We start from the raw sequence: 57,671 nt of genomic DNA, 5'->3' as shown, positions 1-57,671 counted from the left end.
TAATCAAGTTGCACAAGATTACATAGATTTTAATGATCCACAAAACTATTTGTGGTCAGAAGGCTTACAAGAATTTGTGGAAAAATACCACTTGAATCCTGATAAGTCGACGTTTAATTTCAGAAAGATCTTTGGGACTGACAATGAAAAAGATCGGCATTACAATACGCCCCGTGTATGGTATGGGCAACGTTATTTTAACCCAGAGATCCAACAAGATCCACGATCAAGTGACTTACCATTTATCTGCCGTTCTAAGCGCTTATTGAAAGTTGAGGATCTGACATACGTTTTGGCTTCACACTATAATGAAACTAAATACGATCCTTTGGGGCACGGAAGTCAAGCCGACAAGCTCAAATTTCGGCCGATCTCATTGAATCGGACCCAAAATTCGCATGTTTTACAGATCAGAAATGATGTTTTCACTAAGAATGCAGCGTTGATGTGGATCTGCTTTGGGGTGCCAACCTTTACCCCATATGTGCCATTCTATACGAATGCGACTGATACTGATCCAAGTTGGAGTCAAACGCCATTGGAGTATGATATCACCAGTGCTTATTGGATGTATCGAACGTTATCGATGCTGACTGAATCACATTATGCCCAATTCGTGCAAAAAAATCGTGATTATTTGATCAAAACACGTGAAGTTTTACACCGTTTGATCAGTGAGATCGACAATGGAGTAGCCGATCTGAATGGAGAAGAAGCAACGGCATATTTGACCAAAGAAAATTACCGGATCGTAGCTCAGATGCGAGAGTTGACGATGGAAGCGATCGCTGATTGCGTTACTGGTGGTTTAGAATTATCGAAACTTACTTTCGATATGGATAAGAATCTTTAAAGTCGTGATATAAAATTTTGTAATTTGTGGATTTTTTGTGTAGAATGTTCACTAAGATTTAATTGGGATGTGAAATAATGGAAATCAAGGTCAGTGATTTTATCACAGCAGTCACAGAAGAAAAATTTAATCGAGATACGATCTTAGCCACACTTGCACAAGTTGAAGATCTAGGAATTGCAGATAGTTTAGCTCCGATCATGGAAAAAATGATGGATGCGATCAAGCAAGATCAACTAAAACAAGCAGAGCTCTCGATCGAAGGTAGTGACGAACCGATCCAGATCCGGCTTGAGACTGGGATCATCAATTTACCATTTGAAAATATCAATCGGGTCGCTAATTTCTTTGATGAACTTGAAGACAGTGTACCAGTAAATGTCTATTTGGTAGTCGTATCACCTGATTTGAATGCTTCCGGGCTACATATCATGCAGATCTGTCCAGCCAGTGATTTTGTCCGTGGACAAGGGCAAGATGCAGTGCTAGTCGCTGTAGCTGAAAGCTTGAAAAAGATCCAAGAAAATGAAGCACAAAAAGAAAAAGTGACAGCTAAATAAATCAAAGTTCCAAACTTCGAGCGGAGTTTGGAACTTTTTGATATAAAAGTAATTTAATAATAAAGTATCAGTTAGGTTAGTTTTTTATAATTTTTTTTGGGTAAAAAAGTCAGTATTAGTAGTGGTTCTAGCGGATAGATAAATATTTATCAAAAAAATATTAAAAAATTTATTGACAAATTAAAGAAATAAAGATAATATCAAAGCAACAAAGATAACCAAATATTTAAAGACGTTGATGAGAAGAGTAGTCTGTTGGAGTAGATAGACAGAGACCCTCGGTTGCTGAAAAGGGGGATCGAAAGAGGAGATGAAGATGAGTTCGGAGTCTGATCGTTGGTGCAAGCTTGCGGTCCGTTTTAATGCGATATAATTTGAGACTACTGATTTAGAGTTAGTAGTTGATGAGTCTACTTTTGTGAAGAAGTGGAAAAATAAGGTGGTACCGCGAGTTTTCGTCCTTTTAGGGATGGAAGCTTTTTTTTTACCCTAATTTTAAAATTAACGATGAGAAAGTAGTGATCAAATGATTGAATTTAAGCAAGTTTCAAAGACTTTTGCGACCGCCAGTGGTCAAGTTGCTGCAGTCAAAAATGTTGATCTGACCATCAACGCGGGTGAAGTTTATGGGATCGTCGGTTTTTCTGGCGCTGGTAAAAGTACTTTAGTCCGCATGTTAAATGGCTTAGAGACACCGACTAGCGGTGAAGTGATCATCAATGGTAAGCGGATCGATAATTTAAAAGGCAAAGAGTTACGTGATCAAAGAAAGAAGATCGGTATTATTTTTCAACATTTTAACCTCTTGTGGTCACGGACTGTTTTAGAAAATATTGAATTTCCGCTAGAATTAGTAGGGGTCGCTAAAGAAGAACGGCGCAAGAAAGCTAAGCACTTAGCAGAATTAGTTGGTTTAGGTGAACGGATCAATGCCTATCCGTCCCAGCTTTCTGGGGGTCAAAAGCAGCGAGTCGGGATCGCCCGTGCTTTAGCGACTGATCCAGATATTTTGATCTCAGATGAAGCGACCAGCGCACTTGATCCCCAAACGACAGATGAAGTTTTAGATCTGTTAGATGAGATCAACGAAAAACTTAATTTGACGATCGTGATCATCACCCATGAAATGCATGTTATTCGCCGCTTAGCTGATAAAGTTGCAGTGATGGAAAATGGCCAAGTGATCGAAGAAGGTCCGGTATCAGAGGTCTTCACGCATCCAAAAGAAGAGTTGACTAAACGCTTTGTCAGTGCGGAAGTCGATACCAAACAAACAACTGATGTCAAACAAGTTGTTACCAACTTACTTGAGAAAAATCCACAAGGCAAGTTAGTTGAGCTCAAGTTCCATGGTCAACAAGTTGAACGTCCCGTGATCAATGAATTGAGTAAAAGTTTCCCTGAATTAGAGATCAGCATCTTAGAAGGCTCGATCCACCAATTAGCGGACAAGGGGACGATCGGATCATTGTTCGTTCAACTAGTGGGACCAGTTGAACAACTCAAAGAAGCATTGACTTTATTAGAAAAACTCCAAGTAGAAGCGAAGGTGATCGAACATGGATAGTCGAGGTTTAGCATCATATTTTGAATTTAAAAATGTGAACTGGCCCAATCTTTGGGCAGCCACTTGGGAAACAGTTTGGATGACCGTTGTTTCAGTGGCGATCGTAGCAGTTTTAGGATTACTATTAGGTTTGTTACTTTATGAAACATCAGATAGTAAGAGTTTTGCAGTTAGAGCTTTAAATTGGATCGTAGCATTGTTCGTCAATGTTTTCCGCTCGATCCCCTTTATCATCTTGATCGTCTTGTTACTACCAGTTACCCAAGTAATTGTTGGGGCGATCACAGGTGCTAAAGCTGCGATCCCATCGTTAGTCATTTCAGCAGCTCCATTTTATGCTCGGCTAGTTGAATTAGCCTTCCATGAAGTTGATGGGGGCGTGATCGAAGCGGCTGATGCGATGGGCGCAACCAAATGGCAGATCGTTTATAAAGTTTTGATCCCCGAAAGTTTACCAGCTTTAGTTTCTGGGATCACAGTTACAGCGATCTCATTGATCGGATATACGGCCATGGCTGGGGCGATCGGAGCTGGTGGTTTGGGACAGTTGGCCTATACTGATGGGTTCCAATCTTACAACAATGCGATCACTTTAGTTGCCACAGCAGTGATCGTGGTCATCGTCTTTGTATTCCAATATCTAGGCGACTTTTCAGTTCGCAAGATCGACAAGCGTTAGTTAGTAATTATAAAAAATAATCATTTATGGAGGAGATCACTATGAAAAAAAGTATCAAACGTTTATTAGGTGTTACAGTTGCAGCGACAGCCTTGCTTTTAGGAGCGGCTAATACAGCTAAAGCCGACACGACTTTGACTGTCGGGGCTTCAGCTGAACCACATGCTAAGATCTTAGAACATGTGAAGCCAGAATTGAAAAAACAAGGCGTTGATCTAAAAGTTAAAGTTTTTAATGACTATATCTTGCCAAACAAGGCTTTAGCTAATAAAGAATTGGATGCAAATTACTTCCAACACGTACCATTTTTAGATAACTGGAACAAGAAAAATAATGGCTCTTTGATCAATGTTGGTGGTGTTCACCTCGAACCGATTGGGGTCTATTCCAAGAAATATAAGAGTCTAAAGGACTTACCAAAGAACGCGACAGTTTATGTTTCAAGTAACGTTGCTGACTATGGGCGTGTATTAAAGATCTTTAAAGACGCTGGGTTGATCACCTTGAAGAAAGGAACCAACTTGACGAATGCAACTTTTGAAGATATCAAAACTAACAAGAAAAACATCAAATTCAAACACACATTTGAAGCTAAATTGATGCCTAAACTTTATGAATCAAACGAAGCTGATGCAACAGTCATCAATGCTAATTATGCAGTTCAAGCCGGGATCGATCCTACTAAAAAGGCGATCGCATTAGAAAAGAAGAATTCACCTTATGTAAATATCATTGCTGTTCGTAAGAGTGAAAAGAACAACAAAGCGATCAAGAAATTAGTCAAAGTCCTTCAATCCAAATCAACTCAAAAATGGATCGAAAAAGAATTTGATGGCGCTGTGATCCCCGCAATTAAATAATTGCTCTAAAGCACCTAGGCTTATGCGTCTAGGTGCTTTTTGCTCAAAAAAATGATATGATTGTCTATAGTAGAAACGAGACTGGACTTTGACGGTTACTGTGATAGAGCTATGAGTGCCAGAATCAATAAGATAACTATTTTTGAATGGAGATGGAGTTAATATGTCTAGTGGTCAGGCGATAACGAATCTGATCATCATCTTAATTGTTTTTTATTTTGCTGCTTTCTTTGTCGCGGCAGAGTTTGCGATCGTATCGGTACGTAAAAGTGCGATCGAAAGTGCGTTAGAAAACGAGGAAGGTAACCAACGAAAGCTAAAATTAGCCTTGAAGATGGTCACCAACATGAATGAGTATCTTTCAACGACTCAGGTAGGGATCTCGACGACAGGGATCATTTTAGGTTGGATCGGGGCTGATACTTTGACCAAGATCTTGACGGATGTTTTAGGCTTTATGCCGATCAACCATGCGACAACGGTGGCGATCAGTGCGGTCTTGGGGGTCGTGATCTTAACGTATCTTGAAGTGGTCGTAACGGAGATCGTACCTAAAAATATCAGTATCGATATGCCATTAAAAGTGATGATGTTTATTGTAACGCCATTGCATTACTTCCACGTGGCATTTTACCCATTTGTATGGTTGCTAAATGCCTCGGCATCTGGGATCGTGCGCTTAGTCGGTTTAAAACCAGCGGGTGAAGGCCAAGATGTCTTATCGCAAAGTGAGATCTTGAGTATTTCACGCAATGCAGTGACTGGTGGTGCGATCGATAAAGATGATTTTGTATATATGCAACGCGCTTTTGAGTTCAACGATAAGGTCGCTAAAGATATCATGGTCGACCGAACGAGTTTAGAGGTCGTTGATATCACAGATACAGTGCATGATGTGATCGAAAAGTATCTACACAAAAAGTATACGCGCTATCCGGTAGTGGCAAATAACGATAAAGATAAGATCTTGGGCTATGTTTATATCTATGATATGATCCGCCAAGCCCAAGTTGATGATACAGTTCGGGTAAGCAAATTGATGCGAACGATCATCACAGTCCCAGAGGTTACTCCGATTCAAAAATTACTTCAAAGTATGGTCCAAAAGCAAACGCCGATCGTGGTCGTGTTAGATGAATACGGTGGAACTAGTGGGATCGTAACTGATCGTGACATCTATGAAGAATTATTTGGCACTGTGCGTGATGAAGCTGATGATGTTATCCAAGAAGATATCGTGGATAATCATGATGGGACCTATCGTGTTTCAGGTAAAACGACCCTTTATGATTTCCAACGCTTCTTTGATTTTTATACCAACGATTTCCAAGAAGCTGAGAGTGTAACGATCGCAGGTTATCTTTTGGAAAATTATAAAGTTGAATTGGGGACAGTCATCACTTTGGGCGACTTCGATATCAAAGTTACTGATTTTAGCCGAAACTATATCGAATGGATGGAAGTCAGTCCACATCAAGACACTGAAGTAAAAACTGAGAGTTAAACAATTAGAAGAGATCAAGGGTGCAACTTGGTTTCTTCTTTTTTAAAACTTAAAAAGTTGTTCAAAATATAATTTAATGAGGTGATCCAATGATAAAAGTAGCAGCTGCTGTGATCGTTTCGGATGGTAAGATCTTAGCTGCCAAACGAAAAAATGAACGCCTTGGCGGAGGCTTTTGGGAATTTCCTGGTGGTAAACTCGAGCCAGGTGAAACACCTAAACAAGCTTGTCAAAGAGAGGTTGCCGAAGAGTTGGGCGATCAATGTGAAGTGCTGGAGCGAATCGAGGTCTCACGGCATTTTACGACGCCGTATGGTGAATTAGAGATCGATTTTTTTTGGACCAAACTAAAGACATATAATTTAAAATTAGTGGCAGCTAGTGAGTACCGGTGGTTGACACCCGAGCAACTAGCAAGTGTTACGTGGCTCAAGCCCTCTGAACCAGTTTTAGAGGTCATCAAACAAACAGATCTGAGGAAATTTGAATGAGTGAAGAATTTAAAAATGCGATCTTAGCTGGCTTATATGATAGCAAATATGCACCTAAGTTAGAGGGACCAGCGCCTAAATTATTGACTAATCAGCCAACCGAGACTTTATGGAGTCACTTACAACAAGAATTATTGACGTGTGATCATTTTGTCCTAGCACCAGCATTTTTGACCGTTGACATGCTAGTGCCATTAAAGGCCATTTTGGCACGCATAGCCAAAAAAGGTGTGACAGGAACGATCTTAACGGCTGATTATTTGAATTTCAATACGCCTGCCGTATTTACAGAGCTGTTAAAATTACCTAATGTTAAGACTAAGATCGTGACTAAAGAAGCCTTCCATATGAAAGGGTATTTCTTTTGGCATGGATCACAACAAACGGCTTACGTAGGAAGCGCTAATTTTACGCGAAATGCTTTGTTGAAAAACTGTGAATTGACGTTGCGGGTGACTAGCGAAGAACAAGCCAATCTTACCCAACAACTAGCGCTGATCTTGAAACATCTAGCTGAAGATGCACTTACTTTGACGACTGACTGGATCAAAGCTTATCAAGCACGCTACCGACCACCAGTGAGCACAGCTGCGCCTAAAAATAACAAACTGCTACCTAATCGAATGCAAAAAGAGGCATTACAGCAATTAGCTAACTTACGAGCCCAGGGAAATACTAAGGGGTTAGTGGTCTCAGCTACAGGGACAGGGAAAACTTATTTAGGGGCTTTTGATGTTAAAGCTTATGCTCCTAAGCGCTTTTTATACATCGTTCATCGTGAACAGATCTTAGAAAAGACTAAAGCTAGTTTTCAAAAAGTTATTGGTGGTCCGGCTAGTGATTTTGGGACGTACTCGGGTAAAAAGCATGAAACCAAGGCTAAATATTTATTTGCGACAGTCCAATCACTGGCTAAAGATGAGGCTTTGGAACAATTTTTGCCGACTGAGTTTGATTACATTTTGTTTGATGAAGCCCACCATTTAGGGGCGCCAATTTTTCAAAAAGTAATGGCTCATTTTTCACCGGCTTTTTGTTTAGGAATGACAGCAACGCCAGAACGAATGGACGATTTTAATGTGTATCGTAGCTTTGATTACAACCTAGCTTATGAGATCTCCTTAGACGAAGCTTTGACGACTGAATTATTATGTCCGTTTGATTATGTAGGTGTGATCGATTATGAGTTTGAAGGAGAAATGATCACGGAAAAAACACCGCTCAAACAGTTAACTGCTCCTGAGCGCGTTACCCATATTCTAAAGCAATTAGAATATTATGGTAGCACTAAAAGTCGAGGTGGCTTAGTTTTTTGTAGTCGCCAACAAGAAGCAAAGGCACTGGCGAAAGCTTTTACAGCTGCTGGGTATCCCAGTCAAGCTTTGACCAATGAAGATAGTGTTATCAAAAGAGAAGAAGCAGTTGCACGTTTAGAAAGCGGAGTCTTAAAATATTTGATCTCAGTCGATATCTTTAATGAAGGGATCGATATCCCGTGTGTTGATCAGATAATTTTGTTACGCGATACTCGTTCAAAGATCGTTTTTACTCAACAATTAGGCCGAGGATTAAGATTATTTCCCGGGAAAACGAGCACCTTGATCTTAGATTTTATCGGTAACTACCAAAATAACTATCTGATCCCCCAAGCTCTGACCAATGACCGTTCTTTGAATAAAGATCGTTTGGTCGCTGACTTAAAAGAGCAGGTCGTCTATGGCTTATCAACGATCAATTTTGATGAGATCGCCTATCAAAAGATCTTAGCTGTGATCGCCAGAACTAAACTTGATTCCCTCAAGCATCTAAAAGAAGCCTATCTTGAATTATCACAAAAATTAGGGCGCATACCGATGCGACGCGATTTTTATCGCAATAGTCAATTAGATCCGCGGATCTTTACCCAGGGAAATACCTTAGTCAGCTATGCTGATTTTTTAGATAAGCTAGGAGTAAGTCAAGAGCTATCCCGCTATGCTACGCAAGTTATTGCTTTTTTAGAAAAAGAATTGATGAATGGGATGCGTAAACATGAACTATTGCTGTTACAACAACTATTGTTGGCTGAAATAACGCAAGAAGACTATCGCAAGCTCTTAGCTAAAGCAGGGTGTTATGTGAATGATGAAGTCTTGGCTTCGGTAAATTCGATCTTGTCATTGCGCTTTTTTGAAGTCAAAGCAGGCAAGAAATTACGTTCCGAAACGTATGGGGCTAAACCTTTGATCACATTTGAGCAGGGAAAATATCGGCTAAATACCGCATTTAGTATGGCTTTATCCCAGCTAGCATTTAGACAACACGTTGAAGATATTATTGAAACGGGGCTGTTGTTGAGTAAAGAGTATCAACCTCAAAAACGCTTTACGCTATATCAAAAATATACGCGTAAAGACGTATGCCGCTTGTTAGATTGGCCTAAAGATATCAGTGCCCCGCTCTATGGATATCGTGTGGTCGATGATGTGTGTCCGATTTTTATCACTTACCAAAAGGAAAAAAAGAGTTATCAAAATACATTGACAGCTGACTGTGCGATCCGCTGGTATACGCGAAGTCCTCGATCATTAGCGTCAAAAGAAGTGACAGAACTTTTGGCAGGTGTTAAGACCGGGACACCGTATGTCAAATTGCCACTCTTTATCAAACCAAGTGATGCTTTTGGGGCTGAATTTTACTATGTTGGGGAAGCCAAGATCATCGCCGAAAGCGTGCATGAAGTTGAACTAGGTGCTAAAAATAAACCTAAAAAAGCAGTTGCAATGGATCTGCTCTTTGAACAGCCACTTTCATTTGAAATAATGGAAAAACTTCAGGGGTTTTCGGCAGATTCCGAAGATTAGAAAAAAATTTCGGTAAAATTAAAGATTTTTCCAAAAAATAAGGTGAGAAAAACTTGCAATTATAAAGATTTTTTTGTAAATTATAATACAATATAATAGTTTAAAACAAAGGAGAGTTTACGATGTCCAATTGGGATACTAAGTTTACAAAAAAAGGTTTAACGTTTGATGACGTGTTATTGATACCGGCGGAAAGTAATGTTTTGCCAAATGAGGTCGATTTGAGTGTTCAGCTCGCAAAAAATTTGAAATTAAATATCCCAATCATCAGTGCTGGTATGGATACAGTTACTGAATCTTCAATGGCGATCGCAATGGCACGCCAAGGTGGTTTAGGTGTTATCCATAAAAATATGACGATCGAGCAACAAGCCGATGAAGTCAACAAGGTAAAGCGTTCTGAAAGTGGCGTTATCATTGATCCATTCTTCTTGACTCCAAAGCACACTGTTGCTGAAGCTGAAAGATTGATGACTAAATATCGTATCAGCGGAGTGCCGATCGTTGAATCCATGGATAGTCGTAAATTCTGTGGGATCATCACAAATCGTGACATTCGTTTTGTGTCTGATCACAATATAGAGATCGGAGAAGTTATGACCAAGGATAACTTGATCACTGCACCAGAAGGCACATCTTTAGAAAAAGCTGAAGCGATCTTACAACAACACAAGATCGAAAAATTACCGATCGTCAATGAAGCTGGCGAATTAACAGGTTTGATCACGATCAAGGATATCGAAAAAGTGGTTGAATTCCCAGCTGCGGCTAAAGATGAACATGGGCGCTTGTTAGTTGCTGCTGCTGTGGGGGTAACAAGTGATACCTTTGAACGGGCAACTGCATTATTGAACGCAGGAGCTGATGCTTTAGTCATTGATACAGCTCATGGACATTCAGCCGGTGTTATCCGCAAGATAAAAGAGATCAGAGAGCATTTTCCAGATGCAACTTTGATCGCCGGAAACGTAGCCACAGCTGAAGCTACACGTGCTTTGTTTGATGTGGGCGTTGATGTGGTCAAAGTTGGTATCGGACCAGGTTCTATCTGTACGACTCGTATCGTGGCTGGGGTCGGTGTTCCACAATTAACAGCGATCTATGATGCTGCTAGTGTAGCTCGTGAATATGGTAAAGCGATCATCGCTGATGGTGGGATCAAGTATTCAGGTGAGATCGTCAAAGCGATCGCAGCTGGCGGGAATGCTGTTATGTTAGGTTCAATGTTAGCTGGTACTGATGAAGCACCAGGTGAAACGATCATCTACGAAGGACGTCGTTTCAAGACATATCGTGGTATGGGGAGTTTAGGTGCAATGGATTCAACCCACGGTTCATCTGATCGTTACTTCCAAAGTGGGGTCAATGAAGCTAACAAGTTAGTTCCAGAAGGTATCGAAGGTCGTGTTGCTTACAAAGGTAGCGTAGCAGACATCATCTACCAAATGGATGGTGGTCTACGCGCGGGTATGGGTTATGTAGGTGCAGCTAACTTGAAAGATCTAAATGACAATGCTCAATTTGTTCAGATCACAGGTGCTGGGTTACGTGAATCACATCCACATGATGTACAGATCACAAAAGAAGCGCCAAACTATTCAACTCGTTAATGCAAGAAATAAGCTAATGCGGAACTCACTAGGATGCGTATTTTGCATCGCAGTGAGTTCCGCATTTTTACGTGGCATTTAATTGTCGTAGCTATTATTTTAAAGCCTAAAAAAACGCCGTTATTGGCGTTTTTTAGTTATTTTTTTTGGACTAATTGTCCGTCTGTTAGCTCGTAGATCTTGTCAGCTTGTTCGATCAAGCGAAGATCATGCGTCACAGTAATGACAGCTTTATTTTGTTGCTTGGCTAAGACTTGTAAGATCGTCCCAACTTTTTTGACGCGCTGACTATCTAACGCTGCTGTTGGCTCATCGGCTAAAATGATCTCAGGATCAGTATATAAAGCACGTGCGATCGCGGCGCGTTGACTTTGACCACCGGAAAGTTCATTGGGATATTTATCTTTAAGTTCAGCGATCTCAAGGTGAGCTAATAGCCGTTCAAGATCAGCTGAACTTAGATTGCCTGTCTTTTTGACCCGATCGACCAGTTCAAATTGTTCTTTGAGCGTTAAGTAAGGGACGAGATTATGAGCTTGTAAAACAAACCCGATCTGCTCCAAGCGAAGTTGTTCTCTTTCTTTGTTGCTATAAGTGGCGATCTCTTTACCATTGATCAAAACAGAGCCACTGCTAGGACTTAAAATATTGCCGGCAATTGTTAAAAAGGTACTTTTGCCAGAACCAGAAGGCCCCAAGATCAAGACAAATTCACCTTTATCAGCTGAAAAATTGATATCTTTAAGGGCATGGACTTTAGCTGAACCACTACCAAAATATTTATTAACATTTTTAAATTCGATAACTGACATAAAATCAACCTCCGATCGCTTGGGCTGGATTGATCCGCAAGATCGCTCTGACTGGGATCAAGGAACCTAAAACTGATGTTAGCACGAGTCCAACAGAAACTAGACTCAAAAATTTCAGATCAAAAGTCATCGGAACATTTGCTGGGATCACCAAAGCAGTAGCTAAAGTCAGTAAAGCGCCAATGATCAAACCGGTGATGACTAAGATAAAAGATTGCCCGATCGTATTTTGGATCAAGACTTTGTTAGCGATCCCTTGGACACGTAAGACTGCATAGTTAGGTAGTTTTTGGATCGTGATGATATATAAGAAAACAGCGATCACGATCAAAGAGATGATCATCAAAAAAGCGATCATAAAAGTAAAAGTACTATTTTGGGCACTATAGCCAGGTAATTTATCGATCAAAGCTTTTTGTGTGGTCACTTGCAGTTTTGGATCAGTGACTTTAAAATCAGGATCTTTGGATAAAACACCACTAGCAGCAAAGTTAGGACCAACATTTTTTAGTTCAGCCCAAGCAGTGAGTGAACCATAAACAACGGGTAAGACATTTAATTTAGCATTTTTTATAAAGCCGGTGATCGTGTAAGGTGTTGTTTGAGAGTTGAAATATACTTTATCGCCGAGTTTATAGCCATCATTTTTGAAGCTATCATCGACGACGACTTCTTGTTTAGTTTGGGGAAGTTGCCCCGAGCTTAGTTTTAATTGTTGGTAGACGAATTGGGATCTTTCAAGCCCAACAAATGTAGCCGAGAGCTTTTGGCGCCCTTTTTCTTTGACAATGATCGGTGCTTGTCCGATCAAGGCTTCATTTTTAGTTAATTTAAGTTCGTTTATCTGATCTGTAGTGAGTAGTGATTGCCGCAAATTGACATCGGCATCACGATTCAAGGCGATCCGCTTAAAATCCCAACTTTCGATCGCATAAGTATTTTCGCGAGCCAGTCCAAGCGCAAGACTGGTCAGGATAAAGACGAGATAGCTGATCAAAACGACCATTGCAATGATCAATGAATAACGGACTTTTTCATGTTTGATCTCTTTTAAAGCTAGATACATGGTAAAACTTCCTTTCCTAATTGTCGCTTAGCTCAAGTTGGGTAATACTTTGTTCTAAGCGCGTAAGATAAAGCTCTTTATTTTTAGGATCATTTAGGGCTTCTTTTAAAGTCTGATGGCTCAAAGTTGCCAATACCCAACGCGTAGTAGAAAGGTTAGGGTCGGCAAAAGCTAAAGGTAATTCATTTACGGTCAAATGTAACTTGAGAAGATCGTAATAGGGACTTTTTAGTGAAGCGGTGATAAAATCGCGCGTTGCTTTGAGTATTTCTTGCGGTGAACTTGACTTAAGATCTGCATGGATATCAACTAGTGCTAAGTGATAAATATAGTCATAAGCTTCGTTTAAGTCAGTAAAATATTTGTAAAATGCTCCGCGCGCGATCTGAGCATCTTTGACGATCCGCGCGACTTGGGCGTCCTTTAAGGGATAGGTAGAAAATTCCGTCAAAAGGGCAGCAGTGATGCGCTCTTTTTTTAGGGGGGCAAGATTTTTAAATGTCTGTGAAACCATAGCGCTCGCTCCTTAAAAGTATAAAAGTAATTTACATTCTAAGCATAGCAATAAAGTGACACGGTGTCAACATTAGGTAAAAGAAAAAAGCTATGTTACAACATAACTTTTAAAAACTAGATCCCAAATGTCCCACCATGAACTTTAACAACGTTTGAAGCGATGATAAAAGCATCGGGATCAATATCATGGATCGCAGCTAGTAATGGACCGTAGCTTTGATTGTCGATAACTGCCATCAATAATTCTTTTTCATTTGCTGAATAGCCACCGCGAACATCGAAGATCGTCATCGCATGGTCTTCAGATTCGAGCATTTTTTTGATCTCAGGAAGTTTAGTTTGACTCATTACCTGGATCTGATATTTATGGTCAAGACCAGCCTCGGTATAGCGCATGACGATCGAAGTGATGACTAATGAAAATGAAGCCATGAAAAAGGCATTTAAACCGGAAACAAAGATATTAAAAAAAGTGACCAACATATCGAGCGCTAAAAGCGAAAAAGCAGGATCAATATGGAAGTACTTTTTAAAGATCAGCGGTGGAACAGTTGTCCCGCCACTAGAGGCGTTGATCCGATAAAGTGCAGCTACCCCGATCGCAAAGACTGCTCCGCCAACGATCACGGCTAATAGATCATCTTCAATTATCTTTTGACTAGGTGTGATATACATTAGCAGTGGTAAAAGAAAACTACCGTAGACGATATTTTTAACAGTCTTTTTATCTAGCAATAACCAAGCAGCGAGGATCATCAGTAAATTAATGAGCAAAACTGTCAACGAGCGGTTGATCCCAAAAGCGGCATCTAACAAGATCGCCAGTCCTGTTGCCCCACCAGCTGCAATATTGATCGGGGCATAAAAGAAGTTGACCGAAATAGCGATCAGTTCTAGCGCGATGACTAAAACGAGCCAATAGAACCAAGGTGTTTGGACTAATCTTTTTTTCACGAATATTTCCCCCGCATTTATTTAGATAATATAAGTTTAACGTATTCAAGAAAAAAGAGCTATATTTTTTAAAATATAAATTTTTGTTGCTTTATCTCGAGTAACAAGTCACCCGGTGAAAAGGTAAATGTCTCTCCATTGACTTGGACTATCTGGGGAGTAGTGGTGGTCAATTTAAGCTTTGTGGTTGTATAAAAGCTAAGTGAGCGTGCTCGAAGATGATAAGCTCCTGGTAAAAGCATCAATAAAAAAACGCTTAAAAAGTCCAATGAAGTGAACCCATAAAGTTGGACACTCTATTTAGACTATATTTCTTAAGGCAAGATGTCGGTATTCTACCGGTGTCTTGCCTTTTAGTTTGACCTTTATCCGTTCGTTATTGTAATAGCTGATCCAGCTGATCATTGCTTTGACCAACTCTTCTTGTGTTGTATATTCTTTATTGTGATATAGCTCTACTTTCATTGTGTGGAAAAAACTTTCCATGGGTGCATTATCTAAGCACGTTGCCCTACGAGACATGCTTTGAAAGATCCTATTTTCTTTTAGCTTCTTTCGCCATTGGACACTCTGATATTGGACACCTTGATCGCTATGGAGAGTCATACGATAGTTTAATTTAGGTCTAAGTTTTATCAATGCATCCAACGGTTTTACCACGAAGTCTGTTGTTGGATGCTTACTGATACTATAGCTTACTATTTCATCTGTACATAGATCTTTGATAGGTGAAAGATAGACACGTTCTTCTTGTGTCTTATTTCCATACCTAAATTCACTTACGTCGGTCACCATTTTTTGAAATGGTAAATGTGTATCAAAACGTCGATGTAATAAGTTCTTAGCTTTCTTACCTTGTGGTCCAAGGGCAGAATTATATTTTCGCCTTTGTTTATTATACATATGCGCTGATAGATCATTTTCTCGCATGATGCGACTAACACGCTTATGATTTACTTTTATGCCTTGAGATCGTAATTTCAGTGTTACTGTACGATAACCAAAACACGGGTGCTTTGATTTGACCTCCTTTATAAGCTTTAATAGCTCCTCATCTTTATTTTTTCGCCTGTTTATTCGTTGGGCTTGATAGTAAAATGTACTACGTTTAAGACTAGTGTAAGGTAGTATTTCATCCAATGTATATTTAAATTTTTGCCTTAGTTCTTGGATGATTTGATATTTTTCTTGCGATGTCCGCGCTTCTGAACCAAGGCATCGAGTTTTTTTAAGTATTCATTTTCAACCCGTAAAGCACGATTCTCAGCTCGTAAACGTTCTAATTCAGATAATTCTGATTTTTCTGCTTGTTTATTATTGTTGGTCGTCATGTGTTTAGCCCGTCCTCTTCTAGTAAATAAGGCATCAACACCTTTAGTATCCAATTTACGTTGCCAAGTCGCGATCGTCCCAGGATTACTTATATCAAACTGAAGTGCCGTTTCCGGATAGGAAGCCTTATGCCTTTTTCTCCAGTTTAAAACGTTGAGCTTAAAATTTCCATCGTAATCGTATTTAGGGTAGCGAACTTTTAACCCATCAATACCATATTTTTGATATCGTTTGACCCACATAAGGATATTTGAGTGATTCTTCACTTTATAAACTTTAGCTACTGTGTTACTTCCATATCCTCTTAGATACATATTTACAGCCCGCAACTTATCCTCAAAAGAAAATTTAGTCATAGTAAAACCCCCTAAGTTAGATTCCTTTGTCCAACTTAGGGGGTTCACTTCACCAATAAGTTCTTTTTTTCGATCACTACAAGGGTAAGTTTTCCGTCGTCTAGTCGTGCTTTGGGGAAAAGGGCAACGCCCCCGCCAAAATATGGTTGATCAGTGATCGTACATAAAAATGCGTGTGAAAAATTTTTAGGTGGAAAATTTGGCAAAGTCACTGTCAATGTAAATGGCTTTTGTTGGCTGAGTGCTTTGAAAAAGCAAGTAGCATAGGCGAATTTACCTAAGTGCAATTTGTTTAGCTGATTTTTTAACTGTGAATTATTCGTTATTTCAACGATCTGGGCATCAAAGCCAAGCCCTAAGTTATTTGAGAAGACCCCAGCACGATCTGAAGTTTTAAAGTACCCTAGATCAAGGGTGCGTGGGGCTTTTTGGGCCAAGAGCTGAGCTAAGGCTTTGTTGGGATCAGTAGAGATCTGGGCAGCTTTAGCAAAATCATTACCGGAACCACAAGGGATGTATCCTAAAATGACATCTAATTTAGTGGGAAAAGCTATGGCATTTAAGGCATGATAAAGCGTACCATCCCCACCTAAGATCACAAAGATCGTTTTAGGCGTGAGTTTTGCTTGCTGGCGTAGGTGTTGTTTTAAATCTGTACTCGATGTAGTCAAATAGTAGCTATACTTTAAATTTAATTGGCATAATTTCTTTTGTATTTTAGTCCAACTTTTTTGAGCGCGCCCATTGCCTGCGCTGGGGTTGATGATAAAATGATACATAAAAAGCCTCCAAATTAAGGTTCTTAATAAGTATACCTTAATTTGGAGGGGCAAGGCTTATTTTTTATCTTTCAATAAATCACGAATTTCAGATAAAAGTTCGATCTCTGGTTCAGGACCAGCATCTTCGACTTCTTCTTCAACTTTCTTAGGCATAACTTTATTGACAGCTTTGACGATCAAGAAGACCACAAAAGCAATGATCAAGAAGTTGATCACGGCGTTTAAGAAGACCCCAAATTTAAAGGTCGTTCCGCCGATCGCAAGCTGAAGATCAGAAAGATCGATCTTACCGAGGAATAACCCGATAAACGGATTGATCAAGTTAGTAACAAGTGAGTTAACGATCGCAGTAAATGCGCTACCGATGATGACCCCAACAGCTAAGTCTAAAACATTACCGCGGCCAATAAATTCCTTAAATTCTTTTAACATTAATTTCACCTCCAGTAAAAATTGGTTGCAATCAAGATAATCTTAAGTTTAGCTAATATATCTAAATAAAACAAGCTAAAAGCTTTGAAAAAATTAAGTTTTTTTGAAAAATTCAAATTTTGTTCGGGGTTTGGTTATTTATAGATACAAAATTATAACAAAGAGGTTTTAAACTTTAATATGAGTTTAATTTGGAGGATAGGACTTGAATTTTAAATATACATTAGGGTAGAATTAAAAATATAATTTGATCAGCAGAAAGTCAAACGTAGATGCCACCAAAAACTACGATCTTTAAGAAAGGAAAAGCTATTAAAGTCTTTCGAAATACAGTAATTGTATTTTTCTACGTTTATTTAATAGTAGGGATAAGAGATGGGATATGTCGATGAAGTTTTAGCGCGTGTAGCAAAGCAAAACCCAGAACAAGCCGAGTTCAAGCAAGCGGTTGAAGAGGTTTTAGGATCACTTCGTCCAGTGATCGAGCGTGATGAAGAAAAGTATCGTAAGCAAGCTATTTTGGAACGTTTGACGACTCCTGACCGGCAAATACTCTTTCGGGTCGCTTGGGTCGATGATGCAGGTCAAACACAAGTCAATAATGCATATCGAGTTCAATTCAATAATGCGATCGGGCCATATAAGGGTGGTTTACGGTTGCATCCTTCAGTTGATTTAAGTATCATCAAGTTTTTGGGCTTTGAACAGATCTTTAAAAATGCTTTGACTGGCTTACCAATTGGTGGAGGGAAAGGTGGTTGTGATTTTGATCCTAAAGGAAAATCAGACCGCGAGATCATGGCATTTTGTCAAAGCTTTATGACTGAACTGGCTAAGTATATCGGAGCCGATATGGATGTGCCAGCCGGTGATATCGGAACTGGGGCGCGTGAGATCGGTTATCTTTTCGGACAATATAAACGTTTAAAGGGTGTCTATGAAGGTGTCTTGACTGGCAAAGGACTCGAATACGGTGGCTCTTTAGTCCGAACAGAAGCGACCGGTTACGGGTTATTGTATTTGGTCGATGAGTTGTTAAAAGATCATGCTCAAAGTTTGCGTGGCAAAACTGTAACTGTTTCAGGAGCTGGTAATGTGGCGATCTATGCGATCAAGAAAGCCCAAGAACTTGGCGCTAAAGTTGTAACTTGTTCAGATTCGACCGGTTGGGTCTATGATCCAGCGGGGATCGATGTAGCTTTATTACAAGAAGTAAAAGAAGTTAAACGTGCGCGTTTGACGGAATACGTGGCCAAGCGTGCTTCGTCTAAATATTATGAGGGACACGGTGTTTGGAGCGTTAAAACTGACATAGCATTGCCATGTGCGACACAAAATGAATTACATTTAGCTGACGCAAAACAGTTGGTCGAAAATGGTGTTCTAGCTGTGGCAGAAGGAGCCAACATGCCAACGACCTTAGAAGCAACAAAATATTTACAAGAGCATGGTGTTTTATTTGTTCCTGGTAAAGCGGCTAATGCTGGTGGAGTCGCTGTTTCAGCGCTAGAAATGAGTCAAAACTCAGAACGCTTGAGTTGGACTTTTGAACAGACAGATGAAAAATTAAAAGAGATCATGCAAAAGATCTATCAAAATATCAAACAAGCAGCTAAAGAATATGGCTTTGAAGATGATTTTGTTTTAGGAGCTAATATTGCAGGCTTCAAAAAAGTTGCTGCAGCGATGGAAGCACAAGGTATCTATTAGTATGAAACAATAGTTCAAATACGTCTTTGAGCTATAAATGCAGTCATCTAGTGAAAACGAAGGGCTCAACACGATGTAAAATATGCATTGTGTTGAGCCCTTCGTCATTCATACGATTTTTTATACTTGTTTATTTACTCTTGTGTAGTTGCTTTTGCTGCTTCTATATCGGCTTGAGTGATCGAGATCGTAGCTAGATTGCTACCATCAGGATTGTCATATTTTACCAAGACTTTAACATCAGGGGCAATGGCTTTAGCCTCATTTACTAAAGGCTCAACTTCTGGGATCAAAACTTGTTTTAGAGCTTCATTATCAAGATTGATATCTTGTGGTTGAGCAAAAGTATAGGTGTAAATGACGGTACTATCTTCACCTTCATCGATCGCAATGTCTTTGAAAGTGTTATTCTCACCATTGAGCTGAGCTTTCAGGGCTGGGATCTGACTTTGAGCAGTTTTGATCATTAAAGCAAAATTTGCTGAGTTACCTTTAGTTGATTTAGCACGTGAAAGTGAGTTTTTACTGGTAGAACTTGTTTTACTACTTGAACTTTTAGCGCTACTAGAGGAACTGCTTGCAGTATCCTTTGTCTTATCGTTAGAACAGGCTGTTAGACCAAAAAGGAAAAATACACTTAAAAATGCAATAAAAAATTTGTTTTTCATTAAAAAACCTACTTTCTTCTAAGATATATTTTTATTATATAGAGGGATAATAGCTAGTACAAATCTAAAAAAATCGATATACACCCTTCAGGGGGAGAGAGTTACAAATATAACTATATTATTTTAAATGTTATTTCAGAGATAATATCTAGTGGTATAGTAAAAGTGTTTTTGTAAGTTTCTACCTATAATATGTAAGTTATACTAGATAGATATTTTGAGTAACTGGAACTTTCTTAAATTAATTGTTAAACTTAAACTAAAGAAAGATAAGGTAGGGGAAGCGAGATGACTGAGTTACACATTAGAAATCGTAAATTATTATATTGTTTAAGTAGTTTAGGTATCGTTTTGGCAGCGGTACTGATCTATGTTATTTTTAAAAATAATGAAACGCAGTATTTACAATTTTTAGATCCTAAACATGATAAGAGCGTTTTGATGCATACCTTTCGTGATCGAGGGCCTAAAGATGCCCTATTGTTGATCTTGTTGACGGCGATCACTTCGGCTGTGCCAGCACTTTCCAGTTCAGTTATCTGTATTTTTAATGGTGTTTGCTTTGGGCCAGTTATCGGATTATTGATGAATATTACAGGTAACTCACTAGGAAATGCACTAGTAGCTGGCTTTTTTACTAAGTTTGACGAAGAACATGATTTTAGTAAAGAAACTAAGCGCCCTAATCGGATCTTAGAACACTTGGCACATTTTAAGAACAAAATGGTTGCGTTGATCTTGGGTTATATGATTCCGATCATCCCCTCGTTTTTAGTCAATTATATGGGTGTTCGCCTGAAGATGGATTTTAAAAAGCAGTTCTTATGTATCGTGATCGGTGTTCTCCCGACCTCGTTTTTATATGCCTTTGGTGGGGATGCTATTTTTAAGGGAAATGATTTAAGGTTGATCATTAGTACTTTGTGCATTATTTTACTGGTAGTGGGTGGTGTTACTTTCTATCGTAAAAAGCACGATGCTAAAAAAACTAATTAATATATAGTAGTAAAATCAGGTAGCAGGTCAGACCACTACCTGATTTTTTATATTTTACGCTAAATGACGCATTTTTGTCATAAATATTTGGTAACGAATGGAATTTAATTGATAAAATATCTCTAAAATACGAACTTATGTTTGATAAGGGTGTTACACTATTTCATGAATGTAACAAGGATGGCTAAAAAAGCGGAATTTTCGAAAAAATAATCGTTTTTTAGCCATTGAAAAAATTTTTTTCGAATTTTTCCAAAAAAATTTAGTCAAAATTGGTAAAAAAGAGGCGTTTTTTGTCATAAAACTTATAAAAGGTAAGAACAGCGAGATTGCGGGCTTTAGTTTAGATAGATGGGATTTTAGTATAAAAGAATTGTTACTAAATATTACGAAATGTAACAAACATTACACAACTTCCATTTTAGGTAAAGATTTTGGTACTTTAATGTCACAATCAATCCGTATACTATTCATTGTTAGCTCGCAAGGAGCTAAAAAGCTTTGAGCTTTTGGATGTTATTAGAAAAATAGATATTTGAATTTGAAAACATATAAGTAGAAGAATTTTACAGGAGTGAATATATTTTATGAATTTAAATAAAGTTTTATTATCAGCTGCAACAGTCGTAGGTTTTACCGCTGCTACAGTAGCTACTGCAAATGCAGATACAGTGACAGTTAATGCAGGTGATACACTTTCACACATTGCATTACGTAATAATACAACAGTTGAAGCTCTTCAACAATTAAACAACTTAGAAAACATCAACTTGATCTTCCCAGGTCAAAAGATCGAAGTTGGCGGTCAAACACAAACAGTTGAACAAACACCAGTTGTAGTTGCTCAACCAGCACAAACAGCACAAGCTGATCAAACTCAACAAGTGGCGCAAGCCCAAGCAAAAGCAGCAGTTGAAGCTCAACAAGCAGCCCAAGCAGCCGCAGTTCAACAAGCAGCTCAAGGTCAAAGTTACACAGTTACTCAACAACCAACGACAAGTACAGCAGGTAACGGTGACGAAACAGCTGCTCGTGAATGGATCGCAGGTAAAGAATCTGGTGGTTCTTACACGGTAACAAACGGTCAATACATCGGTAAATACCAATTATCTGCTTCATACTTGAACGGTGACTATTCAGCAGAAAACCAAGAACGTGTTGCTAACAACTACGTATCTTCACGTTACGGTTCTTGGACAAACGCTAAGCAACACTGGTTACAAAACGGTTGGTACTAAGATAAGATAATTATAAATTTTGAAAGACTAGGGTCGTCCTAGTCTTTTTGTGTTATTTTTAAAGTTTCACTAAATGAGCTTAATTTTCATGAAAATCAATATGGAAAGTATTATAATTTTAAATGATGAAATATTTAGTAACTTGAGGTGAGAATATGCGGCTTTCAACAACGCTAATTATTATGTTGGTATGTTTGTTTGGGCTGTTGATGATCATTAGTGCGGTCAATATGCACGAAAAAGAGTCGATCATAATGAAAGTTATCTTATTTGTTATTGGTGTTTTGGCACTGCTGGTCGGTGGATATCTTTTGATTCGCGGAGTTTTATTAGGGTAAGATAAAACAAATTATTTGGTCTATAAAGTACAATGTGGTAGTGTTAGTGTGAAAGGCGAATTATTAATTTGGAGGGATCTGTATGGAAAAAGAATTTGATTTGACACAATTAGCACAATATGACGGGCAAGATGGACGTCCGGCTTATGTTGCGATCGATGGCATTGTCTATGATGTTACTGCAGTGCCTGCTTGGAAAGGTGGCAAGCACCACGGGAATACAGCTGGTAACGACCTCAGTGCTGTGATCACACATGCTCCCCATGAAAAAGCAGTCCTAACTAAATTACCTAAAGTCGGTACGCTAAAATAATACTAAAAAAGGAAGGTTTTAGGCCTTCCTTTTTTAGTATTGAAATTAAGCCCAATCACCATTTCTAAAGATCGGGGCTTTTGTACCATCAGCGCGGATACCGTCAATATTCATATCGGCTGAGCCCATCATGAAATCAACGTGGATCTGACTGAGATTTAATCCAGCAGCCGCTAAAGCTTCATCATCCATCGTAGTTCCGTCTTGGATACTGAAAGGATAGGCACTTCCTAACGCTAAGTGGTTGCTGGCATTTTCATCAAATAAGGTGTTGAAAAAGACGATCCCTGAACGTGAGATCGGTGAGGGATCAGGGACAAGCGCTACTTCGCCAAGAGAGCTAGCGCCAGCATCAGTTGCGATCAAGTGCTCTAAGATATCTTGGCCTGATCTAGCTTCGATCTTAGTTACATGACCAGCCTTAAAAGTGAACTTGATGTCTTCTAAGATATTGCCCGCGTAGCTAAGTGGTTTAGTCGAAGTGACATACCCGTCGATGTGATCTTTATCAGCCGCAGTGAAAACTTCTTCAGTTGGCATATTAGCCATAAATTCGATCCCATCACTACTAAAGCTGCCAGCACCTTCCCAAATATGATTTTTAGGTAATCCAATAGTTAAGTCGGTCTTGGAAGAAGTGTAGTGAAGAGCTACGAATTGTTCATCATTGAGCCATTTAGCCTTATTACGCAAGGTTTGATCGTGTTCTTGCCAAGCTTTGATCGGGTCTTTTTGATCGATCCGACAAGTCTTAAAGATCTTCTCCCAAAGTCGGTCGACAGCTTCGGTATCACTTAGGTCAGGGAAAACTTTTTTAGCCCAAGCTACGTCTGAAGCAGCAACGACAGTCCAGGTAAGGTCGTTGTTTTGGGTCGCTTTACGTACATTTAAAAGGGCTTTTCCCATCGCAGCCTGATTTTTAGCGATCCGTTTGGTATCGATCCCACTAAAAGCATCGGGATCTTCGGAGATCACTGAGATCCGTGCGGCATGCTTAGAAACGATATAATCTGCTTCAGCATTTACATATGCGGGAATATTTTCGAGGCGTTCTTCTGAAGCGTGGGCTAAAAATTGGCGACTAGTGAAGGTATCATTCCATTTAACGATAACTTCATTTGCTCCGGCGGCATAAGCCTCTTTGATGATCAAATGAGCTAATTTTTGTTGAGTTACTGATATATATAGGACAACAGTTTGTCCAGGCTGAATGTTGACGCCTGTTTTTATGATCAAGTGAGCATATTGGGCGAGTTTATGTTCGAAATTTGCAATGGTCATAAAAATTCCTCCTTATTTTTATCTATAATACCATAAGTAGCTTGGATTAAGGTATAATTAAATTTTTGTTTGAGTTTAACTATTGTTATAATTGAGATGAAATACAAACTTTTTAGGAAGTGATATGCGTGAAAAAACTTAAAGTGATGCTGGTTTTTGGAACTCGTCCAGAAGCGATCAAGATGGCACCACTGATTTTAGAATTAAAAAAACGTGCGGCTGAGTTTGAGACTGTTGTCACTGTGACAGCCCAACACCGCGAAATGTTAGATCAAGTGCTTGCGGTCTTTGAGATCACCCCTGACTATGACCTTGATGTGATGCAACCAAATCAGACGATCACAACGATCACGACTAATGTGATGAATCGTTTAGAAGAAGTGATCCAAGCAGAAAAACCAGATATTATCTTGGTCCATGGTGATACAACAACGACCTTTGCTGCTAGTTTGGCGGCTTTTTACAATAAAACTGCGATCGGTCATGTTGAAGCTGGTCTACGGACTTGGAATAAGTACTCACCTTATCCCGAAGAGATGAATCGGCAGTTGACCGATGTTTTGAGTGATCTGTATTTTGCACCGACTTTGCAAAGTAAAGAAAATTTATTACAAGAAAATCATCCCGTAGATCAAGTTTATGTGACGGGAAATACGGCGATCGACGCCTTAAAGCAAACGGTTGCTCAAGATTATCAACATGATATCTTGGAAAAAGTTGATTTTTCTAAAAAAGTTATTCTAGTAACAATGCATCGTCGGGAAAATCAAGGTAAACCGATGGAACAAGTCTTTAAGGCGATGAAAGATGTTGTGAATAAACATCCTGATACCGAGATCATTTATCCTGTCCACCTCAGTCCGACTGTACAAAAATTAGCCCATGCTGCGTTTGATGGTATCGAGCGGGTCCATTTGATCGCACCGTTAGATGTTGTTGACTTTCACAATTTGGCGGCACGGTGTCATTTTATCATGAGTGATTCGGGTGGAGTCCAAGAAGAAGCCCCATCATTAGGTAAGCCAGTTTTAGTCTTGCGCGATACGACCGAACGTCCAGAAGGGATCGCAGCTGGAACGCTCAAATTAGTCGGGACTGAATACGAAAATGTCAAGCAAGAAATGACAGTATTGCTAGAAGATGAAACACAGTACCAACAAATGGCGCAAGCTAAAAACCCATATGGTGACGGGCAAGCTAGTCGCCGGATCTTAGATGCGATTGCCTATCACTTTGGGCAGTTGGCTGACCGCCCACAGGATTTTAGTTGATAAAAAGGCTATGCTAAGTGAATAATAAAGGACCTATCGTGCTCATTATCACGATAGGTCCTTTATTATTTATCCGGTCAGTGTATTCGTTTATTTTTTAGAAATGTAAAAAGCCCTAAGCTAGCATATAATAAAAGCCCTAGTACTGATAGTAAAGCTCCAAGTTTAAGACCAGGTAAGTGGTAAGTAAAGGTCACCTGATGTTTTCCTTTACTTAAGGTCGTACCGATAAAAGCTTGGTTAGTCTTGATGACGGTACGTTTTTTACCATCGACTGTAACTTCCCAACCTTTAGAGTAAGGGATCGAAGACGTCAAGATCCCTTTTTGGGAGGTAGTGATATTACCGCTAACACCATTTTTAGTTAATTTGACATCTTGTAAAGCTTGTCTTTGGAGTTGTTGGACTTGCTTATCATAGCTAGTTCCCAGCTTTTCAACGTAGATCTTTAATTTGAAACTATATGTCCCAAGTTTTGAGGGCGTCAAAGTCAAACTTGAAGGTAATTCTTTGAAATAGCCACTGTTCAAAGTACCTTGAGTAACAGTTTTATAAAATGACAAAGCGTTTTGTTTAGGCTGGAAGAGTTTTTCTTGCCCAAGGTCGGAAGTTACACTAAGTGAAAAACTGTTGTCTGGTGAACCTTGTAGGATATGGTAACGGAAATATTTATAGGAACTTAGAAGTTCATTTTTCGCTAAGATCCCCTGGGTCAGATCATTTGTTTGCTTGCGTTTTTCCAAAGCTAGTTGCTCACTAAAAGTGAAAGGTGTGTATTTGATCTGAGAAAAGGAAAAATGTAATTCACCGGCACCGTACTTTTCGGGTTCTTCTAACACGATCTGATAGGTCTCATCGCTATCTTGTTTTACAAGGTCTTTGGGTGAGACTACTGTTCCGCGACTTGAGATCAAACGATAAGGGATCTCAACGACTTCAGAAGTGACGGTTGCTGTAGGATAATTTTTAGCTAGTTTATCATCAACAACGACACCTAAAGCTAAGGCCCGTTCACGTTGTGTAGGATTTAATTGCTCAGCGCGCGAAGCAGCTATTGCTTTAGATTGCAAATATAGCAAGGGAAAAGCATTTTTTGTTTGGTAAAGCAAAGTTTGTTGATCTTTTTTACTATTTCCATTTGGATCAGTGATCTTTTGGGTCGTCTTGGAAAGCTCATAACCATAAGGCACTTTATTGGCGTTAGGGTAGTTGAGCAAAGCAAAAAGATAGCGTACGCCTAAGAAATTGTTCAATACCGTGCGGTCAGAAACTTGCCCCAAAGGAATATTAGCTTCATACTGTGAGTTTTGCATCACATTTGAAAAATCGCCTAAGGATTTAGTTTGAAGTGAGTAGTAGGAATTGATCGAATAGAGTTTAGAATCTAAAACATTGTAAAGATGGTAATCTGAACCCAATTCATAATTCTTGCTCAAAGTCGAGATCCGATAAAAATCACTTTGGGGATCGGGCAACGCTTTATCTAAACCAAAGAAACGCTCATTTTTTAAGGTCTTATATGCACCAGCAGGTAACATTTCTGTCGCATAGCCACCGTTGTAAGGCGCTTCAAAGTAGACTGCATTAAAGCAGACGTTAGCGATCAAGGCCCATAGTAATAGGTGCGCTGGTAATTTTGAACGGATATTTTGCATATTTGAAGCGATCAAAATACTCCAAAAGATAAATAAAAAGACGATCGGGATAAAGAGTTTTTCATCATTTTGGAATAGATAAGTCACGCTAATATATGCTACATAAAGTAGTAGGCCATACGTAAAACTTTTCAAGGTTTTTTGGGTGAGTTTGTGGCTATTTTTTATCAAGCAACAAACTGCTAGGGCCATCGGTAAGCACGTTAGTAGAGTCCAGCGATTCGAAGGTGCAAGCATCCCATTAAAAACAGCGCCGAAAAATGGAAAGAGCAACATGATAAAACTTAGCAAAAAGCTTCCAAATAATAGGGGATATTTTTTGCGTTCACTTACTATATAAACGAGCGCAAAAAAAGCTAAGCTCGCAAAACCAAGTGCGCTCCAAAAGTAAAAATCACGGTTAGCTCCATTGATCAGCTGACTTGGTAGCGCTAAGTAGTAATATGGCGGATAAAGAGTCAGTCCATTAGCAAATGCGCCCCCTGAACGAGTCGAATTTTTAACAGCTAAGATCTCAGGGATAAGCATGATGCTGGCACATAGCAAACTAGTCAGCGTCGCTATCCCTAAATTGAAGATGACTTGGAAAATATCTTTAGGATAATAGAGCTGACGATAGTGTGTTAAAAAGCGTAATCCTAAGTAGATCATAGCGCCGATCCCTAAGACGTAGGCAAAGTAAAAGCTACTGATCAGCATCCAAGTAAAAACTAGGATCAAAGGTAAGTAAGAACGTTTTTGTAAAACAGCCTCTAAAGCCACGATTATCAACGGAAAGAGGATGAACGGGGTCGTAAAGAAGGGCTGAGCGACATTTGAATAGAGCAAAAAGGCATTAAAGAGATAGACCAATGCTCCAGCAACGATCGCCAAACGTCCAAAGTCAAAATGCTTAGCTAGATAACAAAAGGCTAATCCTGCACAGTATAACCGCAAGATAATCGTCAATTGAAAAGCTAAAGCCAGCTGACTTTTAGGGAAAAGTAAAGCGATATAGGTAAAAATATCTCCAATGTTATAGTAGGAATATACCTGAAAAGCATCACTTCCCAAACCAAAGTTCCATGCCCACTGGGTCATTCCCTGACTGGGGGCCTTGAAAAAGTTTAAGACGAGCTGGCGATACTGTTCCAATAAGGGCAGATGCTGATTAGCACCATCTAAATGCCAGATCAAGGCGTGTCCAGTTATCAAATAAGTTCCATAGACAAAAAATGAAACCAGTAAGAAGGCTAAAGTATAGGTCAGATATAGATGTTTTAACTGTTTTTTCTCAAAAGAAAAATTCAAAGCAGTCACCTCAGATCAGTTTTTTGTCATGGATCTAACTTTAAGCATTGACAGCCTTTACTAAAGCTTTGGCAAAATCATCCAAGTGTTTGATATCTTCATCACTATCAGGTGCTAAATTGATCTTAACGTTTTGTGCGCCCTGTTTAGCTCCAGCATTTGCTAAAGCTTGTCCAAATTTATCGACTGCTAAGCCGAAATATTCGCCGTAGAAAGTATCGCCAGAGCCAGCCACACCGTAAACTTTGCCAGTTAGATCGACATCAGCTAGTTCTTCATAAAAATCGATCCCTTCATCAGGAAGTGACCCTTCATCGTAAGTATATGGGCAAACTACACAGAGATCGACTTCTTCAAAATCAGCCGGATCAGCTTGTGAGATCTCTTCGACTTCTACGTCCATTCCATTTTCTTCAAGTGTTTGTGCGATAATATCTGCAATATCTTCATTGTTGCCAGTGATCGTGGCAAAGACAACTTTAGCTGTAGCCATAAAATTATCCTTCTTTCATATTTAATGTTTAGTTACAAGGACTATTATACCAAAATTGATGACAAATATTTTCCCAGAAATGATAAGATATTTAAAAACTCAAATGATAAAGGTATAATGGAAGGGTCAAAGAATTTTATGAAGGGAATTTAGATATATATGATCACATTAAAATCACCACGCGAGATCGAAGCAATGGCAAAATCTGGTGCGATCCTTGCTGGGATGCATGTAGGTTTGCGCGACATCATCAAACCAGGGATCTCGAGTTGGGATATTGAAGAATTTGCTAGAAAGTATTTTAAAGAGCATGATGCAGTTGCTGCTCAGATCGGCTTTGAAGGCTATGAATATGCAACTTGTGTCAGTGTTAATGATGAGATCTGTCATGGTTTCCCACGAAAGAATCTGATCTTAAAAGAAGGCGATCTCGTCAAAGTCGATACAGTAGTAGACTATCATGGAGCTTTTAGTGATTCTTGCTGGAGCTATGTAGTGGGCAAAGCAAACCCAGAAGTTGAACGCTTGATGGAAGTGACAAAAAAAGCGATGTATCTTGGGATCGACCAAGCAAAAGTCGGTAATCGGATCGGCGACATCGGGGCTGCGATCCAAAAATACGTCGAAGAGGAAAATGGTTATGGCGATGTTCGTGAATTTATCGGCCACGGGATCGGGCCAACAATGCATGAAAGCCCTAATGTACCACATTATGGTGAAGCTGGTAAGGGCGTTAGATTGCGTGAAGGGATGACGATCACAATCGAACCAATGGTCAATGTTGGTGACTGGCGTGCTGATATGAGCGATCCAGATGGATGGGTCGCCCGTACTGCGGATGGGAGTTTGTCTTGTCAATATGAGCATACGATCGTGATCACTAAAGACGGTCCTAAGATCTTGACCTCGCAAGACCCAGATATTGATGCAAAATATTTATACCGTCCATAGTGAGAGGTCAAATGATACAGTAGAAAGAATGAGCCGCAATTTTTCGCACTGTGGTTATAGTCGTGCTACAAATTGCAACTCCTAGGAAATAACAACAAGCAAACTTCGAGGCAAAAGACGCCTCAAAATTTGCTAGCAGTTATTTCTACGGAGTAAAACGCAATTTTTCGCACTGTGGTTATAGTCGTGCTACAAATTGCAACTCCTAGGAAATAACAACAAGCAAACTTCGCGGCAAAAGACGCCTCAAAATTTGCTAGCAGTTATTTCTACGGAGTAAAACGCAATTTTTCGCACTGTGGTTATAGTCGTGCTACAAATTGCAACTCCTAGGAAATAACAACAAGCAAACTTCGAGGCAAAAGACGCCTCAAAATTTGCTAGCAGTTATTTCTACGGAGTAAGGCGCAATTTTTCGCACTGTGGTTATAGCTTGTAAATCTGGGTAACACTGGTATAATTAGATTTGGAATGCTCAAGCGTTACCACTGTGGTTATAGTGGGGCGTAGAAAATTTTAAAGAGGTATTATTAGATGAAAGTAAGAAAAGCAGTTATTCCTGCCGCTGGTTTAGGGACACGATTTTTGCCTGCAACTAAGGCTTTGGCTAAAGAAATGCTGCCAATTATCGATAAACCAACGATTCAATATATCATTGAAGAAGCTAAAAAATCTGGGATCGAGGATATCTTGGTCGTAACAGGTAAAGGTAAACGTCCGATCGAAGACCACTTCGATTCAGTTCCTGAATTGGAACAAAACTTAAAAGAAAAGGGTAAGACGGATCTGTTACGTCTGGTCGAACAAACGACTGATATCAACTTGTACTTTATCCGCCAATCCCACCCACGTGGTTTGGGTGATGCAGTTTTAATGGCCAAAGACTTTGTGGGCAATGAACCATTTGTGGTCATGCTTGGTGATGACATCATGGAAGACAAAGTACCATTGACAAAGCAATTGATGAATCGCTACGAGGAAACACATGCTTCAACGTTAGCTGTAATGAAAGTGCCACATGAAGAAGTTAATAAGTATGGTGTCATCGATCCAACTTCTGAAACTAAACCTGGCTTATATGATGTTAAACAATTCGTTGAAAAACCAGATGTTGATAAAGCCCCATCTGATTTGGCGATCATTGGGCGTTATCTATTGACGCCAGAGGTCTTTACGATGCTTGAAACACAAGAACCAGGCGCTGGTAATGAGATCCAATTGACCGATGCGATCGATCGCTTGAACAAGATCCAACGTGTATTTGCACATGAGTTCAAGGGTCAACGTTACGATGTTGGTTACAAGTTTGGCTATCTTAAGACTTCGATCCAATTTGGTTTGCGTCACCCAGAAGTGCAAGCTGAATTGAAAGAATATATCAAAGAATTAGGCAAGACACTTAAATAGTCGAAAAAGCTGGGATCGATCCCAGCTTTTTTGATTTCAGCTGAGGGGAGGAATTTTAGATGACACGTAAACATCATCACGGCAAACACAGTCGACGTGGTCTAGCGTTGAAAATAGGGGCAACTATGTTAGTTGTATTATTGGTATGTATTGTTGCATGGAAAAACGAGACGATCCACAGTAGATTAGTTAGTGCTTTTGGCGATAATGAAAGATTGCAAAAAGTAGAATATGACAAGCAACGAGCCCTAGCTGCTAAAAAATATGGTTCTTCAACAAAAGAGGTGCCAAAAGCATCAGCTAAGACTGATAAAGCGTCTGTCAAAGCAAATACAAGTCAAAGTTCAACTGTGACAAATAGTGCAAGTGAGCGTTCAAGTTCTAAGTATGGCACGTATACGGTCCAGGAAGGTGACTATCTCTCGACGATCGCAACTAAATACAATACAACGGTCCAAGAACTGATGGAGTTAAATGCTCTTGAGAGTTCACGGGTAGCTGCGGGAGAAACGCTTAAAGTCCCAATAAAAGATCAACAACAAACGTCAACGCGTAGTGCCGAAACAGAGTAATGAGGATGTAATGGAATTTAAGACAGTTAGACAAGAGTTGGATGCTTTCTACAAAATTGCGAGTAAAAATTTTAAACGCGCTAATATCAGTAATACTGCGATCGTGATCGCCTATTATACTTTAGTTGCGATTTTTCCGATGGTCATTTTTATCGGAAATATTTTGCCATTATTGCATATCAAAGCTAGTGAAATCTTGCCTTATTTAGAGATGGCAGTTCCAAAAGCTGTTTATACCACCCTCGAACCCTTATTAGAAACTTTTTTGAGCAATGGTTCTTCAGGGGGAGTCGCCTCAGTCAGTGGGATCATCTCCGTTTGGGCAGCTAGTCGGGGAATAAATGCCTTAAAGAAAGCTTTCAATGAAGCCTTTGGAGTTGGAAATGATCAAGGGATCTTCACCCAGCGGATCTTATCATTTTTGATCACGATCTTCATCGGTGCGCTGTTGGTGATCGCTTTTGTCGTATATAGTTTTGGGCAACTAGTTTTAGAATACTTCATACCGATCTTTAGCTTGCCCTTAGATTGGCTGACGACCTTTACTCAATTAAAATGGCCAACGACACTTTTAGGGATCTTTTTGATCATGTGCTTATTGTACTTGTTAGTTCCCAATGCAAAGGTCCATTTACGCTCTCTTTGGGTCGGCGCTTTATTTTCGACGCTAGGCTGGATGCTTTTGACCCAAGGCTTTAGTTTTTATGTCCGTTATTTTGCTCGGTCGGTGTTGAGTTATGGAACGATCGGGACATTTATCGTATTGCTATTTTGGATGAACTATAGTGCTTTGGTGATCATGGTCGGCGCAGTTATTAATGCGACTTTAGAAGAGCGCAAATACGGTACGATCCGTTCTAAACGAACCTTAGACCACTTTAATGATAGTTCAGTCAAGCGTTTTTTTAATTGGAAACATAGATCTAAATAAATTAAATGCCAGCTGCTAAAACGGCTGGCATTTAGTTTATTCTGTGGTGATCTCAGCTAGATAACGTTCGATCTCACTCAAGGAAAAGCCTTTACGGTAAAGTGCTTGCTTTAATTTGAAGAAACATTCTGGTTGGGGATAACGTTGATAGCGGCGTAAAAGTTTAGCGCCTTGTTCACGGAGAGCCTCAAGTTGAAGCGTATCATCTTTTTTAAGGGCTAATTCTTCGAGGACCAAACTGATCGTCTCGCTGCTAAAGCCTTTAGTGGCAAGATGCTGATAGAGTTTATTTTTCAAAGCTTGAAAGGCCAGTTTTTTATTTTTGGCAACAAATTTTTCGGCCAACTTAAGTGCAGTCTGGACTTGTTGCTCAAGGCTAAATTCAATGAGAGCTTCATTGATAAATTCTTCAGCGACGCCTTTTTGTTTGAGCTTTTGAGCGATCACAAATGGTCCTTTATCAGTTGTCTTAGCCGCTGTGCGGACGTAACTTTTAGCATAAGCCAAGTCATCTAAGAGATTTAATTCGACTAATTTAGAAATGATCTGGTTTTGATCATTTTCAGGAACTTCAAGTTTAGTTAAATAGATCTTGATCTCTTTTTTAGTCCGTAATTGATAGCTGAGATGATCTAAAGCTTTATTGTAGGCCTTAGAGAGCAGGTCGGCTTGCTGTAAGTGTTCGATCATTTCTTCATCAAGTTCGAGGCCCTTAGCGAGACGATATTTGATCAAAACGTCTTCGCTGACCGAAAAGGCGTACTTACCGTCTAAATAGATATTGAAACGCCCGGCTTTTTTTTGCGTCGCGATCGCAGTGATTTTTTTAGCCATCAATTTTCCTCTTTTCTAATGATGTTACTACTATCTTAGCTTAATGTGTTATAATTTCAAAGATAAAAAATGGAAGGAATTTTAGAGTGAAACGAGTAAAGCCCAAAATGGCCTCTGGGGTCAGATTGAAAAAAGACCAAAAAATTGTTGTGACGATCAAGCGTTTAGGCATAAATGGTGAAGGTATCGGATATTATAAGCGAAAGATCGTCTTTATTCCTAAAGCTTTACCAGGCGAAGTCGTCTTAGCCAGTGTGACAGAAGCTAAAGAAAAATATGCCAAGGCGCGTTTGTTAAAGATCAAACAAGAAAGTCCAGCTCGAGTTCAACCAGTCGATAAATATGATGTTGGTGGGATCGAACTTGAACATTTAGCTTATCCAGCTCAATTGGAATTTAAGCAAGATGTGATCGCACAGGCTTTAGCTAAGTATCGCCCAGCTGGGTATAAAGAATATGAGCTACGCCCGACTTTGGGAATGGCTGATCCTTATCACTACCGCAATAAAGCTCAATTTCAGGTGCGTAAAAATAAAGCAGGGCAAGTTATTGCCGGCTTATATAAAGAAAATAGCCATATTTTAGTCGATCTACCGACTTTTGCGACACAGCGCGACTTGACGATGAAAGTAATAAATACGGTCCGAAAGTTACTAGAAAAATGGCAAGTTTCGATCTACGATGAACGTAAGGATCAGGGAGCAGTTAAAACTTTAGTTGTCCGGGAATCCTTTGCAACGAAAGAAGTTCAGCTTGTTTTCATAACACGAACGGCGCAATTGCCCCGCAAAAATGAAATGTTGACTGAGATCAAGCAGTTATTACCTGAAGTTGTGTCAGTGATGCAAAATATCAATCCCCAGAAGACATCTTTGATCTGGGGCGAAGAAACGCAATTATTGATGGGAAAAGAAAGTATCACTGAAAGATTAGGTGATGTAAGTTTTGAATTGTCAGCGCGCGCCTTTTTCCAAATGAATCCACTCCAAACTAAGGTCTTATACGATGAGGTCAAAAAAGCTTTAGAACTATCGCCAAACGAGACTTTAGTCGATGCTTATTGTGGAGTAGGTACGATCGGATTATATGTGGGTAAGGAGGCAAAAGAGATCCGTGGAATGGATATCGTGGCCGAAGCCGTGGCTGATGCAAAAATAAATGCCAAAAAAGCTGGGCGCAATGCCATTTATACGACGGGTAAAGCGGAAACAGTCATTTTAAAGTGGCTCAAAGAAGGATTTAGCTTTGATGCCTTAGTCGTTGATCCCCCACGCACAGGTTTAGATGAAGCTTTGATCAAGGCAATCTTAAAATATCGCCCAGCTAAGTTTGTCTATGTTTCATGTAATCCTTCGACTTTGGCCCGTGATCTAGTTGCGTTGACCAAAGCCTATCGCGTTGAATATATTCGCTCTGTCGATATGTTTCCGCAAACAGCGCGGGTTGAAGCAGTCGTTAAGTTAGTTAGACGCGTCTAGTAAAAATAGTGCTCAAAGAATTATGGTCCCAGTTATATTGTCATAGGCATTTTCTGTAATCTTTGGTATAATTAAAATGATATTGGTGTAACTACACCCTTGTTTATAGAAAGCAGGAAGTTATATGCGTCATTCAAATGGGCCAAAGGAAGGCGAGTTTATTACGATCAAGAGTTATAAACACGATGGTAGCCTACATCGGACATGGCGCGATACGATGGTACTTAAGACAAGTGAAAATGCTTTGATCGGATGTAATGATCACACTTTAGTTACAGAAGCTGATGGAAGGCGTTGGGTCACCCGTGAACCAGCTCTGGTTTATTTCCATAAGCACTACTGGTTTAACATTGTGGCGATGATTCGTGATAACGGGGTCTCCTACTACTGTAATCTAGCCTCACCAATGGTTTTAGATAAGGAAGCTCTCAAATATATAGATTACGATCTGGATGTAAAAGTATTTCCTAATGGCGAAAAACGTTTGCTCGATGTAGATGAGTATGCTGAGCACAGTGCTAAATGGAAATATCCGGCTAAAACAGATTTGATATTAAAGCATAATGTTAAGACACTAGTCGATTGGATCGAACACGGCAAGGGACCGTTCTCAAAAGAATATGTCGAGATTTGGTATAATCGCTATTTAGAATTGTCGCGCCGGCAGTAATTGCCTGTTTATAACCATTTGGGGCTGTGATAGAAGTCGCAGTCCCTTTTTTTATATTCAAAGGTGAGGAAGACCAAAAGAAACAGAAAGGAAAAGTTATGTTTAATAAAAAAAGACGTTATCGTTTGATGTATTGGTCACTTGAGTTGTTGTTGGTCGCATTGTTGATCTTTGTTTGTACCCAGATAGGTTTCATTTTCGAACCGATCGGGATATTCATTTCAACGATCTTTGCGCCAGTATTGATCGCAGGTTTCTTATTTTATGCGCTGAATCCCTTGGTCAATTTGCTTACTAAAGTCCAGTATAAAAGGTTTAAGATCGGGCGCACTTGGGCAGTGACGCTCGTCTTTCTCTTGTTCTTTGCTTTGATCGGTTTGGCAGTTGCTTATTTAGTCCCTAAATTAACGACCCAGGTCGAACAATTAGTCGCACGGACACCTAAGTATTTAAGTGAGCTTCAAGCATACTTAACTGAACTAGCACGGAATTCTAAACGACCAGATTGGGCCGATAAGATCGATCTGACTGAATACATCAATAATATCAAGGGCTCAGTCAATGGTATCTTGAAGAACTTTATGGGCTCATTGACCTCAAGTTTGGGTTCAATGATCGGTGCGGTGACAAGTATCACAATGACGATCGTAACGGTTCCTTTCGTACTCTTTTATATGTTGAAGGACGGACCAAAACTTTTGCCAAATATAAAACGCATGTTACCTGACAAACAAGCTGATGTTATCGGTGATCTATTGGTAAAAATGAGTGATACGATCGCCAAATACATTTCAGGTCAAGTGATCGAGTGTTTGTTTGTCGGAACATTTTCAGCGATCGGTTATGGCTTGGTCGGGATCCCATATGCGCTTTTGATCGGAATGTTTGCCGGGATCACGAACATCATTCCGTATCTTGGACCTTATATCGGACTGGTACCCGCGATCTTTATCGCACTTTCAATGTCATTTAAAGAGGTTATCTTAGTGATCGTTGTCTGTGTGGTCGTCCAACAGATCGATGGTAACCTAGTTTATCCAAACGTGATCGGCAAAACATTAGATATCCATCCGTTGACGATCATCATGATCTTATTAGCGGCTGGTAACATTGCAGGACTCTTAGGAATGATCTTGGCGATCCCACTTTATGCGGTCTCAAAGGTCGTTGTGACTTATGTTTACGACATTATCAAACTCCAAAATAGCGATACGGATGCTTAAGTGTCTAAGTTGCCAGTGACCACGATTTGTGGTATTTTGAAATTGTATTGAAAATATCTTATAAATAGGGATGTATATTTTATGACAAAAAAAATAGCAGTATTAGGTGCCGGTTCGTGGGGTAGTACACTTGCGAGCGTTTTAATTGAAAATGGACATGATGTCACACTTTACACAAACGTTGTCGAACAGGCGGCAGAGCTTAATGAAGAGCATACAAATGAACAATATATGCCTGGCTTTAAGTATTCAGAAAAACTACGGGCAACGACAGACTTGGAAGAAGCTTTAACTGATACCGATGCAATTTTATTTGTTGTACCAACTAAAGTAACACGTTTGGTGGCTAAACAAGTCAAAGAAGTTTTAGCTAAATTAAAACAGCGTCCACTGGTGATCCATGCCAGCAAGGGACTAGAGATCGGGACTCATAAACGGATCTCAGAGATCATTCACGAAGAATTGACCGATCAGTATTGCTCAAGCATCGTCGTCTTGTCTGGTCCTAGTCACGCCGAAGAAGTAGCGCGGCATGACATCACGCTGATCACAGCTGCTAGCGAAGAAGAAAAAGCCGCTAAGCAAGTCCAAGACATGTTTACTAATAACTACTTACGGATCTATACCAATACCGATGTAGTTGGCGTCGAAACAGGGGCTGCTTTTAAGAACGTCATCGCGATCGGCGCTGGTATCTTACATGGTTTAGGTTATGGTGATGATGCTAAAGCAGCTTTGATGACACGTGGGTTAGCCGAAGTTGCACGTTTAGGTATGGCTTATGGAGCTAGTCCGTTGACCTTTATGGGTCTTTCTGGTGTCGGTGACTTGATCGTCACATGTACATCAGTGCATTCTAGAAACTGGCGCTGTGGTGATCAACTTGGCCAAGGTAAGCCACTTGATGAAGTTATTGAAGATATGGGCATGGTCATTGAAGGGATCAATACCGCTAAAGCAGCCTATGATCTTTCACGTGAAGAACACATTGAAATGCCGATCACAGAAGCTATCTACAATGTTTTATACAATAAAGCTGATATCAAAGAAGAGATCAGTAGTTTGATGACCCGCGATAGTAAATCTGAAGTTATCGGAAAACGTAAATAAACTTAAAAGATCCGCTCTAACATTCAGGGTGAAGTGAACCCATAAAGTTGGACACTCTATTTAGACTATATTTCTTAAGGCAAGATGTCGGTATTCTACCGGTGTCTTGCCTTTTAGTTTGACCTTTATCCGTTCGTTATTGTAATAGCTGATCCAGCTGATCATTGCTTTGACCAACTCTTCTTGTGTTGTATATTCTTTATTGTGATATAGCTCTACTTTCATTGTGTGGAAAAAACTTTCCATGGGTGCATTATCTAAGCACGTTGCCCTACGAGACATGCTTTGAAAGATCCTATTTTCTTTTAGCTTCTTTCGCCATTGGACACTCTGATATTGGACACCTTGATCGCTATGGAGAGTCATACGATAGTTTAATTTAGGTCTAAGTTTTATCAATGCATCCAACGGTTTTACCACGAAGTCTGTTGTTGGATGCTTACTGATACTATAGCTTACTATTTCATCTGTACATAGATCTTTGATAGGTGAAAGATAGACACGTTCTTCTTGTGTCTTATTTCCATACCTAAATTCACTTACGTCGGTCACCATTTTTTGAAATGGTAAATGTGTATCAAAACGTCGATGTAATAAGTTCTTAGCTTTCTTACCTTGTGGTCCAAGGGCAGAATTATATTTTCGCCTTTGTTTATTATACATATGCGCTGATAGATCATTTTCTCGCATGATGCGACTAACACGCTTATGATTTACTTTTATGCCTTGAGATCGTAATTTCAGTGTTACTGTACGATAACCAAAACACGGGTGCTTTGATTTGACCTCCTTTATAAGCTTTAATAGCTCCTCATCTTTATTTTTTCGCCTGTTTATTCGTTGGGCTTGATAGTAAAATGTACTACGTTTAAGACTAGTGTAAGGTAGTATTTCATCCAATGTATATTTAAATTTTTGCCTTAGTTCTTGGATGATTTGATATTTTTCTTGCGATGTCCGCGCTTCTGAACCAAGGCATCGAGTTTTTTTAAGTATTCATTTTCAACCCGTAAAGCACGATTCTCAGCTCGTAAACGTTCTAATTCAGATAATTCTGATTTTTCTGCTTGTTTATTATTGTTGGTCGTCATGTGTTTAGCCCGTCCTCTTCTAGTAAATAAGGCATCAACACCTTTAGTATCCAATTTACGTTGCCAAGTCGCGATCGTCCCAGGATTACTTATATCAAACTGAAGTGCCGTTTCCGGATAGGAAGCCTTATGCCTTTTTCTCCAGTTTAAAACGTTGAGCTTAAAATTTCCATCGTAATCGTATTTAGGGTAGCGAACTTTTAACCCATCAATACCATATTTTTGATATCGTTTGACCCACATAAGGATATTTGAGTGATTCTTCACTTTATAAACTTTAGCTACTGTGTTACTTCCATATCCTCTTAGATACATATTTACAGCCCGCAACTTATCCTCAAAAGAAAATTTAGTCATAGTAAAACCCCCTAAGTTAGATTCCTTTGTCCAACTTAGGGGGTTCACTTCAGGGCGGATCTTTTAGTATAGCTTAGTTATTCTTCACTAGTTTCTTTTGGCAAGATCTTAGCGGTCGTTTTGAAGATGAACCACTTACTAAAGAAGTAATTCAAGATACCACAGATGAGTTGGTCGAGTATTTTGGCGAGATCTTTATAGAGGGCTAAGAGTTGCACACCGGTAAACATCAGCCCAATATCCAAGATAAATGAGAAGAGCCGAACATTACAAAATGAAGCAAATTCTTGGAGGGTCTGTTTAAAGGGCGTATTTTTAGAAGCAAAGACCCAATGTTTATTGGTCACGAAAGTAAAAATGATTGCAACGATATAAGCTAAGCCGTTAGCTATCAAGTAGTTAAAACCAAGATCTTTTTCCAAAATATGGAATAAGACAACATTGATAGCACTAGCTAAGGTCCCAAAGAAAGTATAAGCAAAGAAGTTTTGATATTTACGATAGAATTTTTTCAAGTTGGCAAAGCTACTATATCGGATCTAGTCAAATACAGCTTTTCCTTTCTTAAGTTTGTTTACTACCGTCTACATTAGTTTTAGATCAGAGTTGCGTAAAATAGCAACTAACCTTAATATTATAGTAGAAACACATGTTTTAGTGCAAATTTTGGATTCGATCAGCTTTCTAGTTGACGCTAGGAAGGCAATTTTGTACTATTGAAACTAGCTTAATTTGATAAGGTAATTGGTGAGAGAGTATGGCAAAAATAGAAATCAAATATATTACTAAGAGCGTGCCGTTGCTCCTAGATAAAAAAGAAAAACACGATACGAAAAACTTTTGGGAATTACGCGGGATCGATCTGGCTGTAAATGCCGGTGAAGCAGTCGGGGTGATCGGTGATAACGGCTCAGGCAAAGCAGCCTTGATGAAGATCTTAGGACAAAAAGACAGACAAACAACGGGCTTTATCACGACTAAGGCCAAAAGATCTTATGCTTCGTGTACGAGTTTAGATCCAGAAAAGACCGGACTTGAAAATATTCGCCAAGCAATCGCACAAGCTGACATTGATGAATTCAAGGGTAACCATTATACGAACGGGATCATCAATTTTTCTGAGGTCGGTGAATTATTGTATCGTCCCGTTAAAGAGTATTCAACGGGGATGTATGCGCGGTTAGCTTTGAGTATCGTATTGTTAATTGATCCAGAATTAGTCATTTTAGATGAAGTTTTATCGCCAGTTGACCGAAACTTTTACTTTAAAGCTGTTCAAAAGATCCAACAGTTAAAGGATACAGGTGTTACGTTTATCGTTTCTGAAGTGCGTCCAGTTATTATCGAGACGCTCTGTGAACGTACGGCTCTGCTACAATTTGGTGTCTTACAAGATTTTGGAGCCACAACAGAAGTGATCAGACAGTATGAATATGCTTGTGAATGGGTCGCTAATTTGACTTTACCTGAAAAAAATGACTATTTAGCAGAAAAGCAAGCTGAACAGGTCAATTTTGATATCAATAAAGTTTATGAAGTGTTCAAGAGTGAACAATTTAAGCATGGTTATACCCGTAAAGATGAACCACGGATGCGTAAAGAATTTTTTGTTGAACGCGGTAATGATCCAGTGCAACGCGAAAAGACTACACAGACAAATAAACCAGCTAAACGTGTCGATTCTAAAGTGATCCTTGCTCTATTAACACTAGTAGCGCTTGTCTTTTTGGGCGGTTTTTGGTATCAAAAGACCCAAGCTTCTAATGCAACGAAAGCTAAGGAAAATTCAGCAAGTATCGCTAAGGTCAACTCACAAAAAAAAGCTTCTTCTTTAAGTCAAAGTAAAACTAAAGCGTTAAGCGCTAAAGAAGCCAGCCAAAAAGCCGCCAGTGAGAGTGCTCAAAAAGCGGCAGAAGAAAGTCAACGTAAGCAAGAAGAGGCAAGTAAACAAGCTGTAGCTAGTTCAGAAAGTGCAGCTAAGGCAAGTAGTGAGAGCGCAGCTAAAGCAAGTAGCGAAAGTGCTGCCAGTTTGTCTTCGGCTCAAGCTGATGCGCAAACGATCAATGTGGCTGATGGTGATACGCTTGAGTCATTAGCTGCAAAATACGCAACTACAGTCGAAAAAATTCAAGAGTTGAATAATTTAGGTTCAAGTGTCGATCTAACAGCTGGTGAAACACTTTATGTACCGAAATAAAATTAATTAAGAAAAGGTGATTTATGTATGGGATCAGCTCCTGGACAGCCCCTGTTATGGGCAATGAGCGCATTGATCGCAGTCGTTTTATTTAGCTTGAATGTAATTGGGGAGCAGGCATTACGTCAAAGTACGGAGGCGCAAAAAGAAAGCCTAAATTATCGGGCTAACGGTTGGATCGCAGCCTATTTTAGCAAAATCGCATTTGGTTTCTTAGCCATGGCTAGTATCACACAGATCGTCAGTGGTACTTGGAAGCTCGTGGCCTTGATCGTCTTAGTCGTGGCCTTGATCGGATCAGAATTTGGCTTAGCTAGCAAAGTGACGGTCGAAAATAGTGGTTTATTGTGCCAAAAGTTAGGGTGGTTACTAAAACTTGAAAATGTGATCTTATGGCCACTTACTAAGGTAGTCACGTTAGTTCAGCAAAAAGGCCAGATCGCTGGACCAACGGAGATGTCATTTGAAACGATCGTGGAAAACATTCAACGACAACGTAAAGAAAGTGAATTGGATACGGCTGACTTTGAGATGATAAATGGTGTCTTATCTTTACACGATAAGACGGCACGAGAAGTTATGGTACCACGGATCGACGCATTTATGATCGATATTACAAATGATAATGATCGTAATATCGACAGTATTTTAGAAATGGACTATTCGCGGATCCCAGTCTATCATGAAGACAAAGATAATATCGTCGGGATCGTGCATATCAAAAATGTTTTGAAGCGTGCGCGCCGTTATGGCTTTGAACGTCTGACGATCCGGCAGGTGATGCATCCAGCGTTTTTTGTCCCTGAAACGATGCCAGTCGATGAGCTGCTCTTGCAGATGCAAAAAACACAAAACCAAATGGCTATCCTATTAGACGAATATGGTGGGGTCGTAGGTTTGACGACTTTGGAAGATATTTTAGAAGAGATCGTCGGTGAGATCGAAGATGAATCTGATGAGCCAGCCAAATTGATCGAGCAAGTAGCTGAAAATGAATTTATCGTTCAAGGGAAAATGACTTTGACAGAATTTAATGATGAATTTGGGACTAAGCTTGAAATGGATGATATCGATACCGTTGCTGGTTATATTATTGCTAAAACAGGTAAGATCCCGGACGACGATGAAGTGTTGACTGTTACAAAAGATGATGGTCTAGTGTTGAAAACAGTTGAGATCGTTGATGATGCTCGGATCACTAAAGTTTTAGCAGTGATCCCACCTGAACTTTCAGGGTGGCGTAAACTTAGAACATTGGATCCAAAAGAAGATCAAAAAAATTGATTATAGAGTAAAGGTCGGTCTTAACTAAGTGTTGAAACCGACCTTTTTTTAAAGTAAGATAATATGTGACATTTAGAGAAGTTAGCCAAAAGCTGATATAAAATTTAATTGTGAGGTAAGTATGAAAACAAATGAATTAAAACAAGCCGTTGAAAAAAGACGGACCTTTGCGATCATTTCTCACCCTGACGCGGGTAAGACAACGATCACAGAACAATTGCTTTTATTTGGGGGCGTCGTTCGTCAAGCTGGGACAGTTAAAGCCAAAAAAAGTGGTAATTTTGCTAAATCTGACTGGATGGAGATCGAAAAGAAACGTGGGATCTCAGTTACGAGTTCGGTCATGCAATTTGACTATGCCGGCAAGCGCGTTAATATCCTTGATACCCCTGGGCACGAAGACTTTTCCGAAGATACGTATCGTACATTGATGGCAGTCGATTCAGCGGTGATGGTGATCGACTCGGCTAAAGGGATCGAGCCGCAAACTAAAAAACTTTTCCAAATTTGTAAAATGCGTGGGATCCCGATCTTTACATTTATCAATAAATTAGACCGTGATGGCCGTGAGCCTTTGGAATTGACAGCCGAACTTGAAGAAGTTTTGGGGATCGATGCCTATGCGATGAATTGGCCGATCGGGATGGGGAAAGGTCTCAAGGGGATCTATGATATCTATAATGATCGGATCGAACTTTACCGCTCGGAAGCTGATGGTCAAAAATTCCTCGAACTTGATGAAAATGGCGAGATCAAGGGTGATGATCCGTTAAAAGAAGATAGTATCTATCAACAAGTTTTAGAAGAAGTTGAATTGGTCAAGGCTGCAGGTAATGAATTTGACGAAGAAAAGATCGCAAATGGTCAATTGACACCGGTCTTCTTTGGCTCGGCTTTGACGAACTTTGGGGTCAAAACATTTTTAGATGCCTATCTCCAGTTTGCACCATCCCCAACAGCCCATAAGACGCAAGCTGGTGGTGAGATAAAACCGGCTGATCCAACTTTCTCAGGTTTTATTTTTAAGATCCAAGCTAATATGAACCCTAACCACCGTGACCGGATCGCCTTTGTCCGGATCTGTTCGGGTGAATTTGACCGTGGAATGGATGTCTTTTTGAACCGAACAGGTAAAAAGATCCGCCTTTCTAATTCGACTCAATTTATGGCTGATACACGTGAAACAGTTGAAACTGCTGTTGCTGGCGATATTATTGGATTGTATGACACGGGGAATTTCCAGATCGGGGATACGATCTACACGGGTAAAAAAGCGATCGAATTTGAAAAATTACCACAATTTACGCCAGAATTATTTGCACGTGTTACGGCTAAGAACGTGATGAAGCAAAAGTCATTCCACAAAGGGATCCAACAATTAGTGCAAGAAGGGGCAGTTCAGCTTTATCAAAGTTATAGTACCGGTGACTATATTTTAGGTGCAGTTGGTCAATTGCAGTTTGAAGTTTTCCAATTTAGAATGGCAAATGAATACAATTCTGAAGTTGTTATGACGCCAATGGGCAATAAGATCGCACGTTGGATCGATCCAGAACAATTAGATGAAAAGATGTCGAGTTCAAGAAACTTACTTGTTAAAGATCGGCAAGGTGCACCACTATTTCTGTTTGAAAATGAATTTTCAGAAAGATGGTTCAAAGATAAATATCCTGATGTAAAATTAACGGCAAAACTGTGATCAATAGGCGCTAGTTAATAACAAAAGCTCAGAACTGACAGTTAAGAGATCTATGTCTCAACTGTCAGTTCTGAGCTTTTTGGTATATATGATCACGGGTCCAAGTTTAGGTATTCGCGGATCGTCCAACCAAGTCCATTGACCTCAAACCAAAGCATCCCTTCAACTCTGATCCGTCCTGTCAAAGTTACGATCTGTCCATTTTTGATCAGTCCGACTTTTTGCCCAAACGGTTTATCGTATAAGACAAGTTCACCATCGGGGATAAAGTCGATCATTGCATTATGGCGAAGGTCGATCGAGTGTGGTAGATCGATCTCAAGGGTATCATGCTCACTGATCACAGCTGGTTTTTTATCCAACATTGTCATCAATTCGGCATCATATTTGATCCAAATGCTACCGCCTAAGCAATACCAACGTTGATCGTTAGTAGTAATGATCGTTTCAAAAGTTTGCCAAATAGTATTTTTAGCCAAGATCACATCGGTAACTTGCCCATCAGGAGCATCTAAGCAAGGTAGGGACTGCTTGAATTTTAGATAGTGTGGGGTATAATCAACATCTTTCCAACTGTCCCGACGATAAAAATAGGTCACAGCTTGTTGATCATAAGTAAAGATCCCATGTGTCAAACCACGAGCCCGTAAGAGAGTGTAGTTGCGGATCGCAGGTGATGAAAGAGAAAACTCATCCCCGACTTTTCCTTTAATAAAAGTTGGTTTTTGTAAAAAACGGCGATCATCGATATCTTGACAAAAGATCCAAATGTTACCAGCATCTTTTTTACGATAGGTAAAAGTGATCGCAGCGTAAGGCAAGACAAAATCACGCGTAAAGCCATCGACTTGGATCAAATTATAACCTTCAAAATCTTTGAATCTGAATTTGATCGGTTCGTGGCGCTTACCCGAAATGATCTGCGGTGAAGCTAAGAATTTCTTGTCTTCATCTTGGAAGATCAAGATGACAGTCGAATCCTGGGTAGTGGCTTTTTTCTTGAGCTCATTTTTAGTCGTGACCGCTTGTTTTTGGTCTAATACGATCTCTGCTTCTTTTTTTAGTGGTGGCGCCGGGGCGATAGGTTGCTGAGCTGGCGCAGTTTTTTCGATCTCGATCTCTGGTTGTTCCTCGAGCAATGCTTCTTTGATTGGAGCTATTTCGATTTTAGAACGCTTAGCAAAGCGCGACCGGTGTTTTTTATTATTTGGATGTTTTGTCTTTTTTTGTCTTTTCGGTGCCAACTTGAACTCGCCTCCCTCGTATCGGTATCACGTCAATTATAACGTATCTCTAAAATGATTGCACAAAATTATTACTAGATAGCTTAAATTTTTTAGTACTTAATAATAAAAAACCCCGTAAGGTAGCTTACGAGGTTTCTAGGTATTAGTTCTCCAAATTTATTTCCACTAAGTTTCCTTGAGCAGTAACAGTCGCAGCGTCGGCACGGTCTTTTAAAAGCTTAGTTTTAACAAATTCAATTTCTTTAGGGGTGATCTGACGAATTTTGTTTGAGATGACGATCTCAGAAAAAGCATGCTTTTTCTTATAGACGACTTTTGAATTCCCTAGGGTATACACTTTGATGAAATGAACTGGTGATTTAACTAATTCATGTTGGATCATGCGAGAGTAACTATTGGTAACATCGATCAGTTGCATGTTGATTTCCTCCTTTGCTAAATATAGTAAAATGTTTGAAGTAAAATGCATGCTTCAAATTACCAATTCTATATAACTATTATAAACTATCTGATAGAAATGTTGAAAATAAAAAACTGGGAAGTTGGTAAAAAAACTCCCAGTTTGTTGAATTATTCAGTAACGTTTGCTTCACTGATCACGATCGTATCGTCACTTAGATCAGCGTAAAAGTTTTTAACTTGGGGATGATCAAGGTAAAAGTCAGTTACTTTGTCTTCGATCTGGTCTTGGATCGTCCGGCGTAGTGGACGCGCCCCCATCTTAGGATCATAGCCTAATTCGACTAATTTTTGGCGGGCCTTAGTTGAAACTTTAAGTGACATTCCGTTTTCTTGTAGCGTTTGGTCGACTTTTTCGAGCATCAACGAAACGATCTGGTCAAGATTTTCTTTAGTCAAAGCATTGAACTCGATAATATCATCAAAACGGTTCAAAAATTCTGGCTTGAAGTATTTAGTCAATTTATCGACCACAGAATTAGGGGTGCTCTTGGTCGTGCCAAAGCCAACGTTGACGATCGGATCACCTGAACCGGCATTACTTGTCATGATGATGATCGTATCTTTAAAGCTGACAGTCTTGCCTTGTGAATCAGTCAAGCGCCCATCATCTAAGATCTGCAAGAACATATGCATGACATCGGGATGAGCTTTTTCGATCTCGTCTAATAAGATCAAGCTATATGGATGTCGCCGAACTTGTTCGGTTAACTGGCCCGCTTCTTCATATCCAACGTAACCCGGAGGCGAACCGATCAATTTAGAGACAGAGAATTTTTCCATGTATTCACTCATATCAAAGCGGATCATGGCCTCGGTCGTTCCAAATAGTTCTAAAGCAAGTTGTTTAGCTGCTTCCGTTTTCCCGACTCCTGTAGGACCGACAAAAAGAAATGAACCGATCGGTCGACCTGACTTGTTAAAGCCGATCCGATTGCGCCGGATCGAGCGGGCAACTTTATCAACGGCACGGTCTTGGCCGATAACGTTTTGCTTGAGTGTTTGGGCTAGAGTTTGTAATTGTGCTTGTTCTTTTTGTTTGAGTTCACCGACAGGGATAGAAGTCATTTCCTCGACGATCTTTTCCATATCTTGGGCGGTAACTTCGCTTTTGACTTGAGGTTTAGCTGTTAAATGTTCTTCTAGTTTAGCGATTTGATCGCGATAAAAGGCGGCTTTTTCATAATCTTCTTGGTCTAAAGCAGCTTTTTTATTTGTCTGTGCTTGAGCTATCTTAGCTTTGACTTCGCTTGGGTCAAAAGCTTGTAAAGCTAAATTCTTACGCGAGCCGGCTTCATCTAAGAGATCGATCGCTTTATCCGGCAAATAGCGGTCCTGAATGTAGCGAGTCGAAAGTTGGATCGCACTTTCAAGAGCTTCATCGGTATAGGCGACTTGATGGTAGCTTTCATATTTAGCACGTAGGCCGTGTAAGATCGCTAAAGCCTCTTCTTTAGAAGGTTCTTCAACTTGGACGGGTTGTAAACGCCGCGCTAAGGCCGCATCTTTTTCGATCGTACGAAATTCGTTTAAAGTAGTAGCCCCGACAAGTTGGAACTCACCGCGAGCTAGAGCTGGTTTTAAAACGTTGCCAGCATCCATGCCTCCCTCAGCGTTTCCAGCCCCAACGATCTCATGGATCTCATCGATAAAGAGGATGATATCTTGTTTTTGTTTCAATTCATCCATTAATTCCTGCATGCGTTGCTCAAATTGACCACGGATCCCGGTCCCTTGGACTAAGGAAACAACGTCTAAGCGGATAACTTTTTTATTTAATAGTTTTTGTGGAACATCGCCGTCAACGATCTTTTGAGCAAGACCTTCGACAACTGCTGTTTTCCCGACTCCGGCTTCACCAGTAAGGACAGGATTGTTCTTAGTGCGCCGATTCAAGATCTCAGTTACACGTTTTATCTCGCGGTCACGCCCGATAACTGGGTCGATCTGGCCCGCTTTGGCTTGGGCAGTGAGATCAAGCCCATATTTATCTAAAATGCCTTCGTTATCACCATTATCTCCGCCTTTTGTTTGGGGACCTTGCGCTGGTGTGGGACGCTGTTGGCTTTGGCGTTTGATCTCTTTAAAGAAATCAGCGAATGGATCACTACCCAATGGATCTTGGAAGATACCATCCAAGGAAGGTGGTAGTTGACTTTGATTTTTCAAAGCTCGATAGCAGTTAGGACAAAGGTCGATCGAAGTTTGGCGACCGTTGATGTTTGTTGTTAAATGTAGCGTAGCGTGGTTTTGCTGACAATTTTGGCATAACATAGCAATTCGCGACCTTTCCGGTTAAATTTAATGTCAAAATCAGTTTGACCAACTTTGACCTTTGTAGCTTTATTATACAAATTTTTATCTTAAGTGCAAGCAAAAAAATTGGAGATGGTATAATTTTAAAATGTGTGAGAGGGGGTAGCAGGATGGAAAAGGATTATCAAACATTATTAGATCGCTTGCATGCAGGTGAGATAACAGAATTTGAGATCGAAACAGCTGAATTTATGGATTTTCAAAAGATTTTACTAAATTATAATTATCGGAAAAATGTGGTCGGTACAGCTAAACGTGGTGGCGGAGTTATCTATCATTATCACAAAAATGATAAATAAATTTTTTTTGACATATTATCAAAATGTTTAAGAGTGATACCTTGTCTTGATAAATAATTCATGGTATTATTCTTTATAGCAGGTGCAACACTTAGTGTAACCGCTAATGTAAACGAATTCTTTTACAGCTGTGATCAATTTGTTTACTAATTGTTGCACAAATCTTATTTATATTTAAAGGAGCATGATCCACAATGGAAAAGAAAGAATTTCACGTAATCGCAGAAACAGGTATTCACGCACGTCCAGCTACACTTTTGGTGCAAGCAGCAAGCAAATTTAACTCAGATATTACATTAGAATATCAAGGTAAATCAGTAAACTTGAAATCTATCATGGGTGTTATGTCATTAGGTGTAGGTCAAAACGCTGATGTTGTGATCTCTGCTGATGGTGCTGATGAAGCAGAAGCGATCGCAGCTATCGCAGAAACAATGACAAAGGAAGGACTTGCTGAATAATGACGAAAATGTTGAAGGGTATCGCAGCTAGTGACGGAATTGCAGCCGCAAAAGCCTACATGCTTGTGCAACCTGACCTTTCATTTTCTGAAACCAGTATCTCTGATCCAGAAGCTGAGATCAAGCGCTTGGATGATGCTGTAGCAGCCTCCAAGAGTGAGCTTGAAGCTATCAAGCAAAAAGCTACCCAAAACTTAGGGGCTGAAGAAGCTGAAGTTTTTGAGGCGCACTTAACGATCTTGGCTGACCCTGAAATGATTGGTCAAATCGAAAATCAGATCAAAAATGAAAAAGTTAATGCCGAAGCTGCGTTGAAGAGCGTAACAGACATGTTTATTTCCATGTTTGAAGGCATGACAGACAATGCTTACATGCAAGAACGTGCAGGCGATATTCGCGACGTAACTAAGCGTGTCATGAGTCATTTATTAGGTGTAACTTTACCTAACCCAGCTTTGATCGACGAAGAAGTTGTGATCGTAGCACATGACTTGACACCATCTGATACAGCGCAATTAGACCGCAATTTTGTTAAGGGCTTTATCACTGATATCGGTGGTCGGACATCGCACTCTGCTATCATGTCAAGAACCCTTGAGATCCCTGCAGTCGTAGGCTCTGGCTCAGCAACAACTGAGATCAAAGAAGGCGATATGGTCATTATCGATGGTATTGCTGGGGATGCAGTTATTGATCCAACGGCTGATCAATTAGCTGAATATGAACAAAAAGCTGCTGATTTCAAGGCTCAAAAAGCTGAATGGCAACAATTAAAAGATGCTAGATCTGTCTCAAAAGACGGCAAACAAGTTATCTTAGGGGCTAATATCGGTACCCCTAAAGATGTTACGGGTGCTGTTGATAATGGGGCCGAAGCTGTTGGCTTGTTCCGTTCTGAATTCTTGTACATGGATGCAAGTGAGCTTCCAACAGAAGAAGAACAATTCAAAGCTTACAAAGAAGCAGTTGAAGGTATGGATGGCAAACAAGTTGTCGTACGTACAATGGATATTGGTGGGGATAAGGATCTACCTTATCTACCACTACCAGAAGAAGAAAATCCATTCTTGGGTTACCGTGCGATCCGCATCTCATTAGATCGTCAAGATATCTTCCGTACTCAATTGCGTGCATTGTTACGTGCTTCACACTATGGACGCTTGGCTATCATGTTCCCAATGATCGCTACTGTCAAGGAATTCAAAGATGCTAAGGCGATCTTTGAAGAAGAAAAAGCTAAGTTAGTTAAAGAAGGTATCCCTGTTTCTGACGATATTGAAGTCGGAATGATGATGGAGATCCCTGCTGCTGCAATGATCGCAGATAAGTTAGCTAAGTATGCTGATTTCTTTAGTATCGGAACCAATGACTTGATCCAATACTCTATGGCAGCTGATCGTGGTAACGAACGTGTATCTTACCTTTACCAACCATATAACCCATCTATCTTGCGTTTGATCAAGAACATCATTGATGCTTCACATAAAGAAGGTAAGTGGACTGGTATGTGTGGTGAAATGGCTGGTGATCAAGTTGCTGTGCCATTGTTGCTTGGTTTAGGTCTAGATGAATTCTCAATGAGTGCAACTTCGATCTTGAAGACACGTAGCTTGTTGAAGAAACTTGATTCAGTTAAGATGCAAGAATTAGCTCAAAAAGCAGTTGAAGATTGCGAAACAACTGAAGAAGTTGAAGCTTTAGTAGCTGAATACACGAAGTAATATTCGATCAACTTATCTTAAAAAGAGACCGGAAAGAGATTTCTGGTCTCTTTTTGTCTAAAATCAGTTGGAAAATGTTAAAATATTAAGAATAGTATTTTTTTGCTCTTCGTATCAGTGAGAGCATTGCAAAGGAATAGTTAAAACCATATAATTAAAACTGATAAAAAGTTGAGGAGGAAAGGTGCTTGTGAATATCGGCATATTTACAGATACGTATTTTCCGCAAGTTAGCGGGGTTGCGACATCGATCGATACTTTGCGTTCACAATTAGAACAAAAAGGACATACGGTCTATATTTTTACGACTACCGATCCTGATGTCGAGAAAAATGTCTATGAGCGCAATGTGTTTCGCTTTGCTAGCATTCCATTTATTTCTTTTACCGATAGACGCATCGCTGTTAGGGGGCTATTTCAGTCTTATCAAGTAGCTAAAGAATTAAATCTAGATATTGTTCATACGCAAACTGAATTTTCAATGGGATTGATCGGGAAGTTTGTAGCTAAAGCGCTAAAGATCCCGTGTGTTCATACTTACCATACGATGTATGAAGATTATTTACATTATGTGGCCAAAGGAAAATTATTGAAACCCTCCCATGTACGTTTGATGACCTGTTCATTTTGCGAAAAAATGAGTGGGATCGTGGCGCCAAGTGCCCGTGTTTTAGCGACTTTGACTCGGTATGGGGTCAAAGAACCGATCACCGTTATTCCGACGGGAGTTGATTTGACACGGTTTAAAGTCGTTAATGAAAATAACGTTCGAAAACACTACGGAATAGCTGAAAATGCGCCGTTATTATTAACATTGAGTCGCTTGGCTTTTGAAAAAGATATCGATCGCATGGTGGCTAGTTTTCCGGCGATCAAAACCAAAGTTCCAGGGGTCAAATTGTTGATCGTAGGGGATGGTCCAGCTAAAGAGTCATTGCAAGAGCAAGTAAAAGAACTCGGATTGACCGAAGATATCATCTTTACAGGTGAAGTTGACAATACTCAAGTGAGTGAATTTTATCATGCAGCTGATCTCTTTGTTTCAACGTCGATCTCAGAGTCACAAGGCTTGACTTATATCGAAGCATTGGCAGCAGGGACTAAAGTAGTTTCCTCGAAAAGCCCATATACGGCTGAACTTTTAAGTGATCGGGCGATCGGGGCAAATTTTGAGACTTTAGAAGAATTTGTTGAGTTAGTAGTTGAATATTTGACGAAACCAGCCAAATATCAAGATCCTAAGCCGCTACAACAAAAGTTAAAAGAGATCTCAGCTGATGAGTTTGGTGAAAAGATCTTACAATTTTATGAACGCAGTAAGGAACACTATCTAGAGTTGAATCAAACCACTTACTCAAAAGAACACAGCTAAAAGGAGTTTTCTGATGTTAAATGTTCACATGTATTCGTCGGCAACCAAGGTCAAAGGCCAAGGGGTGGGCAGTGCATACACCGAACTGATAAAGTTGCTAGAAAAATACTATCCTGAGCAGTTGGCGATCACGATCAATGAGTTTAGCCCAGCTGATATCAGTCACTATCATACGATCGACTTAAAGTTTTTCTTTTCGACTTTTTCCAAACGTCGAGGGAAAAAAGTGGGTTACGTCCACTTCTTACCAGAAACACTGGAGGGAAGTCTTAAGTTACCGTGGATCGCACGTAAAGTATTGTATCGGTATGTGATCGCTTTTTATAAGCGAATGGATGCCTTGGTCGTTGTTAATCCGACTTTTATTCCAAAACTAGAAGCTTATGGGATCGCTCGTGAAAAAATAACTTATATTCCTAATTTTGTATCTAAAAAGGAATTTCATCCAATCGCTAGTGAGGAAAAAAAGCAGTTACGGGTGAAAAAAAAGTTGCCTACCGCTAAATTTTTGATCGTTGGTGTGGGACAGATCCAGGAAAGAAAAGGTGTCTTTGATTTTATCGAGTTAGCTAAGCGCAATCCTGAATTCGAATTCGTTTGGGTCGGAGGCTTTTCGTTTGGAGTGATCACTGACGGCTATGCCGAGTTAAAAAAGGTCGTTGATGATCCACCTGAAAATTTACATTTCCCTGGGATCGTTGAACGGACTGAGATGTGTGAGTACTACAACTTAGCTGATGTTTTCTTGTTACCATCATATAATGAGCTTTTTCCGATGAGTGTGCTTGAAGCGTTTAGTTGTGAGACGCCCGTTGTTTTACGTGAACTTGAACTTTACGAAGGCGTTATCGCGGGTTATTATGCTGGTTGTGCTGATATAGATGAGATGGAAAAAAAGCTCAAAGAGTTAGCTAAAGACCCAGCTGTATTAGCCAAATTACGTGAGCGGGCTAAAGCAGCAGCAAAGTTTTATTCAGAAGATCGCTTGGCCTTGATCTGGTTGGACTACTATAAAAAACAAGCGGGGAAAGTGTGATGTCAAAGAAAAATAAATTAGCCCTCTTGCTAATGATATTGATCGGAGTCGGGATCTTTTTTTATTCTGTTCAAGGGATCTCATATCATGACTTGGTCGGTGATATCATGCATCTTAATTGGTGGTGGATCGCAGTGGCTGTCTTATGTATGGCATTGTCGATCGTTTGCGAGGGTTTTGTGGTCAAGGAATTACTAAAAAGACAGTTTCCAACTTATTCTTTTAAGGATTCATTGCGGATCCCCTTGATCGAAGCTTTATTCAATGGGATCACCCCGTTTGCTTCAGGTGGGCAACCGGCACAGTTATTTGCCTTATTGCAATCCGGGGTAGATGCTGGCCGGGCGACTTCGATCTTATTGATGAAATTTGTGGTATATCAATCGATGATCGTTTTAAATTTCATCGTTTGCTTATTTTTAGGATTTCATTTGATCGCCGATAAATTGCATGTTATGGGATTGCTGTTGATCTTTGGTTTTTTGATCCATTTGGCAGTGATCTTAGGTTTGTTATTGATAATGTATTGGTATGGCTTTACTAAAAAGATGACTAATCTATGCTTGCGCCCTTTTAAACGCTTGTTAGCTCCAGAACGTTATGAAAAATACGATAAGTTACTCAATGAGAAGATCGATAACTTTTATCGGGAGAGTTTACAGTTAAAGGCGAACTACCGCTTATTGTTCAAAGTTAGTTTGATCACTTTGATCCAACTATTTTTCTATTACATCATCCCATTTTTTATTTTGTTAGCTTTACGAGTCGAGCATGCTGAATTATTGACAGTAATGACGCTTCACGTTTTGATCGTGATGGTGATCTCACTATTTCCGATCCCTGGGGGTGCTGGTGGGGCCGAATATAGTTTTTCGCTGATTTTTTCGACCTTTGTTAACAGTGGAAGTAAACTGGTCTTGGCGATGATAATTTGGCGGATCATTACTTACTATTTAGGGATGTTTGGTGGCATGGTAGCTTTGGTGATCAAACCAGATAAATATTCAAAACAAGATTAAAGAGAAGATCATCTTAAAATCTTCAATTTTTTTGAATTGTTTCATTATATTTGGTGTGTTAGTATATAATTTGCTAAGGTATATCAAAAGTAGGTCCATGATCTACTTGAATGAAGAGGAGATTTATATCTATGGAAAATTCACAACTTGTGGCAATTATCGAAAGACTAGATGCGATGATGAAAGCAGACACAAATGAAGTTCAATCACGTCGCTTTGAGCGTGAAGGACAAGAAAGAGGATTTGTAACCTACGATCCAGCAACACAAACTTTTGAATTAGAAGAACTAGCAACACATCAAAAGTTCGATTTTGATGATATCGATCTAGCAGCGATGGAGATCTACGACTTGCTAAACGACTAATTTTAAAATATTTTTAAGTCTTGTGGAATAACTATCTTTTTCACGCAGTTTGTAAAATTAAGTTAGAAAAATAAAAAGCCATTTGTGATAGACTTTTGAGTACCAACAAACAAAAGTAAAGGAAAATCACAAATGACCTATAATCATCTTACCATAAGCGAACTGTCCTTCATACAAAATTTTTGGAATCAAGGTGTTAAAGCCTATATTGTAGCTAAAACCTTAAAACGTAGTGCTGAAACTATTTATCGAGTATATCGTTTTTTAGATGCTGGGAATTCGATCTCTGAATACTATGAAAACTATCGGGCTAATAAATCTAAATCCGGCCGTAAACTCATCGTATTACCTAATGATGAGCTTGAGTACATCAAGGAAAAAGTTAGTCTAGGTTGGACTCCTGATACGATCATCGGACGTAATGAAAAACATATCAGTTGCTCAATGCGTACGCTTTATCGCATCTTCAAGCGTTCTAACGTTTTAGATGTGACCTCGCTCCCAATGAAAGGAAAAAGACATCCAAATGGTTACGTTGAACGCCGTGGAAAAGCTGGACGACTAGGTCGGGCTCTTTCAGAGCGGCATCAGGACTATCCCAACTACCATAATGAATTTGGACATCTTGAAGCTGATACGATCCAAGGTAAAAAACATCGTGGTGCAGTAATGACATTAGTTGAACGAAAGTCTAAGGCTGTCATCATTTTGAATACACGCCATAAGACGGATAAAGCTATCTTTGAGAAACTTGATGCTTTACTTTCTGTTACTCCTAAAGGACTCTTTAAATCGATCACTTTTGATAATGGTAAGGAATTTTCTAAGTGGAAAGATATCGCTAATAAGCATGATATCAGTACCTACTTTGCCGATGTAGGTGCTCCTAACCAACGTGCACTAAATGAACATACGAATGGATTACTTAGGAAAGACGGACTAGGAAAAGATATGAATCTCAGTGATCTCCCCACTGACTATGTCCAACAAGTAGCTAGCTATAGAAACAATATTCCACGTAAAAGTTTAAACTACAAAACCCCACTAGAAGTATTCATGAAGTACATTACAAATGAGCATGTAGTTTTTTTCTAACTTAATTTGACAATTCAGGTCATAGGATATTAAACTATAATTTGACGCATAGACAATTAAATACTACTTATTATTGGAGGCAATTAGATGCGTTCAGTGCTAAAGAAAGTCCATGATGGGCTGAATACGCGCACAGGGTTTTTTATTTTAACTCTGGTATTACTTTGGATTAAAACGTATGCTGTTTATGTTAATAAGTTTAGCTTAGGGATCAATGACAGCATGCAACGCTTCTTGCTCTTGTTAAATCCGCTCCCAACAGGTTTATTACTTTTAGGGATCGCCCTTTATTTTAGAGGTAAGAAGTCCTATTGGATCATGATGATCGTCGATTTGATCGCCTCATTATGGCTTTTTGCTAATATTTTGTACTATCGGGAGTTTTCTGATTTCCTATCAATGGGGATCATTAAGTCTTCGGGATCAGTTTCAAATAATTTATCGTTAAGTATTGGCGAGATCTTGCATCTCAGTGACTTATGGGTCTTTGTAGATGTGATCATTTTGACATTACTATTGGTATTTAAGGTCATCAAAATCGATACACGCCCTGTAAAGTTCCGCTATCCGGTCGGGGTCACACTGTTATCATGTGTTTTGTTTGCAGCTAATCTAGGTTTAGCCGAAAAGAATCGCCCACAACTGCTGACACGTACATTTGACAATAACTATATTGTTAAATATTTAGGTATTAACTTCTATGCTGCTTATAACGCTTACCAAACGTATAAGGAAAGTGCTACAAGAGCTAGTGCAAGTAGTAGTGATATGGATCAGGTCTTGAAGTTTTTGAAAAAAAACAAAACAACGGTCAATCCAGAATACTATGGTAAAGCAAAAGGTAAGAATGTTTTTGTTTTCCATTTGGAAAGTTTCCAACAATTTATGATCAACTATAAAGTTAATGGTAAGGAAGTAACGCCAAATATCAATCAATTTTATAGCGATCAAAGCACGATCTCCTTTGATAATTTCTACCACCAAGTAGGACAAGGGAAGACTTCTGATGCTGAAACGATGTTAGAAACATCACTCTTTGGTCTACCATCAGGGTCAGTTATGACATCTTATGGTACCAATAATACCTTCCAAGCAATGCCAGCTATTATGGACCAACAAGGTTATACAACGGCGGCATTTCACGGAGATGTTGGTAGTTTTTGGAATCGCGATAATACCTATAAATCTTGGGGATATCAATATTTCTTTAGTGAAGACTACTACAAGAATAAATCCAACTATAGTATTGGCTATGGTTTGAAAGATAAGCTATTTTTACAACAGTCAGTCAAGTACATCGAACAGTTACCGCAACCGTTCTATGCAAAATTGATCACGGTCACAAACCATTATCCATACGAACTTGATAAGCAAAATCAAACGATCGAAAAGACGACAACAGGTGATAGTACTGTTGATGGATATGTTCAAACTGCTAAGTATTTAGACGATGCTTTTGGTGAATTTATCAGTTATTTGAAAAAAGCAGGTCTATATGATAATTCGATGATCGTTGTTTATGGTGATCATTACGGTATTTCAAATAACCATAAAAAGGCGATCGCACAATTACTTGGTAAAAAGAGCGTAGATAGTTATGATCTAGCACAATTCCAAAAGGTTCCATTTATGATCCATGTTAATGGCATCAAAGGTGGGATAGATCACACTTATGGTGGTGAGATCGACGTTATGCCGACCTTATTAGATCTTTTGGGGATCAAGAATACGGATACGATCCAATTAGGGAACGACTTGTTAGCTAAGGATCGAAACCAGACAGTTGCCTTTAGAAATGGTGACTTTGTTTCACCTACATTTACCAAGATCGGAAGTACGATCTATAATGACAAAGGTGAAGATGTTACAAATAGTTTGACGGCCGAACAAAAGGCGCAAGTTAAAGCGCAGACAGAATACGTTGATGAAGAGTTATCGCTTTCTGATAAGATCATCACAGGTGATCTGTTGCGTTTCTACACGCCTGAAGGCTTTAAAGCGACTGAT

54 protein-coding genes (2 of these 54 only partly in view) are annotated in these 57,671 nt (G+C 39.6%); 35 read left to right on the top strand and 19 right to left on the bottom strand.

Annotation, left to right across the window (positions count from 1 at the left end):
- The 9 genes from CPS94_RS06640 to guaB all read left to right on the top strand — a co-directional run.
- Positions 1-853: the 3' portion of a C69 family dipeptidase gene (locus CPS94_RS06640; RefSeq protein ID WP_004051440.1), read on the top strand. 566 nt of this gene lie to the left of the window's left edge; the window shows 853 of its 1,419 coding nt (coding positions 567-1,419); its start codon lies beyond the left edge, outside the window; its stop codon occupies positions 851-853.
- A 77-nt stretch (positions 854-930) separates the two neighbouring features.
- Positions 931-1,413 (top strand): hypothetical protein, encoded by a 483-nt coding sequence (locus CPS94_RS06635; protein WP_112194410.1) that lies wholly within the window; start codon positions 931-933, stop codon positions 1,411-1,413.
- 526 nt (positions 1,414-1,939) lie between these two features.
- Positions 1,940-2,980, top strand: a complete 1,041-nt coding sequence (locus CPS94_RS06630) for a methionine ABC transporter ATP-binding protein (RefSeq protein WP_089135264.1) — start codon at positions 1,940-1,942, stop codon at positions 2,978-2,980.
- Complete coding sequence (locus CPS94_RS06625) at positions 2,973-3,659, top strand: methionine ABC transporter permease (RefSeq protein WP_089135263.1); 687 nt, start codon at positions 2,973-2,975, stop codon at positions 3,657-3,659. The genes CPS94_RS06630 and CPS94_RS06625 overlap by 8 nt, the downstream gene beginning before the upstream one ends.
- A 41-nt stretch (positions 3,660-3,700) precedes the next feature.
- Complete coding sequence (locus CPS94_RS06620) at positions 3,701-4,519, top strand: MetQ/NlpA family ABC transporter substrate-binding protein (protein WP_004051447.1); 819 nt, start codon at positions 3,701-3,703, stop codon at positions 4,517-4,519.
- Positions 4,520-4,682: 163 nt separating this feature from the next.
- Entirely contained in the window at positions 4,683-6,023 is a 1,341-nt protein-coding gene (locus CPS94_RS06615; protein WP_004051448.1) for a hemolysin family protein, read from the top strand.
- 89 nt (positions 6,024-6,112) lie between these two features.
- Positions 6,113-6,514, top strand: a complete 402-nt coding sequence (locus CPS94_RS06610) for a (deoxy)nucleoside triphosphate pyrophosphohydrolase (RefSeq protein WP_004051449.1) — start codon at positions 6,113-6,115, stop codon at positions 6,512-6,514.
- Positions 6,511-9,357: a DUF3427 domain-containing protein gene (locus CPS94_RS06605; protein ID WP_112286418.1), complete on the top strand. Its 2,847-nt coding sequence runs from the start codon at positions 6,511-6,513 to the stop codon at positions 9,355-9,357. The genes CPS94_RS06610 and CPS94_RS06605 overlap by 4 nt, the downstream gene beginning before the upstream one ends.
- A gap of 122 nt (positions 9,358-9,479) precedes the next feature.
- A complete protein-coding gene (guaB, locus tag CPS94_RS06600) occupies positions 9,480-10,967 on the top strand; it encodes an IMP dehydrogenase (protein ID WP_112194414.1) in 1,488 nt (495 codons plus the stop codon).
- Between the two features lie 137 nt (positions 10,968-11,104).
- Here guaB and CPS94_RS06595 read toward each other — a convergent pair whose 3' ends face one another.
- The 8 genes from CPS94_RS06595 to mscL form a co-directional block, all read right to left on the bottom strand.
- Positions 11,105-11,779 carry an ABC transporter ATP-binding protein gene (locus tag CPS94_RS06595; protein ID WP_004051453.1) on the bottom strand — a complete coding sequence of 225 codons (675 nt, stop codon included), beginning with the start codon at positions 11,777-11,779 and terminating at the stop codon, positions 11,105-11,107.
- 4 nt (positions 11,780-11,783) lie between these two features.
- Entirely contained in the window at positions 11,784-12,845 is a 1,062-nt protein-coding gene (locus tag CPS94_RS06590) for an ABC transporter permease (RefSeq protein WP_112286417.1), read from the bottom strand.
- Between the two features lie 16 nt (positions 12,846-12,861).
- Positions 12,862-13,359 carry a TetR/AcrR family transcriptional regulator gene (locus CPS94_RS06585; protein ID WP_112194416.1) on the bottom strand — a complete coding sequence of 166 codons (498 nt, stop codon included), beginning with the start codon at positions 13,357-13,359 and terminating at the stop codon, positions 12,862-12,864.
- A 116-nt stretch (positions 13,360-13,475) separates the two neighbouring features.
- A complete protein-coding gene (locus tag CPS94_RS06580; protein ID WP_112194418.1) occupies positions 13,476-14,315 on the bottom strand; it encodes a YitT family protein in 840 nt (279 codons plus the stop codon).
- A gap of 300 nt (positions 14,316-14,615) precedes the next feature.
- Entirely contained in the window at positions 14,616-15,491 is an 876-nt protein-coding gene (locus CPS94_RS06570) for an IS3 family transposase (protein ID WP_331250498.1), read from the bottom strand.
- Positions 15,476-16,003: a helix-turn-helix domain-containing protein gene (locus tag CPS94_RS06565; RefSeq protein ID WP_004047940.1), complete on the bottom strand. Its 528-nt coding sequence runs from the start codon at positions 16,001-16,003 to the stop codon at positions 15,476-15,478. The genes CPS94_RS06570 and CPS94_RS06565 overlap by 16 nt, the downstream gene beginning before the upstream one ends.
- 44 nt (positions 16,004-16,047) lie before the next feature.
- A complete protein-coding gene (locus CPS94_RS06560; protein WP_238145326.1) occupies positions 16,048-16,782 on the bottom strand; it encodes a diacylglycerol/lipid kinase family protein in 735 nt (244 codons plus the stop codon).
- Positions 16,783-16,839: 57 nt separating this feature from the next.
- Positions 16,840-17,217 (bottom strand): large-conductance mechanosensitive channel protein MscL, encoded by a 378-nt coding sequence (gene mscL, locus CPS94_RS06555; RefSeq protein ID WP_056958233.1) that lies wholly within the window; start codon positions 17,215-17,217, stop codon positions 16,840-16,842.
- Positions 17,218-17,592: 375 nt separating this feature from the next.
- On the opposite strand from mscL, the gene gdhA reads away from it, so the two are divergent.
- A complete protein-coding gene (gene gdhA, locus CPS94_RS06550) occupies positions 17,593-18,927 on the top strand; it encodes an NADP-specific glutamate dehydrogenase (protein ID WP_112194422.1) in 1,335 nt (444 codons plus the stop codon).
- 134 nt (positions 18,928-19,061) lie between these two features.
- Here gdhA and CPS94_RS06545 read toward each other — a convergent pair whose 3' ends face one another.
- On the bottom strand, positions 19,062-19,595 hold the full coding sequence (locus CPS94_RS06545; RefSeq protein ID WP_112194424.1) for a hypothetical protein: 534 nt from the start codon (positions 19,593-19,595) through the stop codon (positions 19,062-19,064).
- A gap of 288 nt (positions 19,596-19,883) precedes the next feature.
- On the opposite strand from CPS94_RS06545, the gene CPS94_RS06540 reads away from it, so the two are divergent.
- The 4 genes from CPS94_RS06540 to CPS94_RS06525 all read left to right on the top strand — a co-directional run bounded on the left by CPS94_RS06540 (position 19,884) and on the right by CPS94_RS06525 (position 22,480).
- On the top strand, positions 19,884-20,591 hold the full coding sequence (locus CPS94_RS06540; RefSeq protein ID WP_112194426.1) for a TVP38/TMEM64 family protein: 708 nt from the start codon (positions 19,884-19,886) through the stop codon (positions 20,589-20,591).
- Positions 20,592-21,178: 587 nt separating this feature from the next.
- Complete coding sequence (gene apf, locus CPS94_RS06535; protein ID WP_112194428.1) at positions 21,179-21,829, top strand: aggregation-promoting factor; 651 nt, start codon at positions 21,179-21,181, stop codon at positions 21,827-21,829.
- A 155-nt stretch (positions 21,830-21,984) separates the two neighbouring features.
- Positions 21,985-22,167, top strand: coding sequence for a hypothetical protein (locus CPS94_RS06530; protein ID WP_056959161.1), 183 nt, complete (start codon positions 21,985-21,987; stop codon positions 22,165-22,167).
- A gap of 82 nt (positions 22,168-22,249) precedes the next feature.
- Positions 22,250-22,480 (top strand): cytochrome b5 domain-containing protein, encoded by a 231-nt coding sequence (locus CPS94_RS06525; RefSeq protein ID WP_004051468.1) that lies wholly within the window; start codon positions 22,250-22,252, stop codon positions 22,478-22,480.
- A 45-nt stretch (positions 22,481-22,525) separates the two neighbouring features.
- Here the strand turns inward: CPS94_RS06525 and CPS94_RS06520 are convergent, their stop codons facing one another.
- Positions 22,526-23,761 (bottom strand): aminopeptidase, encoded by a 1,236-nt coding sequence (locus CPS94_RS06520; protein WP_112286416.1) that lies wholly within the window; start codon positions 23,759-23,761, stop codon positions 22,526-22,528.
- A gap of 128 nt (positions 23,762-23,889) precedes the next feature.
- Here CPS94_RS06520 and wecB point away from each other — a divergent pair, with 128 nt between their 5' ends.
- On the top strand, positions 23,890-25,032 hold the full coding sequence (wecB, locus tag CPS94_RS06515) for a non-hydrolyzing UDP-N-acetylglucosamine 2-epimerase (RefSeq protein ID WP_112194432.1): 1,143 nt from the start codon (positions 23,890-23,892) through the stop codon (positions 25,030-25,032).
- 77 nt (positions 25,033-25,109) lie between these two features.
- On the opposite strand, the gene CPS94_RS06510 is transcribed toward wecB, so the two are convergent.
- Both CPS94_RS06510 and CPS94_RS06505 read right to left on the bottom strand, forming a co-directional pair.
- Complete coding sequence (locus CPS94_RS06510; protein WP_112194434.1) at positions 25,110-27,977, bottom strand: YfhO family protein; 2,868 nt, start codon at positions 27,975-27,977, stop codon at positions 25,110-25,112.
- A 40-nt stretch (positions 27,978-28,017) separates the two neighbouring features.
- Positions 28,018-28,470: a flavodoxin gene (locus CPS94_RS06505; protein ID WP_112194436.1), complete on the bottom strand. Its 453-nt coding sequence runs from the start codon at positions 28,468-28,470 to the stop codon at positions 28,018-28,020.
- 159 nt (positions 28,471-28,629) lie between these two features.
- On the opposite strand from CPS94_RS06505, the gene map reads away from it, so the two are divergent.
- The 4 genes from map (at position 28,630) to CPS94_RS06485 (ending at position 32,331) form a co-directional block, all read left to right on the top strand.
- Positions 28,630-29,421 carry a type I methionyl aminopeptidase gene (gene map / locus CPS94_RS06500; RefSeq protein ID WP_004051474.1) on the top strand — a complete coding sequence of 264 codons (792 nt, stop codon included), beginning with the start codon at positions 28,630-28,632 and terminating at the stop codon, positions 29,419-29,421.
- Positions 29,422-29,955: 534 nt separating this feature from the next.
- Entirely contained in the window at positions 29,956-30,828 is an 873-nt protein-coding gene (galU, locus tag CPS94_RS06495) for a UTP--glucose-1-phosphate uridylyltransferase GalU (RefSeq protein ID WP_004051476.1), read from the top strand.
- Positions 30,829-30,887: 59 nt separating this feature from the next.
- A complete protein-coding gene (locus tag CPS94_RS06490) occupies positions 30,888-31,400 on the top strand; it encodes a LysM peptidoglycan-binding domain-containing protein (protein WP_004051478.1) in 513 nt (170 codons plus the stop codon).
- A gap of 10 nt (positions 31,401-31,410) precedes the next feature.
- Positions 31,411-32,331 carry a YihY/virulence factor BrkB family protein gene (locus CPS94_RS06485; protein ID WP_112194438.1) on the top strand — a complete coding sequence of 307 codons (921 nt, stop codon included), beginning with the start codon at positions 31,411-31,413 and terminating at the stop codon, positions 32,329-32,331.
- A gap of 36 nt (positions 32,332-32,367) precedes the next feature.
- Here CPS94_RS06485 and recX read toward each other — a convergent pair whose 3' ends face one another.
- Complete coding sequence (gene recX / locus CPS94_RS06480) at positions 32,368-33,165, bottom strand: recombination regulator RecX (protein WP_089135250.1); 798 nt, start codon at positions 33,163-33,165, stop codon at positions 32,368-32,370.
- 107 nt (positions 33,166-33,272) lie between these two features.
- Here recX and rlmD point away from each other — a divergent pair, with 107 nt between their 5' ends.
- The 4 genes from rlmD to CPS94_RS06460 all read left to right on the top strand — a co-directional run bounded on the left by rlmD (position 33,273) and on the right by CPS94_RS06460 (position 37,646).
- Positions 33,273-34,643 carry a 23S rRNA (uracil(1939)-C(5))-methyltransferase RlmD gene (rlmD, locus tag CPS94_RS06475; protein WP_153551848.1) on the top strand — a complete coding sequence of 457 codons (1,371 nt, stop codon included), beginning with the start codon at positions 33,273-33,275 and terminating at the stop codon, positions 34,641-34,643.
- A 124-nt stretch (positions 34,644-34,767) separates the two neighbouring features.
- Positions 34,768-35,313, top strand: coding sequence for a nucleoside tri-diphosphate phosphatase (ntdP, locus tag CPS94_RS06470; protein WP_004051486.1), 546 nt, complete (start codon positions 34,768-34,770; stop codon positions 35,311-35,313).
- Between the two features lie 98 nt (positions 35,314-35,411).
- Positions 35,412-36,536: an AI-2E family transporter gene (locus CPS94_RS06465; protein WP_004051488.1), complete on the top strand. Its 1,125-nt coding sequence runs from the start codon at positions 35,412-35,414 to the stop codon at positions 36,534-36,536.
- An 81-nt stretch (positions 36,537-36,617) separates the two neighbouring features.
- Complete coding sequence (locus tag CPS94_RS06460; protein ID WP_112194442.1) at positions 36,618-37,646, top strand: NAD(P)H-dependent glycerol-3-phosphate dehydrogenase; 1,029 nt, start codon at positions 36,618-36,620, stop codon at positions 37,644-37,646.
- A 60-nt stretch (positions 37,647-37,706) separates the two neighbouring features.
- Here CPS94_RS06460 and CPS94_RS06455 read toward each other — a convergent pair whose 3' ends face one another.
- From CPS94_RS06455 to CPS94_RS06445, 3 genes are all read right to left on the bottom strand, one after another.
- A complete protein-coding gene (locus CPS94_RS06455) occupies positions 37,707-38,582 on the bottom strand; it encodes an IS3 family transposase (RefSeq protein WP_331250498.1) in 876 nt (291 codons plus the stop codon).
- A complete protein-coding gene (locus CPS94_RS06450; protein ID WP_004047940.1) occupies positions 38,567-39,094 on the bottom strand; it encodes a helix-turn-helix domain-containing protein in 528 nt (175 codons plus the stop codon). Before CPS94_RS06450 ends, CPS94_RS06455 begins: the two co-directional genes overlap by 16 nt.
- Before the next feature lie 77 nt (positions 39,095-39,171).
- Positions 39,172-39,609 carry a GtrA family protein gene (locus CPS94_RS06445; RefSeq protein WP_112194444.1) on the bottom strand — a complete coding sequence of 146 codons (438 nt, stop codon included), beginning with the start codon at positions 39,607-39,609 and terminating at the stop codon, positions 39,172-39,174.
- Positions 39,610-39,851: 242 nt separating this feature from the next.
- Here CPS94_RS06445 and CPS94_RS06440 point away from each other — a divergent pair, with 242 nt between their 5' ends.
- From CPS94_RS06440 to CPS94_RS06430, 3 genes are all read left to right on the top strand, one after another.
- Positions 39,852-41,291 carry an ATP-binding cassette domain-containing protein gene (locus CPS94_RS06440; RefSeq protein ID WP_112286415.1) on the top strand — a complete coding sequence of 480 codons (1,440 nt, stop codon included), beginning with the start codon at positions 39,852-39,854 and terminating at the stop codon, positions 41,289-41,291.
- Positions 41,292-41,318: 27 nt separating this feature from the next.
- A complete protein-coding gene (locus CPS94_RS06435) occupies positions 41,319-42,575 on the top strand; it encodes a hemolysin family protein (protein ID WP_112194447.1) in 1,257 nt (418 codons plus the stop codon).
- Between the two features lie 121 nt (positions 42,576-42,696).
- Complete coding sequence (locus CPS94_RS06430) at positions 42,697-44,274, top strand: peptide chain release factor 3 (protein ID WP_112194449.1); 1,578 nt, start codon at positions 42,697-42,699, stop codon at positions 44,272-44,274.
- 92 nt (positions 44,275-44,366) lie between these two features.
- Here CPS94_RS06430 and CPS94_RS06425 read toward each other — a convergent pair whose 3' ends face one another.
- The 3 genes from CPS94_RS06425 to CPS94_RS06415 all read right to left on the bottom strand — a co-directional run bounded on the left by CPS94_RS06425 (position 44,367) and on the right by CPS94_RS06415 (position 48,254).
- Entirely contained in the window at positions 44,367-45,518 is a 1,152-nt protein-coding gene (locus tag CPS94_RS06425; protein ID WP_112194451.1) for a MucBP domain-containing protein, read from the bottom strand.
- Positions 45,519-45,663: 145 nt separating this feature from the next.
- Entirely contained in the window at positions 45,664-45,939 is a 276-nt protein-coding gene (locus CPS94_RS06420) for a DUF1827 family protein (RefSeq protein WP_112194454.1), read from the bottom strand.
- Positions 45,940-46,091: 152 nt separating this feature from the next.
- Positions 46,092-48,254, bottom strand: coding sequence for an ATP-dependent Clp protease ATP-binding subunit (locus CPS94_RS06415; protein ID WP_112194456.1), 2,163 nt, complete (start codon positions 48,252-48,254; stop codon positions 46,092-46,094).
- A 152-nt stretch (positions 48,255-48,406) separates the two neighbouring features.
- On the opposite strand from CPS94_RS06415, the gene CPS94_RS06410 reads away from it, so the two are divergent.
- The 9 genes from CPS94_RS06410 to CPS94_RS06370 form a co-directional block, all read left to right on the top strand.
- Positions 48,407-48,595, top strand: a complete 189-nt coding sequence (locus CPS94_RS06410; RefSeq protein WP_004051506.1) for a hypothetical protein — start codon at positions 48,407-48,409, stop codon at positions 48,593-48,595.
- A gap of 194 nt (positions 48,596-48,789) precedes the next feature.
- Entirely contained in the window at positions 48,790-49,056 is a 267-nt protein-coding gene (locus CPS94_RS06405; protein ID WP_004051507.1) for a phosphocarrier protein HPr, read from the top strand.
- Positions 49,056-50,777 carry a phosphoenolpyruvate--protein phosphotransferase gene (ptsP, locus tag CPS94_RS06400; RefSeq protein ID WP_112194458.1) on the top strand — a complete coding sequence of 574 codons (1,722 nt, stop codon included), beginning with the start codon at positions 49,056-49,058 and terminating at the stop codon, positions 50,775-50,777. Before CPS94_RS06405 ends, ptsP begins: the two co-directional genes overlap by 1 nt.
- A gap of 190 nt (positions 50,778-50,967) precedes the next feature.
- Complete coding sequence (locus tag CPS94_RS06395; protein ID WP_112194460.1) at positions 50,968-52,149, top strand: glycosyltransferase family 4 protein; 1,182 nt, start codon at positions 50,968-50,970, stop codon at positions 52,147-52,149.
- Between the two features lie 13 nt (positions 52,150-52,162).
- Positions 52,163-53,185, top strand: a complete 1,023-nt coding sequence (locus CPS94_RS06390; protein ID WP_112194462.1) for a glycosyltransferase family 4 protein — start codon at positions 52,163-52,165, stop codon at positions 53,183-53,185.
- Entirely contained in the window at positions 53,185-54,204 is a 1,020-nt protein-coding gene (locus tag CPS94_RS06385) for a lysylphosphatidylglycerol synthase transmembrane domain-containing protein (protein WP_112194464.1), read from the top strand. The genes CPS94_RS06390 and CPS94_RS06385 overlap by 1 nt, the downstream gene beginning before the upstream one ends.
- Positions 54,205-54,335: 131 nt before the next feature.
- Positions 54,336-54,569, top strand: coding sequence for a YkuJ family protein (locus CPS94_RS06380; protein WP_004051512.1), 234 nt, complete (start codon positions 54,336-54,338; stop codon positions 54,567-54,569).
- A gap of 132 nt (positions 54,570-54,701) precedes the next feature.
- Positions 54,702-55,664, top strand: coding sequence for an IS30 family transposase (locus CPS94_RS06375; protein WP_004048827.1), 963 nt, complete (start codon positions 54,702-54,704; stop codon positions 55,662-55,664).
- A gap of 87 nt (positions 55,665-55,751) precedes the next feature.
- Positions 55,752-57,671 carry the 5' portion of an LTA synthase family protein gene (locus CPS94_RS06370; RefSeq protein ID WP_112194468.1) on the top strand. The gene runs 144 nt beyond the window's last position, so only the first 1,920 of its 2,064 coding nucleotides appear in the window; its start codon is at positions 55,752-55,754; its stop codon lies off the right edge, out of view.

It is taken from the genome of Ligilactobacillus murinus (assembly GCF_003288115.1).
GTDB lineage: Bacteria > Bacillota > Bacilli > Lactobacillales > Lactobacillaceae > Ligilactobacillus > Ligilactobacillus murinus.
Note: the sequence above shows the minus strand (reverse complement) of the source record. Positions and strands in the feature narration are given on the sequence as shown.

Coding starts and splice junctions, on each gene's coding strand:
- galU (WP_004051476.1), top strand. CDS start 29,956: ATGAAAGTAAGAAAAGCAGTTATTCCTGCCGCTGGTTTAGGGACACGA.
- CPS94_RS06545 (WP_112194424.1), bottom strand. CDS start 19,595: ATGAAAAACAAATTTTTTATTGCATTTTTAAGTGTATTTTTCCTTTTT.
- CPS94_RS06410 (WP_004051506.1), top strand. CDS start 48,407: ATGGAAAAGGATTATCAAACATTATTAGATCGCTTGCATGCAGGTGAG.
- CPS94_RS06430 (WP_112194449.1), top strand. CDS start 42,697: ATGAAAACAAATGAATTAAAACAAGCCGTTGAAAAAAGACGGACCTTT.
- CPS94_RS06585 (WP_112194416.1), bottom strand. CDS start 13,359: ATGGTTTCACAGACATTTAAAAATCTTGCCCCCCTAAAAAAAGAGCGC.
- CPS94_RS06460 (WP_112194442.1), top strand. CDS start 36,618: ATGACAAAAAAAATAGCAGTATTAGGTGCCGGTTCGTGGGGTAGTACA.
- CPS94_RS06625 (WP_089135263.1), top strand. CDS start 2,973: ATGGATAGTCGAGGTTTAGCATCATATTTTGAATTTAAAAATGTGAAC.
- CPS94_RS06450 (WP_004047940.1), bottom strand. CDS start 39,094: ATGACTAAATTTTCTTTTGAGGATAAGTTGCGGGCTGTAAATATGTAT.
- CPS94_RS06485 (WP_112194438.1), top strand. CDS start 31,411: ATGGAATTTAAGACAGTTAGACAAGAGTTGGATGCTTTCTACAAAATT.
- CPS94_RS06405 (WP_004051507.1), top strand. CDS start 48,790: ATGGAAAAGAAAGAATTTCACGTAATCGCAGAAACAGGTATTCACGCA.
- CPS94_RS06380 (WP_004051512.1), top strand. CDS start 54,336: ATGGAAAATTCACAACTTGTGGCAATTATCGAAAGACTAGATGCGATG.
- CPS94_RS06490 (WP_004051478.1), top strand. CDS start 30,888: ATGACACGTAAACATCATCACGGCAAACACAGTCGACGTGGTCTAGCG.
- CPS94_RS06560 (WP_238145326.1), bottom strand. CDS start 16,782: ATGTATCATTTTATCATCAACCCCAGCGCAGGCAATGGGCGCGCTCAA.
- CPS94_RS06520 (WP_112286416.1), bottom strand. CDS start 23,761: ATGACCATTGCAAATTTCGAACATAAACTCGCCCAATATGCTCACTTG.
- gdhA (WP_112194422.1), top strand. CDS start 17,593: ATGGGATATGTCGATGAAGTTTTAGCGCGTGTAGCAAAGCAAAACCCA.
- CPS94_RS06630 (WP_089135264.1), top strand. CDS start 1,940: ATGATTGAATTTAAGCAAGTTTCAAAGACTTTTGCGACCGCCAGTGGT.
- CPS94_RS06615 (WP_004051448.1), top strand. CDS start 4,683: ATGTCTAGTGGTCAGGCGATAACGAATCTGATCATCATCTTAATTGTT.
- CPS94_RS06420 (WP_112194454.1), bottom strand. CDS start 45,939: ATGCAACTGATCGATGTTACCAATAGTTACTCTCGCATGATCCAACAT.
- CPS94_RS06610 (WP_004051449.1), top strand. CDS start 6,113: ATGATAAAAGTAGCAGCTGCTGTGATCGTTTCGGATGGTAAGATCTTA.
- CPS94_RS06540 (WP_112194426.1), top strand. CDS start 19,884: ATGACTGAGTTACACATTAGAAATCGTAAATTATTATATTGTTTAAGT.
- mscL (WP_056958233.1), bottom strand. CDS start 17,217: ATGTTAAAAGAATTTAAGGAATTTATTGGCCGCGGTAATGTTTTAGAC.
- rlmD (WP_153551848.1), top strand. CDS start 33,273: ATGGCCTCTGGGGTCAGATTGAAAAAAGACCAAAAAATTGTTGTGACG.
- CPS94_RS06390 (WP_112194462.1), top strand. CDS start 52,163: ATGTTAAATGTTCACATGTATTCGTCGGCAACCAAGGTCAAAGGCCAA.
- CPS94_RS06565 (WP_004047940.1), bottom strand. CDS start 16,003: ATGACTAAATTTTCTTTTGAGGATAAGTTGCGGGCTGTAAATATGTAT.
- CPS94_RS06375 (WP_004048827.1), top strand. CDS start 54,702: ATGACCTATAATCATCTTACCATAAGCGAACTGTCCTTCATACAAAAT.
- CPS94_RS06465 (WP_004051488.1), top strand. CDS start 35,412: ATGTTTAATAAAAAAAGACGTTATCGTTTGATGTATTGGTCACTTGAG.
- CPS94_RS06440 (WP_112286415.1), top strand. CDS start 39,852: ATGGCAAAAATAGAAATCAAATATATTACTAAGAGCGTGCCGTTGCTC.
- CPS94_RS06605 (WP_112286418.1), top strand. CDS start 6,511: ATGAGTGAAGAATTTAAAAATGCGATCTTAGCTGGCTTATATGATAGC.
- CPS94_RS06595 (WP_004051453.1), bottom strand. CDS start 11,779: ATGTCAGTTATCGAATTTAAAAATGTTAATAAATATTTTGGTAGTGGT.
- CPS94_RS06530 (WP_056959161.1), top strand. CDS start 21,985: ATGCGGCTTTCAACAACGCTAATTATTATGTTGGTATGTTTGTTTGGG.
- map (WP_004051474.1), top strand. CDS start 28,630: ATGATCACATTAAAATCACCACGCGAGATCGAAGCAATGGCAAAATCT.
- CPS94_RS06435 (WP_112194447.1), top strand. CDS start 41,319: ATGGGATCAGCTCCTGGACAGCCCCTGTTATGGGCAATGAGCGCATTG.
- CPS94_RS06385 (WP_112194464.1), top strand. CDS start 53,185: ATGTCAAAGAAAAATAAATTAGCCCTCTTGCTAATGATATTGATCGGA.
- CPS94_RS06635 (WP_112194410.1), top strand. CDS start 931: ATGGAAATCAAGGTCAGTGATTTTATCACAGCAGTCACAGAAGAAAAA.
- guaB (WP_112194414.1), top strand. CDS start 9,480: ATGTCCAATTGGGATACTAAGTTTACAAAAAAAGGTTTAACGTTTGAT.
- ptsP (WP_112194458.1), top strand. CDS start 49,056: ATGACGAAAATGTTGAAGGGTATCGCAGCTAGTGACGGAATTGCAGCC.
- apf (WP_112194428.1), top strand. CDS start 21,179: ATGAATTTAAATAAAGTTTTATTATCAGCTGCAACAGTCGTAGGTTTT.
- CPS94_RS06415 (WP_112194456.1), bottom strand. CDS start 48,254: ATGTTATGCCAAAATTGTCAGCAAAACCACGCTACGCTACATTTAACA.
- CPS94_RS06505 (WP_112194436.1), bottom strand. CDS start 28,470: ATGGCTACAGCTAAAGTTGTCTTTGCCACGATCACTGGCAACAATGAA.
- recX (WP_089135250.1), bottom strand. CDS start 33,165: ATGGCTAAAAAAATCACTGCGATCGCGACGCAAAAAAAAGCCGGGCGT.
- CPS94_RS06525 (WP_004051468.1), top strand. CDS start 22,250: ATGGAAAAAGAATTTGATTTGACACAATTAGCACAATATGACGGGCAA.
- CPS94_RS06590 (WP_112286417.1), bottom strand. CDS start 12,845: ATGTATCTAGCTTTAAAAGAGATCAAACATGAAAAAGTCCGTTATTCA.
- CPS94_RS06620 (WP_004051447.1), top strand. CDS start 3,701: ATGAAAAAAAGTATCAAACGTTTATTAGGTGTTACAGTTGCAGCGACA.
- ntdP (WP_004051486.1), top strand. CDS start 34,768: ATGCGTCATTCAAATGGGCCAAAGGAAGGCGAGTTTATTACGATCAAG.